This window comes from Yersinia thracica (genome assembly GCF_902170565.1).
Lineage (GTDB): Bacteria > Pseudomonadota > Gammaproteobacteria > Enterobacterales > Enterobacteriaceae > Yersinia > Yersinia thracica.
On sequence record NZ_CABHXX010000132.1, the window covers coordinates 57,672 to 103,973 of the forward strand.

Consider the following 46,302-nt stretch of genomic DNA (forward strand, 5'->3'; position numbering starts at 1 on the left):
AACCCGGACGCGCAAGCTGGGGGTTTCGCTCAATTGATCCAGTGGGATCCAGGTGGTTTTACCTTTGCTGTCGCGGATTTGGCCGTAATTTGTGCTGTCATTAACGCTTATCAGGGTAACTTCATCCCCACCTTTTAGCGTGCCAACAATACGGTATTGGTTACCGGGGCCGCTATGAACGTAGGTATCCAGCTCATCAGAGATGTAGCGTTTTTCTTCAGCGTAAGCGCCCAGGGAAATACTGAGACTGAGCACTGTGAGGCAAATTAGGCGTAATTTCTGCATTAGAGAGTCATTTATGAGTGAATTTATGGGACGATAGTAGTGTGTTCAGTTTGCCGACGCAACGCATAAACCGGAATGAGAACTATCTTACTCTCATAGGCAGTGCGGCTTGGGCTCTTTTTTTGTTTATTTTAACCGCGCTGAAAATTTGTCTTATGAAGCCTTAGGATAGACTTGTGAAAACAGGTTAAAATAGAGTTTGACTCAGGGCTGCCGCGTGCGTGTTTTTTTGTTTTAAAGCAGAGAAATTGGTGTAAAACAGGCAAATCACGGCGAAAGAGGCATAATGCCCGTAATCTCGCAACATACCGGTGTGAATGAAATTATGACCGTTGAAATAGAATTAAAATTTATTGCTACTCCTGCGGCCATTGCCGCTTTACCGGAGCGAATCACCTCTTGGCAAAGCCAGCATTTTGCGCCGCAAACTCTGACGAATATCTATTTTGAAACGGCGGATAACCGTCTGCGCCAACATGATATTGGCTTACGGATTCGTGGTTATGATGGCCGCTATGAAATGACGGTTAAAACTGGCGGTAAAGTTGTCGGCGGTTTACATCAACGGAATGAATATAACGTTGATATTGATAACGATAAGTTAGATTTAGCGCGTTTCCCTGCCGATATCTGGCCGGAAGGTTGGGTGGTTGACGCGCTACAAGCCGAGTTGCAGCCCTTGTTCCGTACCGATTTTACTCGTGAGAAGTGGGTAATCACTTACGGTGAGAGCGAGATAGAGCTTGCCCTTGACCAAGGTACGATTTCTTCTAAAGCAGCCGATGGTACCAATGAGTTGTCAGAGCCACTGAGCGAAATTGAGCTGGAACTCAAAAAAGGTAATCAGGCCGATTTACTGGCACTGGCGGTTGAGTTGGCACAAATTGGCGGTTTGCGTCAGGGGAATTTGAGTAAAGCGGCTCGCGGCTATCATTTGGCACAAAGTAATCATTTGGCACAAAGTAATCATTTGTCTCAAGGTCAGCCACCGCGTGAATTGCGCCCATTATTAGTCTTGCAGCCCGCGCCGAAATCTACCGTCGAGCAAGGTATGGTTGCTGGGCTGGAAATGGCGTTGGATCACTGGCAATACCACGAAGAGCTATGGTTGCGCGGTGAACCAGCAGCTAAGACCATGATTATTGAAGCTTTAGGCATGGTTCGGCAAACCTTGGCTATTTTCGGCGGATTGGTGCCACGTAAAGCCAGCACCGAATTACGCGCTTCATTGTTAGCGCTAGAACCCCAGTTAGAGGCAAAAAATGCCGAAGCTGAGGTCATCTGCTATAGCGCCGATTATCTGAAGTGTAAGTTAGCGCTCACATCATGGCTGGTGACATCTGGCTGGCGGCCATTTATGGATGAGAAAGCGTTGGCTAAATTCAATGGCTCATTTAAACGCTTCTGCGACATCATGCTCAGCCGCAGTGCCGCTGATTTGAAAGAGGCCTTTGGTCATAATCTGGATGATGATGGCTATGTGGCACAACTCCCGCGTTTAAACCGGCAGATCATGGCGTTCCAATTACTCTCTGGCTTCTATCCACAAAATGAATGGCATCCATACATTGATGGCTGGTTTGGTCTACAACTGGCGATTATGGAACGGCAGGGTCACTGGCGTGATACCGCCCGTAAGGAAGCGTTGTCCCAGCCCGCGTTTTGGTTGAATGGGGCTGCTAGTTAATCGATAGCTGCTGGTTAATTGGACAACGATCAGCTGGCCGGATGTTTGAGGAGTTTTATCTTTATATGTTGCCACTCCCTTCGGAATTACAGATTCAGGCGCTGAATATACAGCAGCGCTTTAATGAGTTACCGGCTCCGCCGAGCTTGCGTGAAGAAGATATTGCAGTATTGGCGTTGAGTGATTTTGTCAGTGACATGTTACTGATTCACCCTGATTGGCTGGATGAGCTGCATCAGCAGCCGCCACAACCGCAGGAGTGGCAATTTTATCCACAATGGCTCAGTCAGGCACTGTCCGAGGTGCAAGACGAAACCGCGCTATTAGCGGCGCTGCGGCTATTTCGTCGCCGGGTTATGGTGCGCATTGCCTGGTCTCAGGCACTGGAAACCAGCACTACGACGGATACTTTGCAACAGCTCAGTTGGCTGGCTGAAACCGTGATTGTTGCTGCGCGCGATTGGTTATATCAGGCGTGTTGTCGCGAGTTTGGCACGCCCTGTAATGCGGATAATGTGCCGCAACCCTTGCTGATTTTGGGCATGGGAAAATTAGGCGGCGGTGAACTGAATTTCTCGTCGGATATCGATTTGATTTTTGCTTACCCGGAAAACGGCCAGACCCATGGCGGGCGGCGGCAATTGGATAATGCCCAGTTTTTTACCCGCTTGGGCCAACGGCTGATTAAGGCATTAGACCAGCAAACTATCGACGGTTTTGTCTATCGTGTGGACATGCGTTTACGGCCATTTGGTGATAGCGGCCCACTGGTGCTGAGCTTTGCCGCACTGGAGGATTATTACCAAGAACAAGGGCGCGATTGGGAGCGCTACGCCATGGTGAAGGCTCGCCTGATGGGCGGTGCGGAAGACCATTACAGCAAGGAACTGCGCCAAACCCTACGGCCCTTTGTTTTCCGCCGTTATATTGATTTCAGTGTGATTCAGTCATTGCGTAATATGAAAGGGATGATTGCTCGTGAAGTGCGCCGGCGCGGTCTGAAAGACAATATTAAACTGGGTGCGGGTGGAATTCGTGAAATCGAGTTCATCACCCAGGTATTTCAGTTGATTCGAGGTGGCCGCGAACCGCGTCTGCAACAGCGCGCTTTGCTGCCGACCTTACAAGCTGTGGCAGAGCTAGGGTTATTGCCGGAACAACAGGTGGCTGCGCTCAGTGGCAGCTATCTGTTTTTGCGCCGTTTAGAGAATCTGTTACAAGCTATTGGTGATGAGCAAACACAAACATTACCCAGTGACGCGCTAAATCAGGCCCGATTAGCTTGCGGTATGGGCTATACGGATTGGGCTGCTATGAGCGCCGCGTTAGAGCATAATATGCAAGCGGTGCGCTTGGTATTTGATGACCTGATCGGCGACGATACTCCCGATATTGGCGAAGATCCTTGCCATGGTTTGTATAAAAGTTTGTGGCAGGATGCATTGGAAGAGAGTGATTTAGCCCCTCTGACACCGCATTTAGATGAAGCGGCGCGCCGCCAATTGTTGACCACTATTAATAATTTTCGCCATGATGTTGATAAGCGCACTATTGGCCCGCGTGGCCGTGAGGTGCTGGATCAATTGATGCCGCGTCTGTTCGCTGAAGTCTGCCCACGTCCCGATGCTAATGTTGCCCTCAGCCGCCTGATTCAATTGTTGCTGAGTATCGTGACCCGCACCACCTATCTGGAATTGCTGGTTGAATATCACGCGGCACTAAAACATGTTATTCGCTTATGTTCTGCCTCCCCGATGGTCGCCAGCCAGTTAGCTCGCTACCCGCTGTTATTGGATGAATTGCTCGATCCCCAATCTCTCTATCAGCCGTTGGAACCCAGCGCTTATCGTGATGAATTACGTCAATATTTGTTGCGGGTACCACCTGATGATGAAGAGCAACAACTGGAGGCATTACGCCAGTTTAAACAGGCTCAACAATTGCGTATCGCCGCCGGAGATATCACCGAGGCGCTGCCGGTAATGAAAGTGAGTGATCACTTAACTTATCTGGCGGAGGCCATTATTGATGCGGTTATCCAGCAAGCTTGGGGGCAGATGGTGGCGCGTTATGGTCAACCCAGCCATTTGCAGCAGCGCGAGGGCCGTGGTTTCGCCGTGATTGGTTATGGCAAATTGGGGGGCTGGGAGCTAGGTTACAGCTCAGATTTGGATCTGGTATTCCTGCTCGATTGCCCGCTGGACGTGATGACCGACGGCGAGCGCAGCATTGATGGCCGCCAATTCTATTTGCGTCTAGCCCAGCGCGTAATGCATTTATTCAGCACTCGCACCTCATCAGGGATTTTGTATGAAGTTGATGCGCGGCTAAGGCCATCCGGGGAAGCGGGTATGCTGGTGAGCACGGTCGCGGCTTTCGCTGATTACCAGCAAAATGAAGCTTGGACGTGGGAGCATCAAGCGCTGGTGCGCGCCCGCATTGTCTATGGTGACCCTGAGTTGCACCAAGAGTTTGATGCTATTCGCCAACATATCCTTTGCCGCCATCGCGAAGACCCGCAATTACAGCAAGAAGTGCGCGAAATGCGTGAGAAGATGCGCAATCATTTGGGCAGTAAACAGCGCGATATCTTTGATATCAAAGCCGATGAGGGCGGGATCACCGATATTGAATTTATTGCGCAATATTTGGTGTTGCGCTATGCCGCCAGTGAGCCGCGTTTGACCCGCTGGTCTGATAATGTGCGAATTTTCGAGTTAATGGCCAATTACGACATTATGCCGGAGGCGGAAGCTGCGGCATTGACTCGCGCTTATGTCACCATGCGTGATGAGATTCATCATCTGGCCTTGCAGGAGCAATCAAGCAAAGTCTCCGCAGATAGCTTTAGCGCAGAAAGAGCACAGGTGGCCGCCAGCTGGCGTAAATGGTTGGTTGCCGCGCCGACAGGCGCATAGACTCCAGTTATTAGCGTAGATTCCAGTTATTAATAGTATGCAAGGTGTCTGTGATATTATCCGGCACCATATGATAAACACAAAATTGGAGCGAAGGGATGTGTGTTTTCGGGGTTAATAACAGCTCACCTTGGGGGGCTAACGTATGAAAGTCACGCTGCCTGATTTTCACCGCGCCGGTGTTTTAGTCGTTGGTGATGTCATGTTAGACCGTTATTGGTATGGCCCAACCAGCCGGATTTCACCCGAAGCACCGGTGCCGGTGGTCAAAGTTGATACCATCGAAGAACGCCCTGGTGGTGCCGCGAACGTCGCGATGAACATCGCCTCCCTTGGCGCTATCTCCCGATTAGTGGGGTTGACCGGGATTGATGATGCCGCGCGCGCACTGACCAGCAAGCTCAATGAAGTGCAGGTGCGTTGTGATTTTGTTTCGGTGCCCACTCACCCGACTATCACCAAATTGCGGGTACTTTCCCGTAATCAGCAGCTCATTCGCCTGGATTTCGAAGAAGGTTTTGATGGTGTTGACCCTCAACCTATCTTTGAGCGCATTCAACAAGCGCTACCACAGATTGGCGCTCTGGTGCTGTCCGACTATGCCAAAGGCGCACTGAACAGTGTGCAGGCGATGATCCAACTGGCGCGAAAAGCCAAAGTTCCGGTGCTTATCGATCCTAAAGGCAGCGATTTCGAACGTTATCGCGGCGCAACCTTGCTGACACCTAATTTGTCCGAGTTTGAAGCGGTGGTCGGTCATTGCAAAAATGAAGAAGAATTGGTGAGCCGGGGTATGAAGCTGGTGGCCGATTTTGAGCTTTCAGCTTTACTGGTCACCCGCTCTGAGCAAGGGATGACCTTGCTACAGCCGGGCAAACCGCCATTACATTTGCCGACTCAAGCACAAGAAGTATTTGATGTGACCGGTGCCGGTGACACGGTTATTGGGGTGTTGGCTGCTGCATTGGCGGCGGGAAATACACTTGAAGAATCTTGCTTCCTGGCGAATGCCGCTGCTGGCGTGGTGGTCGGTAAATTGGGGACGTCGACAGTTTCTCCAATTGAGCTGGAAAATGCTATCCGTGGTCGTGCTGAAACAGGTTTCGGCGTGATGGATGAGCAACAACTGAAAAAAGCGGTGGCGCAAGCCCGCCAGCGCGGCGAAAAAGTCGTGATGACCAACGGCATCTTTGACATTCTCCATGCCGGTCATGTTTCTTACTTAGCCAATGCTCGCAAGCTGGGTGACCGCCTGATTGTGGCAGTAAACAGCGATGCTTCCACCAAACGATTGAAAGGTGAAAAACGCCCCGTAAATCCATTGGATCAGCGCATGATTGTCTTGGGCGCACTGGAAGCCGTGGATTGGGTGGTGCCATTTGAAGAAGATACTCCGCAGCGCTTAATTGCCGATATTTTGCCGGATTTACTGGTGAAAGGCGGCGATTATAAACCGGATGAAATTGCCGGTAGCGCAGAAGTGTGGGCCGCAGGGGGCGAAGTTAAAGTGCTGAATTTTGAAGATGGTGTTTCGACCACCAATATAATTCAGTCCATCAAGAATGGCTTGGGTTAAATACCCTTCGTCCTTGAAGTTGCGGGGGTGTTAGCTGCGTTCGTTACTCGGCCCGTCCATGGGCCTTGCCTCTGCGAGGCCGCTGCAAGCAGCGTTCAAATCGGTTCCTGACCGATTTGTCACCCGAATCACTTACTTGAGTAAGCTCATCGGGGTGCGTTTGCTTGCTGCCTACTCGCAACAGCAATGACTTTGGGTATTCAGTATATCAATATAGAAAAAGGTGAGGATGTGGGTGGACTAAAACAGGAGTTGAGTCTGGCACAGGGAGTCGGGTTGTTGTCCACCTCATTGCTGGGAACCGGTGTTTTTGCTGTGCCAGCACTGGCGGCAATGTTGGCGGGGGCGGATAGTTTATGGGCCTGGCCGCTATTGATAGTGTTGGTTTTCCCGATTGCTATCGCCTTTGCTGCTTTAGGTCGCCATTTCCCCAGTGCCGGTGGCGCGGCCCATTTTGTTACCATGGCATTCGGGCCTAAACTTGGGAAAGTCACCGGTTGGCTCTTTTTGTCCGTCATTCCTGTCGGCTTACCTGCTGCGTTACAAATTGCGGCTGGTTTCTGGCAAGCCACTTTTGGCTGGAGTGATAGCGGGTTATTAATGGTGCAATTGGCGACCTTACTGATTATCTGGCTGTTGGGGACTCGCAGTGCCGGTTCTAGTGCTAATGTGCAAACATTGATTGCCTTGATGGTTATCGCACTAGTGGTGGCTATTTGGTGGCAGGGCGACATTCAGCTATCACAGATACCTTGGCCCGCACCGCAAGATATTTCCCCCTCAAATATGTTCAGCGCGCTGGCCGTGATGTTCTGGTGCTTTGTCGGGCTGGAAGCTTTCGCACACCTGGCGACAGAATTTCGTCATCCAGAACGTGATTTTCCGCGCGCCCTGATGGTCGGATTATTGGTCGCCGGGGTGGTCTACTGGGGATGCACAGTGGCGGTACTGCATTTCCATGCTTATGGCGAGCAGCAAGCAGCCGCTGCTTCATTGCCGGGAATTGTAGTGCAATTATTTGGTGAACATGCGCTGTGGATTGCCTGCATTATTGGTTATTTGGCCTGTTTTGCCAGTGTGAATATCTATACTCAAAGTTTCGCCCGCATGGTGTGGTCACAGGCGCAGGTGCGCCCACAAAGCAAGCTGGCGCAGCTGTCTGTCGGGCAAACACCGGTGAATGCACTTACGGCAGTGGTCGGCAGTAGCCTGCTCTTTGCATTGCTGACTTACTGGCTATCTCTACCATTGGATTTACTGATTGTTTATGCCAACGGCATTTTTGTGCTGATTTATTTGTTGTGCATGCTGGCGGGTATTCGCTTATTAAGTGGGCGCTCGCGGGTGATGTCGGTGATTGGCAGTATTCTGTGTTGTGTATTGTTGGTGATGATTGGTTGGAAAAGCTTATATGCCTTACTGATGTTTGCACTGTTGTGGATGCTGATGTTCAGACGGCGAGGGTCAGTCATACCACTATAAAAAGGGCGCCACACGGCGCCCTAATGATAACTGGCGACTAATTTATACTTACTCGCCCGTTTTATCATTAATAGCGGTTGTTGCATCAACGGTGGTCGGAGCATTGTTGAATTTGGCTTCCAGTTCGCCCATGCGTTGTTCCAACAACGCCAGTTTTTCTCTGGTGCGTAGCAATACTTGAGTTTGGACGTCGAACTCTTCACGATTAACCAAATCCAGGCGGGTTAACTGCGATTGCAGCACTAGCCGAATTTTTTTTTCGACGTCGTCCCCGAATTCGCGAATACCTTTCGGCATAGACTCATGCACCTGGCGGGCGATTTGTTCAATTTTTTTCGGGTCAATCATGGTATTTCCCTAATTAGATGTGAAGTTACTCTTACTAGTGTAATGCTTGCTGCCGAATGTATAAACCTCCGCACATCACCATTTTGGTAATTGCTCCGACGAATCAATAGCGTTATAGTCATAGGGCTTATTCTCAGGGCGGGGTGCAAGTCCCCACCGGCGGTAAATTGTGTTGCGGCATTTCGTGTCGTGGTGCAAAAGCCCGCGAGCGCTCACGTTGTTTCTCTTATCAAAGAGAGCAGGGTAGAGGTCAGCAGACTCGGTGTAATTCCGGGGCCGACGGTTATAGTCCGGATGGGAGAGAGTAACGGTATCTGCCGGGCTTATAGCCCGCTTGCGTTATTTCGGCTATTTCTATTGTTAGATGAAAAATGGCCCTTTACTCCTCAAGACCGCCCTGATTCTGGTAATCCATAATTTTAATGAGGTTTTTTACCATGAATCAGACCCTTCTATCAGATTTTGGCACGGCTGTTGAGCGTGTGGAACGTGCTATTGACGCGCTGCGTAATGGCCGTGGTGTTATGGTGCTGGATGACGAAAATCGTGAAAACGAAGGCGATATGGTTTTTGCTGCTGAAGCAATGACTGTAGAGCAAATGGCACTGACTATCCGCCACGGCAGTGGCATCGTGTGTCTGTGTATCACTGATGAACGCCGCCAACAGCTTGATTTACCTATGATGGTGAGTAATAACTCCAGCCAGTTCCAAACGGCATTTACCGTGACCATTGAAGCGGCTAAAGGCGTGACGACCGGTGTTTCTGCGGCTGACCGTCTGACGACTATCCGCGCGGCAATTGCTGATAACGCGAAACCTGCTGACCTTAATCGCCCTGGTCATGTATTCCCGCTACGCGGACAGCCGGGTGGCGTATTATCCCGCCGTGGTCATACTGAAGCTTCTATCGATTTGGCTACCTTAGCGGGCTACAAACCTGCGGGTGTATTGTGTGAACTGACCAATGACGACGGTAGCATGGCACATGCGCCAGAAGTGATTGAGTTCGCCAAATTACATGATATGCCAGTGGTGACTATTGATGATTTGTCTGAGTACCGCCAGTCTCTAGAAAAAAAAGCCAGCTGATTTCTGATGGCAATATCAGCTGATATTGCCTCTGGATAACGTGGTTTACACACCGGGTTGCTATCACTCTATTGAATAGATCGCCGCCCGGTTATTTTGTATTTCCCCCCATCCTTGGTATTTTTCCGCTACAGTCCTCTTCAAATTTATTGAATATCTTCATCATTGTTATCTGGCTGTGTAATGAAAAAAAAGCGCGTAATGTATTTCTTATGATTTAAGCGCCACACTTTTTCTTAACAGTAAGGATTATCTATGAACACCTCTCGTATGCCTGCACTGTTTCTTGGCCATGGTAGTCCGATGAATGTATTGGAAGAAAACAGTCACACTCAGGCATGGCGTGCGTTGGGTGAGACGTTACCTCGTCCTAAGGCGATTTTGGCCATTTCTGCTCACTGGTACACCCGTGGCACAGCGGTAACGGCGATGGAAAAACCTCGGACGATCCATGATTTTGGTGGCTTCCCGCAGGCGTTGTTTGATACCGAATATCCGGCCCCAGGCTCTCCAGAGCTGGCAGCCCAGATTCAGCAATTGTTGGCACCTATTGTCGTGCGAGCGGATACCAGTGAATGGGGACTAGACCACGGCAGTTGGGGGGTGTTGATCAAAATGTACTCTGACGCGGATATCCCAGTGGTGCAATTGAGTATTGATGGCACCCAACCGGCTGCGTATCACTATGAATTAGGGCGTAAGTTGGCGGTGCTGCGTGAGCAGGGGGTCATGATTGTCGCCAGCGGTAATGTGGTGCATAACTTGCGTATGGTGAGATGGCAGGGCGAAAGTAGCCCTTACCCATGGGCGGAGTCTTTCAACCAATTTGTGCGGGATAACCTGAATTATCAAGGTGATAACCACCCATTGGTCAATTTTATGCAGCATGAAGGGGCTGCATTGTCCAACCCGTCGCCCGAGCATTATCTGCCATTACTGTATGTATTGGGGAGTTGGGATGGTAAAGAGCCGATTTCGATCCCAACTGATGGGATTGAGATGGGGTCGCTGAGTATGCTGTCGGTTAAGCTTGGTTAGCATTGACGTATAAAAACTAAAATCAGTGAGCCAAGGGTTGATCACTCCTACGGGTATTACGGCCCTAATGGACTATTTCCCCTTGGCTCAGCTTTATTAGCAATTTTAAGGTATTAGCCTTTCGGCTTATTCTGTCGCAGTCTTAACCCAAAATGATATGCGGGTAAAAACGTGACAGATCTTGGGTAATCAATTCGCGATCTTCGCGCAAACCAATACCACAAGGCTGATCATTCACCAGCCAGCTACCAATCAGGGTATAGCTATCGCCGAACTTAGGTAACGGATGGAATTGCTGAACAATCATACCCTCCTCACCATATGGCCCATCAACTCGCGCCACTTCTTTACCGTTTTCCACTATCTGAATATTGGCACCTTCCCGCGAGAATAGCGGCTTGGTGACATAATGATCCATAACTGGATGGTCATCTTCAGCAAAATAAGCAGGCAACAGATTAGGGTGATTTGGGAACATTTCCCACAGTAACGGCAGCAGGGCTTTATTGGAGATAATGCTCTTCCAAGCCGGTTCCAGCCAGCGTACGCCAGCATCTTCCAATTTAGTGGAGAACATTTCGCGGAACATAAATTCCCACGGATAGAGCTTGAACAAATTACTGATAACCTGATTATCCAAGTCGGTAAATTGCCCTTTTTCTCCTAAGCCAATTTCTTCCATAAATATGAATTCAGTTGGCAGACCGGCTTCCAGCGCGCAATCTTGCAGATATTGCACAGTACCACGATCTTCTTCACTATCCTGGCAGCAAGCCAGATGCAGCAAGCTAAAACCATGGTTATCGCGCAAATCAACAAAACGCTCAATCAGCTTCTCTTGCATGCTGTTGAATTGGTCAGAATCCTGACTCAAATTGCCTGCATTGATCTGGTCTTCCAACCATAGCCATTGGAAAAAAGCGGCTTCATATAGTGAGGTTGGTGTATCTGCGTTGTTTTCCAGCAGCTTAGCCGGATTTACACCGTCATAGGCCAGATCAAGGCGCGAATAGAGTGAAGGTTGATTAGACTTCCAAGAGCTACGAACAAAATCCCAGCAATGTTTCGGAATGCGGAATTTTGCCATCAGTTGATCGCTATTAACTACTTTTTCAACCACTTGCAGACACATCTGATGCAACTCTGCGGTGGTGTCTTCCAACTCTTCAATTTGTGCCAGTGTGAATTCGTAATAAGCATCTTCACACCAGTACGGCTCGCCATACATGGTGTGGAAACGGAAACCAAATTCGGTGGCTTTTTCGCGCCAGTCCGGGCGTTCGTTAATCGCTAAACGTTTCATTAATCAGACCTTAGCCACCCATGCTGCGCGTGCTGGTTTTGGATGATGTCGCGGCACTACGTTGCATAGAGGATTGTTTAGCTACTGACTCACCAAAACCGCCACGGGTGATGGTATTGGTCACCGCAGGTTTCGGCGCCATTGCGGTTCTTGGTACTGTCATGGTGCGGCCTGTGGTGGCTGAACCAAAGTTTTTACCGGTTGCGTCGACAAACTTGCCATTAGCCGGGCTATTCGGTGCTTTAGAGGTAAACAATGGCTGGCTTGCACCACCGCCCATCATGCGGCCCATCATATAACCGGCCATCAGTGGCATCCACATGCTGCCACTTTGCTGCGGTGCTGCTGCTGTTGTTTCAGAAGATGATGAAGAGGTTGGTACCATACCGGCTTGTGCAGGCGCTTGGGTACACTGTGATTCACCAAATTCAGCCACGCAATCTTCACGGGTTGAGTATTTCGGTGCAGTTTTAGCCGCTTCCTGCAACGCAGTGTTGTATGCCGTGGTACATTCCGCGCTCTTGGACGGATTTGCCGCAGAGCAATCATCAGCATTTTGATACAAAGAGACGGTTTCATCGGTTTTTTCGCAGCCAGCCAGCATAAATACAGCACTGACAGCTAAAGCTACTGGCGCGAGGCGGTAGCTGCGCCAGGATTTACGGAAAGTCTCTTGATTGATGTTTTGAGTCCGTTTCATCATTATTTGTCTCATTTCCGGGCGTTCAATGCCCTTTCCCAGTAAGTGTCCTAAGAATAGGGGAAATGTGTACGAAATTAAAGCTTGAGGGACGATGAGGTGCAGACTTTACAAAGCTATACGAAATGCTGCGAGTCACTTCGCTTTTTTCATTGACGAAAAATGCTGGGGAGTAAAAAGGAGGGGAATAAAAAACCGGGCACAGCTTGATGCCGTACCCAGTGAGTTCACATTCGTAAAAATCAGTTACGGAATGGGTTGCTGTTACCCGCAGCAGCGCTGGTCGGCTGGCTAACAGTTGTTGCACGCGGTGTAGCCCGAGTGCTGGTGCCATCGGCATAAGCATTCTGGTTAGCATCATCCGGTGCCAAGCTGGTGGCAGATGTTGGGACTGGTTTATCCAGTACGCCATTCAGGGCCATCAGATCGTTCATATTCAATGTACCCAGTGCTGACTGGATATTTAATTGGTTTATCAGGTAGTTATAACGCGCATCGGCCAATTGCTGCTTGGATTGATACAAGTTAGTCGTTGCAGTCAATACATCCAGAATGGTACGCGTTCCTACTTGATAACCTGCTTCCATTGCATCTAATGAGCTTTGGTTAGAAATAACCACTTGCTCATAAGCCTTAATGCTGCTGATGGAGGCTGAAATATTATTGAATGAGGAGCGTACAGTTTGCACCACACTACGGTGTGCGCTTTCCAACTGCTCACTGGCACCGACGAAATTGTATTGTGCCTGTTTCACTGAGGAATTAGTCGCCCCACCACTGTACAGCGGTAAGCTCAGTTGCACGCCAATTTTGTTCTGACCCGCATCCATATTTACTTGCTGGGTGCTTGGAGTGCCGCCGCTGTAGCGAGTATTGGTGACTGAAGTTGATGCCGTCAAATCGATAGTTGGCATGTAGCCTGTTTCTGCCGACTTAATTTGCTCACGAGCCAAATCTTGGCTCAAACGAGCAGAAAGCAAAGAAAGGTTACGTTTTTCAGCTTCTTTCAGCAGGTTAGTGACGGCTTGTGGGCGTTCAGTCTTCAAACGAGAAACATTGAGTGATGCCAGTTCTGGGTAGTAAACACCGGTAATTTGGCGCAAGTTTTCCAGCGCATTATCGAGATTATTACGGGCCGTCACTTCCGCTGCTAACACTGTATCGTAGCTAGCACGGGCGTTTTGCACATCAGTAATAGCCACTAAACCCACATTAAAACGCTGGGTCGTTTGGTCTAACTGGCGATACACCGATTGTTTCTGCGCTTCAGTATAAGACAGACTATCAATGGCTCTGAGAACATTAAAATAGGCAGTTGCCGTGTTCAAGATCAAAGCTTGTTCATTGGTCTGGAACGTCACGTCCTGAATACCCGCGGCCTTCTCTTGTAAAGTCAGAGCGCGCCATTTAGACATGTCGAAAATGGTTTGAGTCAGTTGTAGAGAGCCTGATGTTGCATTGCTATCCGGGCTGTCAGAGGCATCGCGGAAACCATTAGTGTGGGTGTAACCGGCACCTAAACCAAGCTGTGGTAACAGCGGGCTGCGAGCTTCATTAATTTTTTCGTATGCAGCATCGCGATCAGCCGCTGATTTGCGTAAATCCGGGTTACTATCCCTGGCTTGCTTATAAACTTGCAGCAAGTTCTCTGCCTGGCTCATGCTACTGAAACCAGCCAGACTCAGCCCGATAAGAAGGGGGAGCAGTTTCTTCATTTGCAGTCCTTGTTGTGCAGCAGTTGTGCGGCAATATTACTATGGTAGCTGTCGATAGACGAATTGTTGCCGATTCTATCAGAGTCTGCCAATGGGATAAGGTGGCTGATTGTGCCATCTCGCCTAAATTTACTTAAATCTATCACAAAGCTAAATGACTATTCAGACAACTAACCTGTATCACACTATTTTTGTCAAATAATCTTTATAAAACCGCCTTTATAAAATTGCCAACCTCTATTAGCCTGACTGGCATTCATGCTGTCATTAAAAGTCACTATTCAGGCTAGATACTCAAGTAAGGAAAGAAGCGATGACATCAAAACAACCCTCACCGGTGACCTTCGGCAAGAAGGATGTGGAAATTATTGCACGTGAAACGCGGTACAGGGGTTTTTTTTCACTGGATGTGTACCGGTTTCGCCATCGTTTGTTTAATGGCGAAATGAGTGGGGAAGTTAAACGCGAAATTTTTGAGCGCGGCCATGCCGCCGTGCTATTACCTTACGACCCGGCGCGCGATGAGGTGGTGCTGGTTGAACAATTACGGATTGCCGCCATTGACAGCAGCCGGTCGCCTTGGTTATTAGAAATGGTGGCCGGGATGATTGAAGAGGGCGAAACCGTCGAGGAAGTGGTACGTCGCGAAGCTGAAGAAGAAGCGGGAATTCATGTTGGTCGCTGTAAACCGGTGCTCAGTTATTTAGCTAGCCCTGGTGGCACCAGTGAGCGCTTATCTATCATGGTCGGGGAAGTTGATGCGACGACCGCGAGTGGGATTCATGGGCTGGCCGATGAAAATGAAGATATCCGGGTGCATGTTGTCAGCCGTGAGCAAGCTTATCGTTGGGTTGAAGAAGGTGTTATTGATAACGCAGCCTCAGTCATTGCATTACAATGGTTGGCGCTGCACCATCAATCGCTAAGAGTTGAATGGCGGTAATTAAGAAAGAGAGAAAATAATGAGCAAGCGCTACACACCTGATTTTCCTGAAATGATGCGGATATGCGAAACTAACTTCGCGCAATTGCGTCGTTTGATACCGCGTGTCGATGAAGTGGGTGAAAGCGTGGCTTATCAGGTCAATGGCGCCAGTTATCAACTGACAATTATTGAATCAACCCGCTACACTTCTGTTGTCGAGATTGTGCAAACTGAGCCAGCTATCAGTCATTGGAGCCTGCCATCTATGGTTGTGCGGCTTTATCATGATGCGCAGGTCGCGGAAGTGTGTGCCAGTCAGCAGATCTCCCGCTTCAAAGCAAGTTATGATTATCCGAATAAAAAGTTGCATCAGCGGGACGAAAAGCATCAAATTAACCAGTTTCTTGCTGACTGGTTGCGCTATTGTTTGGCGCATGGAGCGGTGGCAATTCCGGTTTGTTAGACAGACTTATAGCTTGGCCTACAGAGACGTGATGAATCTGGTTGGGAAAGGTGCAAAAACAAGGACACCATTTGGAAAGCCTGTTTAAACTGCCTATGGCGAGTGGGGCCAGGGTTAGAATTTTACAAATAACAGATACCCACCTCTTTGCGGGGGAACATGAGACCTTGCTGGGTGTAAATACTTCTCGCAGTTATCGCGCTGTGTTAGATGCGATTATTGCTGAGCAACACCCCTTTGATCTTATTGTTGCGACCGGTGATTTGGCCCAGGATCATTCCGTTGCTGCTTATCAGAATTTTGCTGAGGGCATCTCCCGTTTGCCAGCGCCTTGTGTCTGGCTACCCGGCAATCATGATTTCCAGCCCGCGATGGTCGATGCTTTAGCGAATGCCGATATTGCACCTTCAAAGCAGGTTTTGGTCGGTGATGATTGGCAAATACTGTTATTAGACAGCCAGGTTTTTGGTGTCCCTTATGGTGAACTGAGTGACTATCAATTGGAGTGGATGGAACGCTGTCTGATCGCGTACCCAGAACGCTACACACTGATATTATTGCACCATCATCCGATACCATCGGGTTGCACCTGGCTTGATCAACATAGCCTACGCAACGCGCATATGCTGGCGGCGGTGCTGACTCGTTACCCGCGTGTGACCACCTTGTTGTGCGGCCATATTCATCAAGATTTGGATCTCGATTGGTATGGTAAGCGCCTGCTGGCCAGCCCTTCTACCTGTGTGCAGTTCAAACCGCACTGTACTAATTTTACACTTGATACTGTGGCACCGGGATGGCGCTACCTCGACTTACTGCCTGATGGAAAACTTGAAACTGAGGTTCGCCGGTTAGCCAGTGATGAGTTCTGCCCGGACATGGACTCGGATGGTTATTGAATGAGTACGCTTCTATATATTCACGGCTTTAATAGCTCACCCAGCTCGGCCAAAGCAACCACATTCAAAAGTTGGTTGCAGCAACACCATCCTCATATTGAGATGCTGATACCGCAATTACCGCCTTATCCGGCGGAGGCCGCAGAAATGCTGGAAAGCATCGTAATGGATAAAGCCGGGCAATCCATCGGCATTGTAGGTTCTTCCCTTGGCGGTTATTTTGCTACCTGGCTTTCCCAGCGTTTTAGTATTCCCGCGGTGGTGGTTAACCCGGCGGTGCGGCCATTTGAGCTGCTCAGCGATTATCTGGGGGAAAATGAGAACCCCTACACTGGGCAACAATATGTGTTAGAGTCTCGACATATTTATGATCTGAAAGCCATGCAGATTGAAAAGTTGGGATCACCGGATTTACTCTGGTTATTGCAACAAACCGGGGATGAAATCCTCGATTACCGTCAAGCGGTTGCTTATTACACCCCTTGTCGGCAAACAGTAGAATCAGGTGGGAATCATGCCTTTGTCGGCTTTGATCATTATTTCTCCCCGATTATAACTTTTTTAGGGCTGGCGACCGCTTAATATGGCGGTTTAAGCATCACCCGATACAGTAGGTTTTGTTACTGCAGTGGGTATTGAACCGCGGGCTGTGATGGCCTGTCGGGCATGTCACCGCTAGCCTTCCAACCATTAGCCGAATATTAATCAAACCATGACTGAATCCAGCTATAACGCTGATGCCATTGAAGTACTCAGCGGTTTAGAACCAGTGCGTCGTCGTCCGGGAATGTACACGGACACCACGCGGCCAAACCACCTTGGTCAAGAGGTGATTGATAATAGCGTCGATGAAGCACTGGCAGGCCATGCCCGCCGCATTGACGTCATCCTGCACGCCGATCAATCACTGGAAGTTATTGATGATGGCCGTGGGATGCCGGTTGATATCCATCCAGAAGAGGGTGTTCCTGCGGTTGAGCTGATTATGTGTCGTTTACATGCAGGCGGCAAATTCTCTAACAAAAACTATCAGTTTTCTGGTGGTTTGCACGGTGTGGGTATTTCGGTTGTTAACGCCTTATCCAAGCGGGTAGAAGTGACGGTGCGCCGTGATAGCCAAATCTACAGCATCGCCTTCGAAAATGGCGATAAAGTGCAGGATTTACAGGTTATCGGCACGTGCGGTAAGCGCAATACCGGGACCAGCGTACATTTCTGGCCGGATGTTTCTTTCTTCGATAGCCCACGTTTCTCTGTGTCTCGTTTGTCACATTTGCTGAAAGCAAAAGCGGTACTGTGCCCTGGAGTAGAAATTGTCTTTAAAGATCAGGTCAATAATACTGAGCAGCGCTGGTGTTATGCCGATGGTCTGACTGACTACCTGATGGAAGCCGTTAACGGCTTGATTACCTTGCCAGAAGTGCCGTTTGTCGGCTCTTTTGCCGGTGATACTGAAGCTATTGACTGGGCGCTGTTATGGCTACCGGAAGGTGGCGAGCTGCTGACTGAAAGCTACGTCAACTTGATCCCGACCATGCAGGGCGGCACTCACGTCAACGGCTTACGTCAGGGTTTACTGGATGCAATGCGCGAATTTTGTGAATACCGCAATATTCTGCCTCGGGGCATCAAACTCTCGGCGGATGATATCTGGGAGCGCTGTGCTTACGTGCTGTCAGTCAAAATGCAGGACCCACAATTTGCCGGCCAGACGAAAGAGCGACTTTCCTCACGTCAGTGCGCGGCCTTTGTCTCCGGCGTAGTAAAAGATGCTTTTAGCCTATGGCTGAATCAAAACGTGCAAGCGGCTGAACAGTTGGCTGAGTTGGCTATTTCCAGCGCCCAGCGCCGTATGCGTGCGGCGAAGAAAGTGGTGCGTAAGAAGCTGACCAGTGGCCCAGCATTGCCCGGCAAACTGGCAGATTGTACTTCGCAAGATTTGAGCATGACTGAACTGTTTCTGGTGGAAGGGGATTCTGCGGGCGGTTCTGCCAAGCAAGCGCGTGACCGTGAATATCAGGCGATCATGCCGCTGAAAGGCAAAATCCTGAATACTTGGGAAGTCTCTTCCGATGAGGTGCTTGCTTCGCAGGAAGTCCATGATATCTCAGTTGCTATTGGTATTGATCCAGACAGTGAAGACCTAAGCCAACTGCGCTACGGTAAAGTTTGTATTCTTGCGGATGCGGACTCCGATGGTTTGCATATTGCCACCTTACTGTGCGCGCTGTTTGTTCGCCACTTCCGCGCACTGGTTCGCAATGGCCACGTGTATGTGGCGATGCCACCTTTGTATCGCATTGATTTAGGTAAAGAAGTGTTTTATGCACTGGACGAAGAAGAGAAAGCCGGTGTCCTGGAGCAACTGAAACGTAAACGCGGTAAACCGAATGTGCAGCGCTTTAAAGGGCTGGGTGAAATGAACCCGTTGCAGTTACGTGAAACCACTCTTGATCCTAATACCCGCCGCTTGGTGCAGTTGACCATCGGTGATGACGATATTGATAAAACAATGGCCATGATGGATATGTTGCTGGCGAAGAAACGCTCTGAAGATCGCCGTAATTGGCTACAAGAGAAAGGGGATACCGCCGAGATCGAGGTCTGATCGATGACAGGATTTGATCGATGAAAGTGACGTTAGAAGAGTTGCAGGCGTTTACCTCGGTCGTCGACTGCGGCTCAATCACGGCGGCTGCGGAGCAACGCAGCCAGACCGCATCTGGTATCAGCCGGGCATTGAGTCGGTTGGAACAGAAACTGGCGACCACTTTACTGCGCCGTACCACTCGGCGGCTGGAGCTGACGGAAGAGGGCGAATTGTTCCTCAATCATGCGCGGCAGATCCTTGGTGCGGTCGATGATGCTGAAGAGCAAATTGCTTTACGGCGACTGAAACCGGCTGGGCGGTTGCGGGTGAATGCGGCAGCGCCTTTTATGCAGCATGTGATTGTGCCGATGATCACCGGTTTTCGAGCGCTATATCCGCAAATCATTCTTGAGCTGAATACTGACGACCTGAATATCGATTTGCTAGAACAACGAACTGATATCGCGATCCGCATTGGCGCGCTGCGCGATTCAACTATCCATGCGCGCCTGTTGGGTGCCAGCCGGGTGCGCATTCTCGCTAGCCCAGATTATCTGCAACGCCACGGTACTCCCCATACGATTGACGACTTGGCAAATCACAGTTTGCTTGGTTTTACTCAGCCAGAGTTCCTTAATCAGTGGTCACTACCTCATTTACCGGGCGGGCGTTCGTCAATCATTCCTAATCTGGCTGCATCCAGTGGTGAAACACTGCGTTTATTGGCTTTACAGGGCGAGGGGATCGTTGAGCTCTCGGATTTTATGACTCGAGAGGATCAACTGGCGGGGCGCTTAGTCGAAGTGATGGCCGATCAAACTCTGGAAACCTGGCAGCCGATTAACGCGGTTTATTATCGTAATACTCAGCTTGCCGCGCGCATTACCTGTTTTTTGGATTATGTCAGTGAGCAGATCAAGTTGCAGGGTCGTCATTGGCTTAGGGATCCCCTTCGCTCTTGAAGCTGCAAGGGGGTTAGCTGCGCTAGTTACTCGGCCCATCCGTGGGACTCGTCCATGCGAGGCCGCTGCAAGCAGCGTTCAAATCTGTTCCCAGCAGATTTGTCCCCCGAATCACTGACTTGTAGTTGACCTTACATGAATAAGCTCATCGGGATGGGTTTACTTGCCGCCTACCTGCAACTCCAATTACTTTGGGGATTAGTTGGTTAAGCGTTATCAAGGATATGAATGTTCACATCCAGTACATCATCTTTAATCACTTCACGATGCTGATGCATATGTTCCATCTGCAAATGTAACTCCAGATGATGAACACTTTGCCACTTTTCTAGCATGAAAATAGAGTCTGGCGAGTTTTTTTGCCAATCAAGCTGAGTCGGCACGTCAATCATTGGTACATAGCCACCACAGCCTTCTTCTGCCAGTACCGCTGGTATTAGCTTCTCAATTGCATCCAACACTGCATGGCGACGCCCTGGTTTGACCTTTATTTCTGCAAAAACAGTAATCATAGCTACCCCAATTTAAATGTGATGGTGTGATATCAAACAGCTTGATGCTTAAAGTTGTCGGCCAAATGCTGACGATAACGGCTAATATCACCTTCAATATCTGGTTGCTTAATCACATCATTACACATAAATGTTGGCAAAGGTTCCATTCCAAGGAATTGATTTGCCTTATGGAAATGCAGGTAAACACCATCAACACCAACCCCTTCAAAGAACTGATTCGGATCAGTAAAGGCCTCAAGTGGTGCATTCCAGGTCACTGAAAGCATGTAGGTTTTACCCTGAATCAAACCACCAGAACCATAGCCCTTAGTGGTATCGGAGCGCGTGCGGCCATCACTTTGGTACAGGCGGCCATGGCCATAGGTAAAGACTTCATCAATGTATTTTTTCAAAATCCATGGTTCGCCCATCCACCAACCCGGCATTTGATAAATAACGGTGTCAGCCCACAGATAATTCTCAATTTCACTTTCAATATCATAGCCTTGGTCAACAGTGGTTATTTTAACCTGATGGCTATTTTCTGGTAGAAAATCGGCAGCTACATTAGTGAGAGTCAGATTGAGCGCCCCTTTGGAGTGCGCAAATTCTTTCATTGCGTTAATAATCAGTATGTTACTCATTGATATACCCTTTTAAAGCTATACCCCTATTTCAATAATAGAGGCATGATGCTGCCTAACTCGGAATACTGAGTATGCTAATGGTTTCATTACCAGAGAAAAACACACAATGCTGCATAACACTATTGCTTAATAAGCAACAAAACGCCTCAATTAAACCGTTTTAGCTGCGAACTTGCGAAGCTCCCCGCATTGAATTTCATATCACCGAAACAACAGCACAACAGTTTTGAGGCAGCTCGCAGAATGTAGTTAAAACCTAGCCTCGTATAGCTGCACACCGAGTTATAGCGGTACACTGCTTGCCTATCAGCGACATTCGTTTACTCAGGTCAGCGCCATTATGTCCCCTCATACTTTGCTCGTAATTGATGATGACGAAGAGATCCGTAGCTTGCTGACGGAATACTTCACCAAAGCGAATTTTCGTGTGCTTTCGCTACCTGACGGCGAACACTTGCTGGCAACATTGAAGCAGGAATCCGTGGATTTAGTCATTTTGGATGTCATGCTGCCCGGCGACGATGGCTTCACTCTTTGTCGTAAAGCACGGCAAGTATCGGCGGTGCCGATCATCATGCTGACAGCGGCATCTGATGAAAGTGACAAAGTGATTGGGCTGGAGTTGGGTGCGGATGATTATCTGGCGAAACCCTTCAGCGCCCGTGAGCTACTGGCACGGGTTAAGGCATTATTACGTCGTAATCAAATAGTACAAAGTCCCGGCACGGAGGCGCGTTTTTTGTGCTTTAACGGCTGGAAACTGGATTTAGTCCGGCGAGAGCTTATTGATCCGCAAAAGCAGAGTGAACCGCTGTCGGGGATTGAGTTTACCTTGCTCTCGTTATTTTTGCGCCATCCTAATCAGATCCTCGACCGAGACCAGATTTCTGAGATAACCCGCCGTCGGGAAAATAACCCGCTGGAGCGGGGGATTGATGTACAGATCAGTCGCTTGCGTCAACGCCTGCAAGATAGCCAGCGCTTGCTGCTGCGCACTCTGCGTAATCAGGGCTACATGCTCTGTTGCGATGTCACACGTGAATATTGATTCGGGCCGTTACATCCGCTGGTTGCAGAACATGTTTCGGCCACTGTGGCCCCGCTCACTGCTGAGCCGCATGTTATGCATGTTGGTCATTGCCCTGTTGCTGGCAGAAAGTATCTCTGGTTCAATTTGGTATCGCCAGTTTAGTTTACGGAATCAGGCCAGTCTGGAAAGTACGATTAAAGGGCTGGTGCAGGGCATGCTGACCAGCTACAACTTTATGTCCTCCCTCCCTTATAACTATCGTCATTTAGTGTTGCAACAACAGCTAGCATTAGGAGGATCGCAGTTTTTTATTTCGATCAATAATCATGTGTTGGATGAAGTGCAATTACTCAGTAGCCAAGCGGCCAAAACAGTTGTCTCGCAAGCAAAACAGGAACTGCGAACACAACTAGGGGAACGGCAGGCGGCGATTATTTCGTTGACACCCGCGGATCAACTGAAAGTTTTCAATGCCGGAGTATTGGTAGAAAATTTGCCCCCCGCATGGGCGCGCTTCGGTATCACGACATCCCACAAAGATGCGCCGGTATTAGTCATTCAGTTACAACTTAATGCCCATGAATGGCTGTTTCTTGCCGCTCCTCTGCCGCCCCCTTATGACCAGTTGGAAAGCCCACTATTTAGCTTACGTCAGGTGGGTTTTACCTTGTGTAGCTTGCTCTTGGTTCTACTTTTCACTTGGTGGTTGATTCGTCGTGAGCTGAAGCCATTAGCGCGGTTAGCCCATGGTGCGCTCGAGCTCAACAGTTCCTTGGACAGTGAACCTTTACCGGAAGAAGGCAGTGCCGAGCTGGTGACGGCTACCCGCTCTTTTAATCAAATGCAAAGCCGCCTGAGAGCTTATCTGCATAACCGCGAAATGCTTTTTACTGCTATCAGCCATGACTTGAAAACCCCGCTTACACGGCTGCGGCTGCGGGTCGAAATGCTGGAAGATGACAAATTGGGGAAAAAGTTTGAGCAGGATGTTGCAGACTTAGAAATGATGGTCAAAGGCGCACTGCAAAGCATGAAAGACACTGATTTACATGAAAATATGGAATCCATAGACATCATGAATTTACTAAGAAAAACGATGGATGCCTATCTTAATGTCAATGTTTCCGGTAAAGCCAGCCCCATTTTTGGTCGCCCGCTGGCGATTAAACGGCTACTGAATAATATCGTGGAAAATGGGCTAAATTATGGTCGGCGGGTAGAAATAGTTCTCTCAGACCATAGGGATTACATCATGCTGTTTGTCCGCGATTTTGGCCCAGGGATCCCCGAAGATCAGTGGGAGAAAGTCTTTAAGCCCTATTATCGTTTGCAGCAGGACAATCGTGGCAGCGGATTAGGGCTGGCTATTGCACGCAGCATTGCCAGAGCACACGGTGGCGAAGTGGCATTACGCAATCATCCCGCCAGTGGCCTGATAGTGGAAGTCCGTTTACAACGCTATAACTGAGTCTATTCCCTATGTTGAAGACGCTATTTCTCATTCCTTTACTGCTGGTCACGACCCATGCTGCTGCGGTAAATGTTGAAGTTTTGCACTATTGGACCTCGTCCAGTGAGCAGGCGGCACTGCGCTCGGTAAAACAAGCGCTGGCCGAAAAAGGGGACAATTGGCAGGATTTTGCTATAGCCGGTGGTGCAGGGGAGAGCGCCTATAGTGTTTTGCAAACCCGTGCTATCGCCGGTAACCCGCCAGGGGCCGCACTGCTTGAGGGGAAGGCTATTGAAGAATGGGCCAGACTCGGTTTCCTCTCCAGTCCTTATACACTGGAGCAAACTATTGAGTGGGATCAGGTGTTGCCTCCCGCCCTCAAAGCTAATATTAAATACCACGGTGAATATGTCGCTGTACCAGTAAACATACATCGAATCAATTGGATGTGGATTAACCCCAAACCTTTTGCCAAATTGAAATTAGCTGTCCCTACCACTTGGGATGAGTTTTTTGTTGTGGCGGATAAGCTACAAGCAGCGGGGTACATTCCATTGGCCCATGGTGGGCAGGCATGGCAAGACGCCACCGTGTTTGAGAATCTGCTATTAGGCATGGAAGGCAGGGAATTCTACCGTCAGGTGTTTATGGAACAGCGTAGCAGCGCAATCACGAGCGCGAAGATGATGCTGGTGCTGGAAAAGTTTCGCCAGATTAAAAGATATATTGACCCAGATGCCGCTAATCGTCCGTGGCATGAGTCGGTAGAAATGTTGCGCAGCGGCAAAGCTGCGATGATGATTATGGGTGACTGGGCTAAAGGCGAAATGATGCAAGATGGTGATCGCCCCGGCAAAGAGTTTTTGTGTGTGTTGGCTCCCGGCACTCAGGATTATTTTATTTATAACACTGACAGTTTTGCTATTTTGCAGCAAAACGGCAACCCGGTGATGGTCTCTGGTCAGCGCCATTTAGCTGACGTACTGATGGATAAACAGTTCCAGGTGACTTTTAATCAATTAAAAGGCTCGATCCCCGCGCGGATGGATGTTTCATTGCAAGATTTTGACTCTTGCGCCCAGCAGTCGAGCAAAGCATTCCGCCAGGCGGAAACATCGGGGAAATTGCTGCCGAGCATGGCGCATTCAATGGCGACAGATGCTCAAACTAAAGAGATTTTTTTCCACGTCTTGAACTACTTTTTTACCCATCCAGAGCAGACACCGCAGCAGGCTGTGCAACAGTTGAATACTGCATTAATCGCGGTGAGATCTTAAGAGTGGCGAATCAAATAAAGTGGCAGGGTTTATAGGGGGATATTTCAGGTTCGATTATTGTAGGTTTCATGGAACAGAAGGGCAAAGTGCCCTTCCTTAAAATGGGAGATATACAATATATCAGAGGGTTAATCCTAAATCCCTTCAGGTTCTTCATTGCCCTCATTATCTTGAGTGTCACTCTCAAGCACAAAATGGACGATTCCTCTTTTCCCGGCAGCCAGTGCTTGTTGGACAAACTCGCTTGCAGTGGGGATTTCATCTCTATCTAACACTGTTTCTGCCAGCATCTGCATATTGGTGCCAGCAATAACTTCAAACTGAGGTTGCTGCACACTCAATTGGACTGCGCTGCGAAAGGGGGACCCACCCAGTAAATCGGTGAAGAACACCACTCCCTGCTCCACAGGTAATGTATCCAGTGCCTGTTGTAATGCTTGGTCTAACTGTTGAGTGCTCATGCCGACTGGAAAATCGACAGCAACAATCTGTTGTTGTGGGCCAATGACTTGCTCCAGAGCGTTATACAACCCACTGGCAAAACGCCCGTGGCCAGTGATGATAATGCTTACCATAAAGGTCCTTGGGCGCTGGCAATTAACCAGCGCAGTAAAGATTGAAACGGATTGCGGAGTTACAACACACCAAGCCATGACAGCGCGATAGACAAAACGAACGTCACCAGAATGAGTGTCACCGGGCTGACTTTCTTGGCCCGCAGCAAGTAATACATCAGCAAGGTGTAGACCATCGGCAGCAGGTTAGGGAAGACTTTGTCAAAGAATGCCTCCTGAATGGAGACCTCATGCCCCGCTGTCACCGCGACTTTCGCCGCCACTGTAATATGAACATATGAAGCAATCAGTCCACCAACGACGGTCACACCGAGGATGGTCGCAGCCCTGGAAATAGCTCCCGAACTGGCCCGCAGTTTATCAATAGCTTTTACCCCTAAGGTGTAACCCAGATGAGTCCACACCACGCGCAGTAAAAATAGCGCCAGATAAACCACGAAGAAGATAATGGGCCCCAATATGCTGCCCTGACTGGCGAAAGAGGCGCAAACCCCAGCGACAATCGGCAGTAAGGTGAACCAGAAAATCGCATCACCAATACCCGCCAGTGGCCCGAATAATGCGACTTTCAGCCCTTTTATCAGATCACGGCTTTCGTGGCGTTCTTCTAGTGAAATCAATAACCCCATCAAGAAACCAACGGCGTTGGTATTGGTATTGATAAACTCCAGATTGTCTTTCATGGCCGCCGACAGCGCCGCTTTGTCATCGCCATAAATCTTTTTCAATAACGGGGCTTGAGCGCTGGCAAAGCCGGTGGCCTGCATCCGTTCGTAGTTAAAACCTGACTGTAACAGCGCCGAGCGGAAACCTAACTTGGTGATATCTCGGCGCGTCAACTTGGTGGTTGGCTCTGCGCTGACATCGGTTGTTGTTGGCAAGGTATTAGATTCCATCATTCATCTCCTCGGGTGCGGCAGCTGCTTGGGCGGCTTTTTTCTGTTGGTTATAATATTCGTAGATAGCGAAAGCTGTCCCCAGTAGCGCAACAGGCAACAGATTTTGTACCGGTATAAAGGTGACAAACAGGAAACCAATAATGAAGAAAGGGGTGAATGGTGTTTTCATCATGACTTTCAATAGCAAGCCGAAACCAACCGCAGGCAGAATACCGCCAGCCACTTCGAACCCGTGGGTTAACCAGGCGGGCATCGAGCGCACCAAGCTTTGCATCGCACCTTGAGAGACGTAGGCGCACAGGAAAGTCACGGCGGCGTAAGTTACGGCAACAATGGCAGTTAGTAATAGATTTAGCCGCCCTAGAGCCGCCCCATCAGCCTCTTCGGCATAACGATCCGCTTTTTGCATAAAGAACGAGAAAGCTGAGTAATAGAACAAAATGATGTATTGCATTAAGAAGCTAAAGGGCAGGCCGAGTCCGATGGCGGTTTTCGCATCAACCCCCGTGCTATGGGCAATCACGGTGGTCATAATACCCGCCAGCACCGGGTTGGGAGGCTGGGTGCCGCCAATGGGGGTTAGGCCAGTAAAAGCCAGTTCAGTCAGTGCGCCGGTAATCAAACCGGTTTGGATATCACCGAGGATGGCACCGGTTAAGGTACACACGATAAGTGGGCGGAAGATATACAGCGCTTCCAACCAAAAATCGATCCCGACAATCAGGGCCATAATTGCCAGCCCAATGCCTTGCATCATAGTTATTTCATGCATAAATAATTCCGTCACCAAAGGTGTTGTAGGGCAGGGTATTACCGGCTTCCGCATTCTCGAATTAAGCTCTGGCGGATTGATATACCCTGATGCGGCGGCTATTTACTGGACTTTATCTTTGCCGTCACTCGGTGTGTCCTGAATAAAGACATTTACGTTATGCTGTTGAATTGCATGCAGGTTGGCCAGATCGTTATCATCGACATACACTTTTTTGGTCAGCGGGCGTTTGCCTTCCGAAAAATGCATATTCCCGACATTCACATCGCGAATAGGAACCCCGCCCTCGACCAAGCGGCGAGCTTCATCCGGTGTGCGGCAGACGATAAAAATTTTCTGTTCAGCGGAAGCTTTGCCAATGACATCAATGGTTTTTTGGATGGAGAAAAAACGGATCCCCAGCCCCATGGATTCAGCTGTCATTGACATGATTTGTTGTTGGAGTTTGTCCTGCGCGACGCCGTCGTCGGCGACCAATAACAGGTTTGCCCCAAGGGATGAGGACCATGCCACGCCAACCTGGCCGTGAACCAGCCGGTTGTCGATGCGTAACAGCAGAATGTTGGGTGATGCCATGGGTATTCTCCTACTTCTATTGCAAGCGAAACGACATTTATTGCAAGCAAACCGATATTGTCGCTGTGTATTGATTTGCACGCCGTCATCCCGGCGACGGTTATCGGGGGAGCGAATAAAAGTGGGAGGAACTCCAGCGCATAACCAGTATAAGGAGGGAAGAGAAGCGGTAGGCTACATGATGATATCGTTTTGTTACCCCGCTGATAGAAAGGGCGGCCAATGTTGCAAGGCTGAAAGATAATGTTGCAGAACTGAAAGATTGAGATTATCTGTGGGTTGTGACAGTCACCCCGCAGATGAGGTACTATCGCGGGCAGAAATTGACAATGAACTTGCGGTGCCGATCTGCTGATTGACAGTGATCGCCTCCAGAGTCTGAGGATAATTGAGTAATGAGTGATTTGACTCATGACGGTGCAGAACGCTTACCGCTGCACACCTTTACTGAAAACGCCTATCTGAACTATTCCATGTACGTCATCATGGATCGGGCGTTGCCGTTTATCGGCGATGGTTTGAAACCGGTACAGCGGCGTATTGTCTACGCAATGTCCGAACTGGGGCTGAACAATAGCGCAAAATTCAAAAAATCTGCTCGTACCGTGGGTGACGTGCTGGGTAAATATCACCCGCATGGCGACAGCGCGTGTTATGAAGCTATGGTGTTGATGGCGCAGCCATTTTCTTACCGCTACCCTTTGGTTGATGGGCAAGGGAACTGGGGGGCGCCGGACGACCCTAAATCCTTTGCAGCAATGCGTTACACCGAATCTCGCTTATCCAAATATGCGGAAGTGTTGCTGGGTGAATTGGGGCAGGGCACCGTTGATTGGGTGCCGAATTTTGACGGCACCATGCAGGAGCCGAAAATGCTACCTGCGCGCCTGCCGAACATTTTGCTCAATGGTACTACCGGTATTGCGGTGGGTATGGCAACAGATATTCCCCCCCATAATGTGCGCGAAATTGCGCAGGCGGTGCTGGCACTGATTGATAAGCCAACGTCTTCGCTGGAAGAATTGCTGGAGTTTGTGCAAGGGCCTGATTTCCCGACGGAAGCAGAAATCATCACTCCACGTGATGAAATTCGTAAAATTTACCAGAATGGCCGTGGTTCGGTACGGATGCGGGCCTTATGGAAGAAAGAAGATGGCAGTGCGGTGATTACCGCCCTACCGCATCAGGTTTCGGGTGCCAAAGTACTGGAACAGATTGCCAGCCAGATGCGTGCTAAGAAATTGCCGATGGTTGAAGATTTGCGCGATGAATCTGACCATGAGAATCCTACTCGGCTGGTTATTGTTCCGCGTACCAACCGTGTTGATCTGGATCAGGTGATGAACCATCTGTTCGCTACTACGGATCTGGAAAGAAGTTATCGCATCAACATGAATATGATCGGTCTGGATCATCGCCCAACAGTGAAAGGGCTGGTGGAGATCCTGACCGAGTGGTTGGTATTCCGCCGCCAAACAGTGCGTAACCGGCTGAATTATCGTCTGGAAAAGGTATTAAAGCGGCTACATATTTTAGAAGGTTTATTGATTGCCTTCCTGAATATCGATGAAGTTATTCATATCATCCGCACTGAAGATGAACCCAAACCGCTGTTGATGCAGCATTTCGCTATCTCTGAGACTCAGGCTGAAGCCATCCTTGAGCTGAAACTCCGCCATTTAGCCAAACTTGAAGAAGTGAAAATCCGTGGTGAGCAGGATGAGTTAGCTAAAGAGCGCGATCAATTACAAGCATTACTGGCATCAGAACGTAAGCTTAATACCCTGATTAAAAAAGAAATTCAGGCCGATGCAGCCGCTTATGGCGATGATCGCCGTTCGCCGCTGACTGAACGTGGCGAAGCCAAAGCCATGAGTGAACATGATATTGTGCCTTCTGAGCCGGTGACCATCGTGTTGTCTGAGATGGGATGGGTGCGCAGTGCCAAAGGACATGATATTGACCCGAGCGGGCTAAGTTATAAAGCGGGTGATAGCTTCCGTGCTGCGGCACGTGGCAAGAGCAACCAACCTGTGGTGTTTATTGACTCAACCGGTCGTAGCTACGCGTTAGATCCGCTGACACTGCCATCTGCGCGTGGGCAAGGGGAACCGCTGACCGGTAAGCTGACTCCACCACCGGGAGCAACCATTGAACAGGTATTGATGGCACCGGATGACCAGAAATTGTTAATGGCATCAGATGCGGGTTATGGTTTTGTCTGTACTTTCAATGATTTGGTTGCAAAAAATCGCGCTGGCAAGACCATGATTACCCTGCCGGAAAATGCTAAGGCACTGCCGCCATTGGAAATCTATGGGCCGGATGACATGCTGTTATCCATTACTGCCGCTGGCCGTATGTTGATGTTCCCAGTGGCTGATTTACCTGAATTATCAAAAGGTAAGGGCAATAAGATAGTTTCTATCCCAGCTGCGGATGCGGCAGCAGGTAAAGATCGTCTGGTATGGTTGTTTGTCTTACCTCCTCAAACATCAATTACCCTTCACTTTGGCAAACGTAAGTTAACCTTACGGCCAGAAGATTTGCAGAAATTCCGAGCCGAACGTGGTCGGAAAGGTTCACCACTGCCTCGTGGGCTACAACGTATTGATCGCGTTGATGTTGATGCACCAGAGCCTGTAATACCCGCAGATAATGAAGAGTAGTAACCAGTAAATGTAACAGGGAGCGCGCGCAATTTGCGCGCGCTGTCGCGTAACATGATTAGGGTAAGGAATCTGCGCGGTGTTTTGTCTAGAAACCGCTATACTAGCGCCGATTGCGAATCTAAGAGTGAGTGTTTAAGAGGTTGTTATGCTATTAATTTTGCGCACGGTATTGGCAGTTTTATATTGTTTTCTAGTGTGTGTGTTTGGTTCGATTTATTGCCTGTTTCGCCCCCGAAATCCGCGTAATCTCGCGACGTTTGCTCATCTTTTTGGCCGGATGTCAGTATTATTTGGGATTAGGGTTGAGCAGCGTATTCCTAAGGAAGCGGCTAACTACGGCACTTGTATTTATATCGCTAACCATCAAAATAATTACGATATGGTCACGATGTCGAATGTCGTTCAATCCGGCACCGTCACTGTGGGCAAGAAGAGCTTGCTGTGGGTACCTTTATTTGGCCCATTATATTGGTTAACAGGTAATCTGCTTATTGATCGTGATAACCGTGCCAAAGCGCATGGCACTATCGCCCAAGTAGTTGAACAAGTTAAACAAAAGAATGTTTCCATCTGGATGTTCCCAGAAGGAACTCGTAGCCGTGGGCGCGGTTTACTGCTGTTCAAGACCGGCGCCTTCCATGCTGCTATCGCCGCGGGTGTGCCAATCGTGCCAATTTGTGTGTCCAACACTAACAATATCAAGTTAAACCGTTGGTCAAACGGCAAAGTTATTGTAGAAATTATGCCGCCAGTTGATACCACCGGTTACGGTAAAGATCGCGTTCGTGAGTTAGCGGAGCATTGCCGCAATCTGATGTTGGCTAAAATTGAGCAGCTTGATGCAGAAATTGCCCAGCAGGCGGCAACTGAAAAATAATATATAGCCCGTAGATTTCAAGCTATCAACACATTGGCATCTTGAAAGATGTCGGGCATCAGTAAAATTTGGATTTTTGCTTCTATTTAAACGACTCTGGTCGTGAGCGTTTTGCCGTCCTTCAGCGTTATTCGCAGTCAGGCAAAATTTTGCAGTAGGTTTGATGGTGGTTTTCCCGGAGAAGATATGTCACTCAGTCGTCGCCAGTTCATTCAGGCTACGGGCTTAGCGCTAGGCGCGGGTTCGTTGCCATTGAGGGCACAGGCTAATAGCACCCAGCAACCCTCGTTGCCTGTCCCACCGTTACTGGAGTCTCGCCGTGGGCAACCGCTGTTTTTGACTTTACAGCGGGCGCATTGGGCATTCAGTGGCAAGCAGAAAGCCGCTGTGTGGGGTATCAACGGTATGTATCTCGGGCCGACTGTTCGGGTTTACAGCGGTGATGATGTTAAGCTCATTTACAGCAACCGTTTGACTGAACCGGTGTCTATGACTATCAGTGGGCTGCAAGTTCCGGGCACATTAATGGGCGGCGCTGCACGTATGATTACCCCCGGTGTGGATTGGTCACCGGTATTGCCCGTGCGGCAACCTGCGGCAACTTGCTGGTATCATGCCAATACGCCTAACCGCATGGCTCCCCATGTTTACAATGGGTTAGCCGGTATGTGGCTGGTGGAAGATGAAGTCAGCAAAGCGATGCCATTACCAAGCCATTACGGTGTTGATGATTTCCCGATTATTATTCAGGATAAACGGCTGGATAACTTTGGCGTTCCGCAATATGACCCGCCAGAAAATGGGGGCTTTATGGGGGATACGTTGTTGGTTAACGGCGCACAAAGCCCATTTGTTGAAGTTTCTCGTGGTTGGGTGCGTTTACGTTTATTGAATGCGTCCAATGCTCGCCGCTATATATTGCAACTGAGTGACGGTCGCCCATTGCATGTGGTTGCCAGTGACCAGGGGTTCCTGCCTGCGCCAGTCGCGGTACAGCAACTCTCGTTAGCGCCGGGTGAACGGCGTGAGGTAGTTATCGATATGTCGCAGGGGAGCGAAGTGTCGATTACGGCGGGTGAGTCTGCCGGAATTATGGACAGGCTGCGCGGGCTATTTGAACCATCAAGTATTCTGATTTCCAGCTTGGTGCTGACATTAAAACCGACCGGTTTGTTGCCATTAGTCACTGATAATCTGCCAATACGTTTGCTCTCTGATCAGATTTTGGATGGCAATGTAATACGTTCTCGCGACTTCCGCTTGGGAGATGATTTGCCGGGAATCAATGGCGTTATCTGGGATATGAATCGGGCTGATGCTCAGGCACAGCAAGGTACTTGGGAACGTTGGACAATTCATGCGGACATGCCACAAGCATTCCATATACAGGGTGTTTCGTTCCTGGTGAAGAATGTAAATGGTGCGCCGGCGATGGCCGAAGACAAGGGTTGGAAGGATACAGTTTGGGTTGATGGCGATGTGGAGTTACTGGTGTATTTCAATCAGGTTTCTTCCGAGCATTTCCCGTTCTTGTTCTACAGCCAGAGCCTTGAGATGGCGGATCGTGGGTCAGCAGGACAATTGGTAACACAGGCTGCGCCAACACTCGGTTAAGATTAATGGGGTCACTGTTTCGATAGATCATTGCTTCGATGAATAATTGCTTCGATTAATAATTGTTTCGGTGAATCATCGTCCAGTGATCCTGTTCTAATTAGTGGCGCGAATCATGTCATCAACAGATTTACCCCTCCTCTTTCCATGGATAAATGCGTATAATCGCCGCCCGGTGATGATTTCTTAACCCGAACCACCCCAACTTTCCCCAATTCAAAGAGTGTTGCCATGAGTACCAGCCTGATCCAGCCAGAGCGTGACCTGTTTTCTTATCAGCCTTATTGGGCTGAATGCTATGGCACTGCGCCATTTTTACCGATGTCTCGCGAAGAAATGGACATATTGGGCTGGGATAGCTGTGACATTATTGTCATCACCGGCGATGCGTATGTTGACCACCCCAGTTTTGGCATGGCTATCATTGGCCGCATGCTGGAGGCTCAGGGCTTCCGTGTAGGGATCATTGCTCAGCCAGATTGGACAAATAAAAATGATTTCATGCGCTTGGGTGAGCCGAACCTGTTCTTCGGCGTCACCGCGGGTAATATGGACTCGATGATTAACCGCTATACCGCTGATCGCAAATTGCGCCATGACGATGCTTATACGCCGGATAATAAAAGCGGTAAGCGGCCAGATCGCGCCACTTTGGTGTATAGCCAGCGCTGCAAAGAGGCCTATAGCCATGTGCCGGTATTGCTTGGCGGAATTGAAGCCAGCTTACGCCGTATTGCCCATTATGATTATTGGTCTGATACTGTGCGCCGTTCAGTCATTGTTGATGCCAAAGCCGATATGCTGGTGTACGGCAATGGTGAGCGGCCACTGGTTGAAGTGGCACACCGCCTGGCTGCGGGTGAGAAAATTGCTGATATTCAGGATGTGCGTAACACCGTTGTGATGCGCAAAACCCCATTACCGGGTTGGAGTGGCGTGGATTCTACTCGGTTGGATAAACCGGGCCGTATTGAAGCTATTCCGAACCCCTATGGTGAAGATTTGCCGTGCGCGACAAACAGTGTTCCCGAGCCGGAAGCCAAACCTATTACCGTGCGGGCCGCCAAACCCAAACCATGGGAGAAGACCTATGTCTTGCTGCCATCCTATGACAAAGTGAAAGTAGACAAAGTATTGTATGCCCACACTTCGCGGATTTTACATCATGAAACTAACCCCGGTTGTGCGCGGGCTTTGATGCAAAAACATGGCGACCGCTATATTTGGATTAACCCACCGGCTATCCCGCTTAGCACGGAAGAAATGGACAGCGTTTTTGCCCTGCCTTATCAGCGTGTGCCGCACCCGTCTTATGGGAAATCGCCAATTCCAGCTTACGATATGATTCGTTTCTCGATCAATATCATGCGCGGTTGCTATGGTGGCTGTTCGTTCTGTTCGATTACCGAGCATGAAGGGCGCATTATTCAGAGCCGCTCTGAAGATTCCATCATTCGCGAAATAGAAGAAATTCGCGATAAAGTCCCTGGTTTTACCGGCATCATCTCTGATCTGGGTGGCCCAACGGCAAACATGTATATGCTGCGCTGCCAGTCGCCACGAGCCGAGCAAACTTGCCGCCGTGCATCCTGCGTTTACCCTGAAATCTGCCAGCACATGGACACTAACCATGAGCCGACCATTTCACTATATCGGCGAGCACGTGATTTGAAAGGGATTAAAAAGATCCTGATTGCGTCTGGTGTTCGTTATGACTTGGCGGTGGAAGATCCGCGTTATATCAAAGAATTAGCCAGCCATCATGTAGGCGGCTACTTGAAAATAGCCCCAGAACACACCGAAGAAGGGCCACTTTCAAAAATGATGAAACCGGGGATGGGCAGCTATCAGCGCTTTAAAGAGCTGTTTGATACCTATTCCAAGCAGGCGGGTAAAGAGCAATATTTGATTCCGTATTTCATCTCAGCTCATCCGGGGACGGAAGATAAAGATATGGTGAATTTGGCTCTTTGGCTGAAGAAAAACCGTTTCCGTTTGGATCAGGTGCAAAACTTCTATCCATCACCGCTGGCTAACTCCACCACCATGTATTACACCGGCAAGAACCCGCTGAGCAAAGTGGATTACAAAAGTGAGGATGTTGTTGTTCCGAAAGGAGATCGTCAGCGGCGGTTGCATAAAGCATTGCTGCGTTATCATGATCCCGCTAACTGGCCGATGATCCGCACGGCATTAGAGGAAATGGGGCTGCAACATTTAATTGGTAGCCGCCGTGAATCTTTGGTTCCGGCACCGACGCTGGAAGAACAACGTGAAGCACGCCGGGCGTTTCGTCATCATACACCAGCGTTGACCAAGCACACTGTTATCACTCGTCAGCGTCAACCGGGTAACCGCACGAATGCAGCCTCAGCAGGCAAAGTTCCTGCGGGTAAAGCCCCTTTGGATAAAACCGCGCAGGCCACTACGGGCAGTTCCTCGGCCAAGAAAGCAGACAGCAAAACCGGCGCAAACAGAGCGCCGGTGAATAAACCCTCTGGTGTCGCCAGAGGGAAAGCTAAGCCTCATTAAGAAGCTGATAAATCAGCGGTCAGGCCCTGGGTGCATCTGGGTCTGGCCCCAATCGTTTACCGCTATCCAACTTCGAAATTGCCGTCAGTTCATCTTTGTGTAGTTTAAAATCAAATACTTCAAAGTTTTCCCTGATGCGCGCCGGTGTCACTGATTTAGGAATAACAATCAGCCCGCTGTCCAGATGCCAACGTATGACTATCTGTGCTGGGGTCTTACCATATTTTTGCGCCAATTCACGAATGATGGCTTGATCGAAAACGCCATCGCCGCCTTGAGCCAGCGGGCTCCAGGATTCTGTCGCAATATGATGCGTGGCATTCCAGGCATGGAGTTGCCGCTGCTGGAGCAGGGGGTGAAGCTCAATCTGATTGACAGTCGGGGCAACGCCGGTTTCATCAATCAACCGCTGCAAATGAGGGATGTGGAAGTTACAGACGCCGATGCTGCGGACCAAACCTTGTTCTTTCAAGGCGATCAATTCACGCCAGGCACCGACATAGCGGTCTTGTGCTGGATCTGGCCAGTGGATTAGATAGAGATCCACATAATCGAGCTGAAGTTTTTTCAGACTCTCTTCCAGTGCTTGCTGCGGATTATTTTGGTTACTATTCCACAGCTTAGTGGTAATAAATAGCTCATCACGGGCGACATTGGTCGTTTTCAGCGCCTGACCAACACCCTCTTCATTTTTATAAATAGCCGCTGTATCGATTGAACGATAGCCGATCTCCAGTGCTTTGGTGACAGCAAGCTGTGTTTCTTCAATACTTGCTTGCCAAACGCCAAGACCGAGTTGTGGCATCAGGTTTCCATCGTGCAATTTGATAATGGGTTGCGTCGCCATATTGATCTCCTCAGCTTATACCCGTCATACTTCAAGCTGCATGCGTGTTGGCTACGTTCGTTACTCGGCCCATCCATGGGCCTCGCCTCTGCGAGGCCGCTGCCAGCAGCGTTCAAATCTGCTCCGGGCAGATTTGTCACCCGAATCACTTACAACACAGTAAGTTCATCGGGATTATGAGCCTCATCAGAGGCTCACCCTACGGGCCAGCGCAAGCGCTGTTCAAAATGGTTTACAACCAATTTGTCTCTCACTTACCGCCTTCCTGCAACTCGAATTATTTAAGGTATAGATCACATTGTATTTCGCTAAACTATATTATTAGACCGCAGCTTCGTAGATACGTTTGCTATCGGCCAAAGTGATGTCACTGTGCTCGCCAAGTGCGGTCATACCGTGCTCTTCTAATTTTTTGATTAAATCAGGAATGGTGCTGCCATCCAGTTTGTAATCAGATAAGCGAGTCGCGACACCCATGCTTTCAAATAAGTGGCGGGTAGCGGCAATAGCAGCATCAATGCGTTGGTCTTCAGTACCTTCACGGATATTCCAGACACGCTCCGCATATTGCAGTAATTTCGCGCGTTTTTGCTGTTTCTTCGCCACTAACAGAGCGGGCAATACCACTGCCAATGTTTGTGCATGATCCAGCCCGTGACGCGCTGTCAGTTCGTGGCCCAGCATATGAGTCGCCCAGTCTTGTGGGACACCGGCACCAATCAGGCCATTTAATGCCATGGTGGCGCTCCACATAATGTTGGCGCGTACATTGTAATTATCAGGATCAGTTAAGGCTTTCGGGCCTTCTTCAATCAGGGTTAACAACAAACCTTCAGCAAATCTGTCTTGTACTTTGGCATCCACCGGATAAGTCAGGTATTGCTCAATGGTATGTACAAAAGCATCAACCACACCGTTAGCCACCTGGCGCGGTGGTAAGGTATAAGTCACTACAGGGTCCAGCACAGCAAATAGCGGCTGTACATGAGGCGAGAAGAAATGTTGCTTATCACCGGTGCTGCGGCGGCTGATCACTGCGCCACTGTTAGCTTCAGAACCCGTCGCCGGTAAGGTCAGCACTGAACCCATAGGCAGTGCTTCTTTGATATCGCTGCCGGTGGTTTCCAGAATATGCCATGGGTCTTGTGGATAATTGACGGCCGCCGCGATAAATTTAGTGCCATCCAATACTGACCCGCCACCCACAGCGAGTAGGAAAGTGATTTTTTCTGCCCGGCAAACCTCAACAGCTTTCATTAAGGTTTCATAAGTAGGGTTCGGTTCGATACCGCCAAACTCCAGGTAATCAAAGCCTTTCAGCGCTTGGTGAACTTGGTCGAGTACGCCATTTTGTTTGATGCTGCCGCCACCATAGGTAATTAAAATACGTGCATTAGCAGGAATTTCTTTACTCAGTTGCGCTATCTGACCAGTACCGAACAACACTTTTGTCGGGGTATGAAGGGTAAAATTTTGCATAATTTTTCTTCCAGCTTAGGGTAAGGAACAATAAGAACTAAGAGATTAGTTTGCGGCGCAATAGCTTGTGGGGAAATAGCTGTTTGTCGCGGTATCAGTGGTAGCCATTGTCGGTAACCTGGGGCTATACCTCAATGCACATTTCTGCCTTGCTCTTGCCTATTTCTACAAATCACTGTAGAAAATTCGCAAAATACTGCACAATTTATGTCGGATCGTTCCAGATAACAGAAGCAGGTGAGAGCGTAATGGTTGAAGTTACTGATATTCAGGTACAGATGGCTGGGATGATTGCTCGCCTGGCTCAAGGTAATGGTTTAACCCCTAGCGCTGTACCCAAGGTGAAAATTCTATATTCCACCGTACACCAACCGCGCACGCCCGTCATGTATACCCCGAGTGTCGTTATTATATTTCAGGGGCATAAAGTGGGTTATCTGGGCAGCAAAGTATTTCAGTATGATCCGAAAAACTACCTGATTCTGACCGTGCCGCTGCCGTTTGAATGTGAAACTTTTGCCAGCCCGGAAGTGCCGCTGGCCGGGATTTCGATTCATATAGACAGCCAGATGCTACAAGATTTAATTATAGATATCGGTGATGACGAACTCGATAAACCTTTCGGCAATACCTCTGGCGTCAACTCATCTGCGCTGACTGAAGAGATGCTCTGCGCCACCGAGCGGTTGCTGGATGTGATGTCCAACCCTCGTGATGCCAGGGTGCTCGGCCCACAAATTGTGAGAGAAATCATCTACTACGTGTTATGTGGACAGTGCGGCGGGGCATTGCAAGCTTTGGTTAATCGCCATGGGCACTTTAATCAAATTACCAAGACATTGCGGCGTATCGAAAATCAGTTTGCAGATAACCTGAATGTTGAACAATTAGCCGCGGATGTGAACATGAGCGTCTCCGCGTTTCATCATAATTTCAAAGCAGTGACTAACACGTCGCCACTACAATATTTGAAATCCTACCGGCTACACCGTGCGCGAATGATGATGCTACACGACGGGCTAAAGGCCAGCACCGCAGCGAACAAGGTAGGGTATGAGAGCGCTTCACAATTTAGCCGCGAGTTTAAACGCTATTTCGGCGTAACACCGAGTGAAGAAGTTGCCAAGTTACGCACTAACTGAGGTGATATCTATACAAAACGGCGCACTAAGCGCCGTTTAGCTGTTCGAGCGGAGAAGCTTACTCAGCCACGCTTTTACGTTTACACCAGACCAATGCCAGTGTGCCAACCAACCCCACCAATAACAAAACAATCGGCAAAATCATCAGGGCGGTCATGACTTGATTTTCATAATGTTTAACCAGGGGGATATGGCTAAGTGCAAAGCCCAACCCCACGACACTACCCACCCATAGCAGCCCGCTGAGCCAGTTAAAGAACTGAAAACGCGTGCTATTTAAACCTGAAATACCCGCTAAAGTGGGTAATAAAGTCCGGACAAAAGCCAGAAAACGGCCAATAATCAGGGCCGCCAGACCGTGGCGAACAAACAGGTTATGGGCGCGTTGGCGATAATGAACGGGGAGCTGCAACAACCACCTTTTTACCACTTTGGTATCTCCCAACCATAATCCTTGCAGGTAACTCAGCCAACAACCCAAGCTGGCCGCAGCGGTCAGAATTATCATGGTGGGCCAGAATGCCATGACACCTTTAGCAATCAGTGCACCCGCCAAGAGCAACAGGCTATCACCGGGGAGGAAAGAGGCTGGCAGCAAACCATTTTCTAAAAAAAGGGTGGTAAAAAGTATGCCGTAAATAACCCAAATCACATTCGGGTCGGCAAGTTTACTAAAATCCTGCTGCCATAAGGCATGAAGGATTTCGCGTAATACATCCATTTCTGTTCCTGTTTGCCTATCGTGTGAGGATATTGTTGTAAGTTTTTACCTAGTGTATCGGTAATGGCGCTAATCCACATTGATCTTATCCTCAATAACAAAATTTTTAAGGGGATATATACGCGCCGTTGACACTAATTGTGTAAGAGAGGATTAATGCGCGGGGATTATCACCGCACATTAACAAACCATAGCGCTCATAAATGTTATTGCGAAGCTTTGATGCGCTCAAACCCAGCGGTTAAGTCGTCCTGCAAATCTTGTACATTTTCCAACCCAATGTGCAGACGGAACAATGTGCCTTTGATTCCCTCCCCCTCATATTTGCGGATTGCCCGGATATCCTTGGGCTGATACCCCAGAATCAAAGACTCAAACCCGCCCCACGAAAAAGCCATGCTGAAATGAGTAAAGTGGTCGAGATAGGCCTCTAACTGCTGCTGGGTTAATTCTTCTTTTAATTCAAAAGAAAACAAACCATTGCAGCCGGTGAAATCTCGTTTGTAGAATTCATGGCCTTTGCAACCGGGCAGTGCAGGGTGATAGACCGCAGCAACTTCCGGGCGCTGAACCAGCCAGTTTGCGATTTCGATACTGTTTTTTTCATGCTGCTTTAAACGCACACTCAGCGTACGTAAGCCCCGGCTGGCAAGATAGGCGGTATCGGCATCCACCATTTGCCCCATCAGATAAGAATCTTCGCGCAGTTGCTCCCAACAACGGGTGTTGGCGACCGCAATCCCCAGCATGGCATCGGAATGGCCAATAATATATTTAGTTCCTGATTGGATGGAGATATCAATATCAAAATCCAGTGCTTTAAACAGCACGCCAGCTGCCCATGTATTGTCCATGATGATAATCATCTCTGGAGAAACCGCGCGGATGGCTTTAACAATGGCAGGAATATCTTGCACTTCCATCGTGATGGAACCGGGTGACTCAAGAAAAACCACTTTAGTTTGCGGAGTGATCAATGAGGCAATTTCGGCTCCCATCATAGGATCAAAATAAGTGGTGGTGATATTCATACGCGATAAGATTTTATCGCAAAAACTTTGAGCCGGTTCATAGGCCGAACCCGTCATCAACACATGATCGCCGGTGGAAACAAATGATAAAATGGCATTGCTGATAGCGGCAGCACCGCAAGGATAAAGCACACAACCCGCGCCACCTTCCAGTTCTGTCATGGCTTCTTGCAAAGAAAAGTGGGTTAGCGTGCCTCTACGGCCATAAAATAGCGCGCCATTTCCGCGATTAATGGTGGCGTGCTTTTTGGCTTTTACTGACTCAAAAACCAAAGAAGATGCGCGCTGAATGACGGTATTGACCGAGCCTTGGGTGAATTTCTGACTTCTGCCAGCGCTAACTAAGATTGTTTCTAATTTTTCTGTCGTGGGTTTATTTGCAGACATAATCGCTTTGTTACCTTCTTATCAGCATGCCCATTATTCTATGGTCAGCATTCATTATTGGGATGTAATTATTCCTTACGTTAGCATGATGATTGTGATGAGAGGGTAGCTTTCACCATGAAAAAAACTAAAGAGGGCGACTCGCTGTTTTCCGCAGGTTTGTAATGGAAAAATGCTGTGTAAGTGACGAAATAGGAAATTTATTAAGGGGAGGCCGTTAGGGGAGGACTTAATTCATGCCAAAGCGCTCTCTGCAATTAATCCTTTTTTATTTTTACATAAAGTGTCACTCAATCTGTACAGCTCAGAATGTTTATCCATTGATCATTCCGCGTAGTCCCTGATATCAGGGGAATTCTTATTTTTTCTCAAAAAATAGGCGCAAATACTAATGATAATTACTATCAATCCCCGATTTGTTTGATATGATCGGCAGCTGATTTCGTCCTTAAATTGATATGCATATTGGGTGGAGGCGCAGCGTGAAAACAGCTGGCAAAAAGATTAAAGACAAATCATTCGTGCAAGGCCGAATGATGAAAGGCGCGATGGCATTATTGCTGGTGGCAGGTTTAACCGGCCATGCATTCGCCGCGCCGGGCAACAGTAGCGCAGTCGCTGCATCAGTGACGACACCAACGACGACAGCAACATCAACGCCGTTACCTGCACCGGAAATGACATCTGTAGCAGCCCCTGCCAATACAGAAACTGCTGCACCCACAATACCGGCACCGCTAGTTCAGCCATTAACAGCTCCTGCCCCACAAGGCTTGGCGATGGATCTCTCCGTTTGGGGCATGTATCAACATGCTGACGTGGTGGTGAAAGGCGTAATGATTGGCTTGGTATTGGCATCAATCGTGACCTGGACCATTCTGTTCTCCAAAGGTACTGAATTATTCCGCGCCCGCCGCCGTTTACGGCAAGAACATGAGGTTATCGGCGCGGTCACTGATCTTGATACCGCGTCTGAGCGAGCAGAGGTTTTCTCTCCAGAGAGCATCAGCGGCTTATTACTGCGTGAAGCGCAAAACGAGCGCCTGTTATCGGCAGAATCAAACGATAACAACGGCATTAAAGAACGTACTGCTTTTCGTCTGGAGCGCCGTGTTGCTGCCATTAGCCGCCAAATGGGCAAAGGTAATGGCTTCCTGGCGACAATCGGTGCCATTTCTCCGTTTGTCGGTTTGTTTGGTACTGTTTGGGGCATCATGAACAGCTTTATCGGTATTGCCCACTCACAGACCACCAATCTGGCTGTTGTTGCTCCGGGTATTGCCGAAGCTTTGCTGGCAACAGCCCTTGGCCTGGTTGCCGCAATTCCTGCGGTGGTTATCTATAATATCTTCGCTCGCCTGATTGGTTCTTACCGCGCTCAGGTAGGGGATGTTGCTGCACAGGTATTATTATTGCTGAGCCGTGACCTTGATTTGAGCAGCAGCGCTGAAGCAAAGTCACCTAAGCAGCCTCACCAATTGCGTGCGGGGTGATTTATGGCCATGCGGATGAACGATAACCTTGATGAAAGTGGTGAACTGCACGAAATTAACGTGACACCTTTCATTGATGTCATGCTGGTATTGCTGATTATCTTTATGGTGGCAGCGCCACTGGCAACAGTCGATATCAAAGTGGACTTGCCGGCATCTTCAGCAGTGCCACAGCCAAGGCCTGAGAAGCCGGTTTTTCTGACAGTGAAAGCGGATAATCAGCTGTATGTTGGTGATCAGCAGGTCGACCGCGATACACTGGCTGCGGCGCTGGATAAAGTGACCCAATCTAACAAAGAAACCACCATTTTCTTCCAAGCGGATAAAGTAGTGGATTATGAAACTCTGATGAGCGTGATGGACGCTTTACGTAAGTCGGGTTATCTCAAAGTAGGATTAGTCGGCATGGAAGCGGGCGGCGCAAAATAGTCAATAACAGGCGCGGTAGATATTACCGCGCCTGATTTCAATTTTTTGGTATATTACGGCCAACTTCATCATTTGCTAAGAGTACTTGCTCTAGATCTTGCTCCAATTCATGAGCATTCTGGGCCAGAAAGAAATTATTTTCCCCAACACATTTTTTCCAGTCAATATCCTCTCTTGGGACATATCCAATACCAATAAATACCATTCTAATATTGTTTTCTTTAATCCTCTCACACATCCCTTTCTCAACAAGTTTTTTAGTAATATTAAAGTAGTTTTTATCTTTATAATCATCAGAAAGATCACTGTTAATATGATTACTATCATCACCGTCAGAAAGAATAATCATTAGTTTTTTTTGATTGTCATTTGTTTGTTTGAATATGTTATTACCTGCTAATATCCCTGAACTTATCAATGTTGCGCCCCTAACATCAAAACTTAAAGCATCAGATAATATTGAGTTATTAATGTTGTTTTTATCGATAATATGTGCATTTAGATTTTTTAGGCAAAAATCATTATTGAGAACATCAGATATAGGAATGTTAATATTTCTCTCTTCGGTTTTATGAGAAATTGAGTTAACTGTCTGTTCGTAGTCAATGTTATCTGCAATAATCATCCATATCGTCATTGTGTAATTAATATAACTGGCATATCTGAAAAGTTTAACAGCTTTAGAACTGTTCTTATCATCAATAATATTATCTTCAATTTTTTTAATGACTTTTTTAACATCGTTCTCACTATCGCTTAATTCCCCATATTTAACATTAATAATATCGCCTAAGTTTTCTAATCCTGGAAATTTTTTTAATCCAGACGCAGTGTAACGACTCAGATAATTGCCTTTTGATCTGTATTTTTTAGGTACAAATGGGTAGTGACAAAATGTTTCATTTTTTATAATCTTTTTACTTCCCCATGAAAATGGAGCAAATCCAATAACATTAATGACATCATTATTATCTATTTTATTATTTAGTTTTTTAAATATGCGTGTTAGTGCTTCTATTTTACTTTCAGGACTTGTAGAATTCTCAAATGGTTTCTTCATTGAACCTGAATAGTCAGCGACAAAAACAACATCTGTGGGTTCAGAATGATTGGAGATATATTTTTTGGCGGCCCCACTATCAGTAATACTTATATTCTCATTCGTGCGAGTAAGAAGTGTATTATTTAAAAATAATGCAGGGTAATTCATAGTAATAGCTACATTATATTGGAGATGGTTGGTATTACTGGCTATTGTTATTCTGGGTATCGAAAACGTCTCTGATGGTAAGTATGCACTAGCATAAGAAGAGACAAGAGCATTATTCTTTTGTACTTGGATAGCATCAGGATTGTTATTATTTTCAACTGTTAATGCTAATGCAGCTTGCTCTATAGCATCAGATACCCTGGCTTTTTTTTGTATAAAATGAGAAATTTCAAAAGACACAAAAATCAGCCCAATAAAAAAAGGCAATAAAATAATAAATGGCAATAATATTGCACCACTTTCATTATTTATAAAGTTCTTTATCTTTATAAAAGTAATATTTTTTTCCAACATAAATAACCTTTACTGTATGAGTGTTATATTCATATGTTTAGATATTAACGTTCGACCGTAATAGAGGATGATTTTATAGGTGCAAATAAAGTTTCATACCCAGGAGCTGACGATAAACATAATGTCACTTGATATAAAGGGATCCATCTTCCGGCATTACTGAATGTTGATAGTTGGGTTAACTCGTTGAGTGACTTGTCCGGCTCACAAGCTCCAATATTGAAGGACAAGCTTTTCGTATCATCAATACTTTTATTTTTTTCTGTAGATGAATCTGTTTGATTAAAATGTAGCGTTTCTATCTTTATTGCAAGATTATTAACAGGAGTCCCTGAACTTAATAACATATTGTCTGCTAATTTTTTTATTTGATTAACCTGTTCTTGTGTTAATATCCTATCATTGTTGTATAGTCGTGTTCTTTCGCGCACTATTCCCGCTAATGAATATGAAATACGATCTAGCTTTCCAACGGTTGCGTAATAATCTGCTACTGATATTAATGTTTTTATAAAAAGAGTAGTAATAAAAACAACAAAAACGAATTCAATGACAACTGCACCTTGTGTATTTTTAATCATATTTATTTGATTAGTTTTCTTGTACAAAAATAACCTCTCTTGACAGGAAAATAGTAGACAAATAAGATGGAATAGGAAAAAAGACTGGGCGATATAAATACCTGACGCTATATTTAGCCAGCGGTAATGTATTGTTATCTGATGTGTCATTATTAATGATATCAGATATGCTTTCACTAAATAAAACATTTGAGCTTAGCGTATTATCATCAATGATAAATGAACCAAGAATGCCATGATGTGAAATTAATTTTCTCCGTAGCACTGAATTATAGCTAGAATTGTTATTTCGATCTTTATTTTTCGCCGACTTTGTTGCCTCGGAAACGGCCAAATCCAAATTGGCAGAAATATAAAGTAAGCGTGCAATCTCAGCACTAAATAACAGCATGAATAAAAACAAAATCAGGATGATCGAAAACTCAATAGTGGTAGAACCTCTATTTTCATGAAAGAAAAGCATATTCATTTTACTCATTAGTCAACCTTTCCAGAAAACTTATCTTGATAGGGGTTACTCACTTGACTGAGAGCTAATATTAAGTTATCAGGGTTTTTAGCCATTTTTTCAGCCGAAATTATCTTTTTTGCATATTGATTATCATTAATTTTAACTAATGCGAATACCAAATTATGTAACATTAAACGATCTCTCTTTCCTGCCAGATAGTCAGGAAGCAATATTCTAACTGCATCAGAATAACGCTCATCTAGGATCGCTATCACAGCAAGATTATTCATCGCTGTTTCATCAGAAATAAATAGATCTCTAGATTGCTCAATAGAATTTTCAGCTTTAGTTATTTCACCATTGTTTGCAAAAATAATGCCCTTTAAATTATGTGCTTCTGGATTTTTCGGTGAAATAATCAATAAGTTATCAATAACGGTCTTGGCCGCAGCATAATCATTATTGTTAATAAGGTTTTTGGCATGTAATAATCTAATAGATTCATTTTTTTTATGTGCTATTGACGACAAGTAGTATAGCGATGACTTAGTATCACCAGCAAGATAATATGTATTGGCTAATTTTAATCTAACATTGTCATCTTCTTTTATTTTTAATTTGTCACGGTATAAGGTAATTAGTCCACCATAGTTATTGGCTTTGGTTAAAATACTTTCCCGATAAGAAAATTCTTTCTTACTCATGTCTTTATTCCCAGAACATGCAGTGACCATAAAAGGAATAACTAAAAAAACAATGATTTTTTTGAGGTTTTTATAC

41 protein-coding genes and 1 riboswitch (1 of these 42 cut by a window edge) are annotated in these 46,302 nt (G+C 47.8%); of the genes, 22 read left to right on the forward strand and 19 right to left on the reverse strand.

The genetic code is table 11. The features are described from left to right. A protein-coding gene (locus FTA91_RS17865) for a TIGR04211 family SH3 domain-containing protein (RefSeq protein ID WP_050112263.1) crosses the window boundary here: on the reverse strand, positions 1–285 show its 5' portion. Its footprint begins 336 nt before the window's first position; only the first 285 of its 621 coding nucleotides appear in the window; it begins with the start codon at positions 283–285; its stop codon lies off the left edge, out of view. 325 nt (positions 286–610) lie between these two features. Between FTA91_RS17865 and FTA91_RS17870 the strand changes: the two genes are divergently transcribed. The 4 genes from FTA91_RS17870 to yjeH all read left to right on the forward strand — a co-directional run bounded on the left by FTA91_RS17870 (position 611) and on the right by yjeH (position 7,948). Then, complete coding sequence (locus tag FTA91_RS17870) at positions 611–1,972, forward strand: CYTH domain-containing protein (RefSeq protein WP_050112476.1); 1,362 nt, start codon at positions 611–613, stop codon at positions 1,970–1,972. A 65-nt stretch (positions 1,973–2,037) separates the two neighbouring features. Continuing rightward, complete coding sequence (gene glnE, locus FTA91_RS17875) at positions 2,038–4,890, forward strand: bifunctional [glutamate--ammonia ligase]-adenylyl-L-tyrosine phosphorylase/[glutamate--ammonia-ligase] adenylyltransferase (protein ID WP_145583722.1); 2,853 nt, start codon at positions 2,038–2,040, stop codon at positions 4,888–4,890. A 145-nt stretch (positions 4,891–5,035) separates the two neighbouring features. Then, a complete protein-coding gene (gene hldE / locus FTA91_RS17880) occupies positions 5,036–6,466 on the forward strand; it encodes a bifunctional D-glycero-beta-D-manno-heptose-7-phosphate kinase/D-glycero-beta-D-manno-heptose 1-phosphate adenylyltransferase HldE (RefSeq protein ID WP_050112265.1) in 1,431 nt (476 codons plus the stop codon). A 231-nt stretch (positions 6,467–6,697) separates the two neighbouring features. Continuing rightward, entirely contained in the window at positions 6,698–7,948 is a 1,251-nt protein-coding gene (gene yjeH, locus FTA91_RS17885) for an L-methionine/branched-chain amino acid transporter (protein WP_145534105.1), read from the forward strand. Between the two features lie 48 nt (positions 7,949–7,996). Here the strand turns inward: yjeH and ubiK are convergent, their stop codons facing one another. Then, a complete protein-coding gene (gene ubiK, locus FTA91_RS17890) occupies positions 7,997–8,296 on the reverse strand; it encodes a ubiquinone biosynthesis accessory factor UbiK (RefSeq protein WP_050112267.1) in 300 nt (99 codons plus the stop codon). Positions 8,297–8,421: 125 nt separating this feature from the next. Beyond that, a riboswitch (FMN riboswitch) is annotated at positions 8,422–8,606 on the forward strand. A 127-nt stretch (positions 8,607–8,733) separates the two neighbouring features. On the opposite strand from ubiK, the gene ribB reads away from it, so the two are divergent. Together ribB and ygiD are read left to right on the forward strand one after the other, a co-directional pair. Then, positions 8,734–9,387, forward strand: a complete 654-nt coding sequence (gene ribB, locus FTA91_RS17895) for a 3,4-dihydroxy-2-butanone-4-phosphate synthase (RefSeq protein WP_145534070.1) — start codon at positions 8,734–8,736, stop codon at positions 9,385–9,387. A 255-nt stretch (positions 9,388–9,642) separates the two neighbouring features. Further along, on the forward strand, positions 9,643–10,425 hold the full coding sequence (gene ygiD, locus FTA91_RS17900; protein ID WP_145534073.1) for a 4,5-DOPA-extradiol-dioxygenase: 783 nt from the start codon (positions 9,643–9,645) through the stop codon (positions 10,423–10,425). A 142-nt stretch (positions 10,426–10,567) separates the two neighbouring features. Here ygiD and FTA91_RS17905 read toward each other — a convergent pair whose 3' ends face one another. The 3 genes from FTA91_RS17905 to tolC form a co-directional block, all read right to left on the reverse strand. Then, a complete protein-coding gene (locus FTA91_RS17905; protein WP_145583724.1) occupies positions 10,568–11,728 on the reverse strand; it encodes a glutathionylspermidine synthase family protein in 1,161 nt (386 codons plus the stop codon). A 10-nt stretch (positions 11,729–11,738) separates the two neighbouring features. Further along, a complete protein-coding gene (locus tag FTA91_RS17910; RefSeq protein WP_145534108.1) occupies positions 11,739–12,428 on the reverse strand; it encodes a DUF1190 family protein in 690 nt (229 codons plus the stop codon). 242 nt (positions 12,429–12,670) lie between these two features. Next, complete coding sequence (tolC, locus tag FTA91_RS17915) at positions 12,671–14,143, reverse strand: outer membrane channel protein TolC (RefSeq protein WP_145534076.1); 1,473 nt, start codon at positions 14,141–14,143, stop codon at positions 12,671–12,673. Positions 14,144–14,456: 313 nt separating this feature from the next. Between tolC and nudF the strand changes: the two genes are divergently transcribed. The 6 genes from nudF (at position 14,457) to FTA91_RS17945 (ending at position 19,982) form a co-directional block, all read left to right on the forward strand. After that, entirely contained in the window at positions 14,457–15,086 is a 630-nt protein-coding gene (gene nudF / locus FTA91_RS17920) for an ADP-ribose diphosphatase (protein ID WP_050112272.1), read from the forward strand. A 19-nt stretch (positions 15,087–15,105) separates the two neighbouring features. Next, positions 15,106–15,531: a DUF1249 family protein gene (locus FTA91_RS17925; RefSeq protein WP_050112273.1), complete on the forward strand. Its 426-nt coding sequence runs from the start codon at positions 15,106–15,108 to the stop codon at positions 15,529–15,531. Positions 15,532–15,602: 71 nt separating this feature from the next. Beyond that, entirely contained in the window at positions 15,603–16,430 is an 828-nt protein-coding gene (cpdA, locus tag FTA91_RS17930) for a 3',5'-cyclic-AMP phosphodiesterase (protein WP_050112274.1), read from the forward strand. Beyond that, a complete protein-coding gene (gene yqiA, locus FTA91_RS17935; protein ID WP_050112275.1) occupies positions 16,431–17,012 on the forward strand; it encodes an esterase YqiA in 582 nt (193 codons plus the stop codon). Positions 17,013–17,142: 130 nt separating this feature from the next. Continuing rightward, entirely contained in the window at positions 17,143–19,038 is a 1,896-nt protein-coding gene (parE, locus tag FTA91_RS17940) for a DNA topoisomerase IV subunit B (RefSeq protein WP_004390127.1), read from the forward strand. A 20-nt stretch (positions 19,039–19,058) separates the two neighbouring features. Then, positions 19,059–19,982, forward strand: a complete 924-nt coding sequence (locus tag FTA91_RS17945) for a LysR substrate-binding domain-containing protein (RefSeq protein ID WP_145534079.1) — start codon at positions 19,059–19,061, stop codon at positions 19,980–19,982. Between the two features lie 206 nt (positions 19,983–20,188). Here FTA91_RS17945 and FTA91_RS17950 read toward each other — a convergent pair whose 3' ends face one another. Further along, the gene (locus FTA91_RS17950) at positions 20,189–20,494 is read right to left on the reverse strand and encodes a putative quinol monooxygenase (RefSeq protein ID WP_145534081.1); all 306 of its coding nucleotides are present in this window, start codon (positions 20,492–20,494) and stop codon (positions 20,189–20,191) included. A 32-nt stretch (positions 20,495–20,526) separates the two neighbouring features. Continuing rightward, entirely contained in the window at positions 20,527–21,120 is a 594-nt protein-coding gene (locus FTA91_RS17955) for an NAD(P)H-dependent oxidoreductase (RefSeq protein WP_050112278.1), read from the reverse strand. 343 nt (positions 21,121–21,463) lie between these two features. Here FTA91_RS17955 and FTA91_RS17960 point away from each other — a divergent pair, with 343 nt between their 5' ends. From FTA91_RS17960 to FTA91_RS17970, 3 genes are read left to right on the forward strand one after another with little or no spacing between them, the layout of a single operon-like run. Then, positions 21,464–22,171 carry a response regulator gene (locus tag FTA91_RS17960; protein ID WP_050112279.1) on the forward strand — a complete coding sequence of 236 codons (708 nt, stop codon included), beginning with the start codon at positions 21,464–21,466 and terminating at the stop codon, positions 22,169–22,171. Continuing rightward, positions 22,161–23,621, forward strand: a complete 1,461-nt coding sequence (locus FTA91_RS17965; RefSeq protein ID WP_227507636.1) for an ATP-binding protein — start codon at positions 22,161–22,163, stop codon at positions 23,619–23,621. Before FTA91_RS17960 ends, FTA91_RS17965 begins: the two co-directional genes overlap by 11 nt. A gap of 11 nt (positions 23,622–23,632) precedes the next feature. Continuing rightward, positions 23,633–24,880: an ABC transporter substrate-binding protein gene (locus FTA91_RS17970; RefSeq protein ID WP_145534084.1), complete on the forward strand. Its 1,248-nt coding sequence runs from the start codon at positions 23,633–23,635 to the stop codon at positions 24,878–24,880. A gap of 134 nt (positions 24,881–25,014) precedes the next feature. Here FTA91_RS17970 and agaF read toward each other — a convergent pair whose 3' ends face one another. The 4 genes from agaF to agaB form a co-directional block, all read right to left on the reverse strand. Continuing rightward, positions 25,015–25,455, reverse strand: coding sequence for a PTS galactosamine/N-acetylgalactosamine transporter subunit IIA (gene agaF, locus FTA91_RS17975; protein WP_050112281.1), 441 nt, complete (start codon positions 25,453–25,455; stop codon positions 25,015–25,017). Positions 25,456–25,514: 59 nt separating this feature from the next. Continuing rightward, positions 25,515–26,351: a PTS galactosamine transporter subunit IID gene (gene agaD, locus FTA91_RS17980; protein WP_050112282.1), complete on the reverse strand. Its 837-nt coding sequence runs from the start codon at positions 26,349–26,351 to the stop codon at positions 25,515–25,517. Then, complete coding sequence (gene agaC, locus FTA91_RS17985) at positions 26,341–27,126, reverse strand: PTS galactosamine transporter subunit IIC (RefSeq protein ID WP_050112283.1); 786 nt, start codon at positions 27,124–27,126, stop codon at positions 26,341–26,343. Before agaC ends, agaD begins: the two co-directional genes overlap by 11 nt. Positions 27,127–27,228: 102 nt before the next feature. After that, entirely contained in the window at positions 27,229–27,702 is a 474-nt protein-coding gene (gene agaB, locus FTA91_RS17990) for a PTS galactosamine transporter subunit IIB (RefSeq protein WP_004390117.1), read from the reverse strand. Between the two features lie 395 nt (positions 27,703–28,097). On the opposite strand from agaB, the gene parC reads away from it, so the two are divergent. The 4 genes from parC to FTA91_RS18015 all read left to right on the forward strand — a co-directional run bounded on the left by parC (position 28,098) and on the right by FTA91_RS18015 (position 35,397). Next, positions 28,098–30,371: a DNA topoisomerase IV subunit A gene (gene parC / locus FTA91_RS17995; protein ID WP_145583726.1), complete on the forward strand. Its 2,274-nt coding sequence runs from the start codon at positions 28,098–28,100 to the stop codon at positions 30,369–30,371. Positions 30,372–30,519: 148 nt separating this feature from the next. Then, positions 30,520–31,251 (forward strand): 1-acylglycerol-3-phosphate O-acyltransferase, encoded by a 732-nt coding sequence (locus tag FTA91_RS18000; RefSeq protein WP_050112285.1) that lies wholly within the window; start codon positions 30,520–30,522, stop codon positions 31,249–31,251. 186 nt (positions 31,252–31,437) lie between these two features. Beyond that, positions 31,438–32,865 (forward strand): cell division protein FtsP, encoded by a 1,428-nt coding sequence (ftsP, locus tag FTA91_RS18010; protein ID WP_145534090.1) that lies wholly within the window; start codon positions 31,438–31,440, stop codon positions 32,863–32,865. Positions 32,866–33,096: 231 nt separating this feature from the next. Continuing rightward, on the forward strand, positions 33,097–35,397 hold the full coding sequence (locus tag FTA91_RS18015) for a YgiQ family radical SAM protein (RefSeq protein ID WP_145583728.1): 2,301 nt from the start codon (positions 33,097–33,099) through the stop codon (positions 35,395–35,397). Positions 35,398–35,416: 19 nt separating this feature from the next. On the opposite strand, the gene dkgA is transcribed toward FTA91_RS18015, so the two are convergent. Together dkgA and yqhD are read right to left on the reverse strand one after the other, a co-directional pair. Next, on the reverse strand, positions 35,417–36,244 hold the full coding sequence (dkgA, locus tag FTA91_RS18020; RefSeq protein WP_145583730.1) for a 2,5-didehydrogluconate reductase DkgA: 828 nt from the start codon (positions 36,242–36,244) through the stop codon (positions 35,417–35,419). A gap of 321 nt (positions 36,245–36,565) precedes the next feature. Beyond that, positions 36,566–37,723: an alcohol dehydrogenase gene (gene yqhD, locus FTA91_RS18030; RefSeq protein WP_145534096.1), complete on the reverse strand. Its 1,158-nt coding sequence runs from the start codon at positions 37,721–37,723 to the stop codon at positions 36,566–36,568. Between the two features lie 248 nt (positions 37,724–37,971). Here yqhD and FTA91_RS18035 point away from each other — a divergent pair, with 248 nt between their 5' ends. After that, entirely contained in the window at positions 37,972–38,865 is an 894-nt protein-coding gene (locus FTA91_RS18035; protein ID WP_050112290.1) for an AraC family transcriptional regulator, read from the forward strand. A 58-nt stretch (positions 38,866–38,923) separates the two neighbouring features. Here the strand turns inward: FTA91_RS18035 and FTA91_RS18040 are convergent, their stop codons facing one another. Together FTA91_RS18040 and metC are read right to left on the reverse strand one after the other, a co-directional pair. After that, a complete protein-coding gene (locus tag FTA91_RS18040; RefSeq protein ID WP_050112291.1) occupies positions 38,924–39,586 on the reverse strand; it encodes a DedA family protein in 663 nt (220 codons plus the stop codon). Positions 39,587–39,792: 206 nt separating this feature from the next. Then, positions 39,793–41,004, reverse strand: a complete 1,212-nt coding sequence (gene metC, locus FTA91_RS18045) for a cystathionine beta-lyase (RefSeq protein WP_050112292.1) — start codon at positions 41,002–41,004, stop codon at positions 39,793–39,795. 482 nt (positions 41,005–41,486) lie between these two features. Here metC and exbB point away from each other — a divergent pair, with 482 nt between their 5' ends. Together exbB and exbD are read left to right on the forward strand one after the other, a co-directional pair. Beyond that, positions 41,487–42,497: a tol-pal system-associated acyl-CoA thioesterase gene (gene exbB / locus FTA91_RS18050; protein WP_072082399.1), complete on the forward strand. Its 1,011-nt coding sequence runs from the start codon at positions 41,487–41,489 to the stop codon at positions 42,495–42,497. 3 nt (positions 42,498–42,500) lie between these two features. Then, complete coding sequence (exbD, locus tag FTA91_RS18055; protein ID WP_004390102.1) at positions 42,501–42,926, forward strand: TonB system transport protein ExbD; 426 nt, start codon at positions 42,501–42,503, stop codon at positions 42,924–42,926. Positions 42,927–42,963: 37 nt separating this feature from the next. Here exbD and FTA91_RS18060 read toward each other — a convergent pair whose 3' ends face one another. The 4 genes from FTA91_RS18060 to FTA91_RS18075 form a co-directional block, all read right to left on the reverse strand. Then, positions 42,964–44,490: a TadE/TadG family type IV pilus assembly protein gene (locus FTA91_RS18060; protein ID WP_145583732.1), complete on the reverse strand. Its 1,527-nt coding sequence runs from the start codon at positions 44,488–44,490 to the stop codon at positions 42,964–42,966. Positions 44,491–44,534: 44 nt separating this feature from the next. Further along, the gene (gene tadF / locus FTA91_RS18065; protein ID WP_235896875.1) at positions 44,535–45,098 is read right to left on the reverse strand and encodes a tight adherence pilus pseudopilin TadF; all 564 of its coding nucleotides are present in this window, start codon (positions 45,096–45,098) and stop codon (positions 44,535–44,537) included. Then, a complete protein-coding gene (locus FTA91_RS18070) occupies positions 45,082–45,549 on the reverse strand; it encodes a TadE/TadG family type IV pilus assembly protein (protein ID WP_145583733.1) in 468 nt (155 codons plus the stop codon). Before FTA91_RS18070 ends, tadF begins: the two co-directional genes overlap by 17 nt. Continuing rightward, positions 45,549–46,302: tetratricopeptide repeat protein (locus FTA91_RS18075; RefSeq protein ID WP_413081222.1), on the reverse strand; the 754-nt coding region annotated here is incomplete at its 5' end. The genes FTA91_RS18075 and FTA91_RS18070, both read right to left, overlap by 1 nt.

Bases quoted from the DNA above. Each gene is read 5' to 3' on its own strand.
- FTA91_RS17870 (WP_050112476.1), top strand. From the start codon at position 611: ATGACCGTTGAAATAGAATTAAAATTTATTGCTACTCCTGCGGCCATT.
- glnE (WP_145583722.1), top strand. From the start codon at position 2,038: ATGTTGCCACTCCCTTCGGAATTACAGATTCAGGCGCTGAATATACAG.
- hldE (WP_050112265.1), top strand. From the start codon at position 5,036: ATGAAAGTCACGCTGCCTGATTTTCACCGCGCCGGTGTTTTAGTCGTT.
- ubiK (WP_050112267.1), bottom strand. From the start codon at position 8,296: ATGATTGACCCGAAAAAAATTGAACAAATCGCCCGCCAGGTGCATGAG.
- ribB (WP_145534070.1), top strand. From the start codon at position 8,734: ATGAATCAGACCCTTCTATCAGATTTTGGCACGGCTGTTGAGCGTGTG.
- ygiD (WP_145534073.1), top strand. From the start codon at position 9,643: ATGAACACCTCTCGTATGCCTGCACTGTTTCTTGGCCATGGTAGTCCG.
- FTA91_RS17905 (WP_145583724.1), bottom strand. From the start codon at position 11,728: ATGAAACGTTTAGCGATTAACGAACGCCCGGACTGGCGCGAAAAAGCC.
- FTA91_RS17910 (WP_145534108.1), bottom strand. From the start codon at position 12,428: ATGAAACGGACTCAAAACATCAATCAAGAGACTTTCCGTAAATCCTGG.
- tolC (WP_145534076.1), bottom strand. From the start codon at position 14,143: ATGAAGAAACTGCTCCCCCTTCTTATCGGGCTGAGTCTGGCTGGTTTC.
- nudF (WP_050112272.1), top strand. From the start codon at position 14,457: ATGACATCAAAACAACCCTCACCGGTGACCTTCGGCAAGAAGGATGTG.
- FTA91_RS17925 (WP_050112273.1), top strand. From the start codon at position 15,106: ATGAGCAAGCGCTACACACCTGATTTTCCTGAAATGATGCGGATATGC.
- yqiA (WP_050112275.1), top strand. From the start codon at position 16,431: ATGAGTACGCTTCTATATATTCACGGCTTTAATAGCTCACCCAGCTCG.
- parE (WP_004390127.1), top strand. From the start codon at position 17,143: ATGACTGAATCCAGCTATAACGCTGATGCCATTGAAGTACTCAGCGGT.
- FTA91_RS17945 (WP_145534079.1), top strand. From the start codon at position 19,059: ATGAAAGTGACGTTAGAAGAGTTGCAGGCGTTTACCTCGGTCGTCGAC.
- FTA91_RS17950 (WP_145534081.1), bottom strand. From the start codon at position 20,494: ATGATTACTGTTTTTGCAGAAATAAAGGTCAAACCAGGGCGTCGCCAT.
- FTA91_RS17955 (WP_050112278.1), bottom strand. From the start codon at position 21,120: ATGAGTAACATACTGATTATTAACGCAATGAAAGAATTTGCGCACTCC.
- FTA91_RS17960 (WP_050112279.1), top strand. From the start codon at position 21,464: ATGTCCCCTCATACTTTGCTCGTAATTGATGATGACGAAGAGATCCGT.
- FTA91_RS17970 (WP_145534084.1), top strand. From the start codon at position 23,633: ATGTTGAAGACGCTATTTCTCATTCCTTTACTGCTGGTCACGACCCAT.
- agaF (WP_050112281.1), bottom strand. From the start codon at position 25,455: ATGGTAAGCATTATCATCACTGGCCACGGGCGTTTTGCCAGTGGGTTG.
- agaD (WP_050112282.1), bottom strand. From the start codon at position 26,351: ATGGAATCTAATACCTTGCCAACAACAACCGATGTCAGCGCAGAGCCA.
- agaC (WP_050112283.1), bottom strand. From the start codon at position 27,126: ATGCATGAAATAACTATGATGCAAGGCATTGGGCTGGCAATTATGGCC.
- agaB (WP_004390117.1), bottom strand. From the start codon at position 27,702: ATGGCATCACCCAACATTCTGCTGTTACGCATCGACAACCGGCTGGTT.
- parC (WP_145583726.1), top strand. From the start codon at position 28,098: ATGAGTGATTTGACTCATGACGGTGCAGAACGCTTACCGCTGCACACC.
- FTA91_RS18000 (WP_050112285.1), top strand. From the start codon at position 30,520: ATGCTATTAATTTTGCGCACGGTATTGGCAGTTTTATATTGTTTTCTA.
- ftsP (WP_145534090.1), top strand. From the start codon at position 31,438: ATGTCACTCAGTCGTCGCCAGTTCATTCAGGCTACGGGCTTAGCGCTA.
- FTA91_RS18015 (WP_145583728.1), top strand. From the start codon at position 33,097: ATGAGTACCAGCCTGATCCAGCCAGAGCGTGACCTGTTTTCTTATCAG.
- dkgA (WP_145583730.1), bottom strand. From the start codon at position 36,244: ATGGCGACGCAACCCATTATCAAATTGCACGATGGAAACCTGATGCCA.
- yqhD (WP_145534096.1), bottom strand. From the start codon at position 37,723: ATGCAAAATTTTACCCTTCATACCCCGACAAAAGTGTTGTTCGGTACT.
- FTA91_RS18035 (WP_050112290.1), top strand. From the start codon at position 37,972: ATGGTTGAAGTTACTGATATTCAGGTACAGATGGCTGGGATGATTGCT.
- FTA91_RS18040 (WP_050112291.1), bottom strand. From the start codon at position 39,586: ATGGATGTATTACGCGAAATCCTTCATGCCTTATGGCAGCAGGATTTT.
- metC (WP_050112292.1), bottom strand. From the start codon at position 41,004: ATGTCTGCAAATAAACCCACGACAGAAAAATTAGAAACAATCTTAGTT.
- exbD (WP_004390102.1), top strand. From the start codon at position 42,501: ATGGCCATGCGGATGAACGATAACCTTGATGAAAGTGGTGAACTGCAC.
- FTA91_RS18060 (WP_145583732.1), bottom strand. From the start codon at position 44,490: ATGTTGGAAAAAAATATTACTTTTATAAAGATAAAGAACTTTATAAAT.
- FTA91_RS18070 (WP_145583733.1), bottom strand. From the start codon at position 45,549: ATGAGTAAAATGAATATGCTTTTCTTTCATGAAAATAGAGGTTCTACC.